The sequence below is a fragment of the Arthrobacter gandavensis genome (assembly GCF_039528575.1).
Classification (GTDB): Bacteria; Actinomycetota; Actinomycetes; order Actinomycetales; family Micrococcaceae; genus Arthrobacter_B; species Arthrobacter_B citreus_B.
The window spans coordinates 1,413,333-1,470,202 of sequence record NZ_BAAALV010000002.1; the positions used below are offsets into that span (position 1 = coordinate 1,413,333).

Sequence of the window (56,870 nt, forward strand, 5' to 3'; positions counted from 1 at the left end):
GCCGGCCGCGGAACCCTTGGCCATTGCCTTAGCCCCTAGTCTCAACTAGGAACCGAAAGGAAAAGTATGGGAGCCCAAATTCGGGTCTACCGCCAGAAGATCGCCTCGACCACGTCGATGCAGAAGATCTTCAAGGCGATGGAGCTGATTGCTGCCTCTCGCATTGGAAAGGCCCGCACCCGCGTTGCCGCGGCGCTGCCTTATTCCAATGCGATCACCCGTGCCGTTTCTGCTGTGGCGTCCCAGTCGGAAATCGATCACCCGCTGACTACCGAGCCGGAGCAGATCCGCCGGGCCGCAGTAGTGATCATGACTTCTGACCGTGGTCTTGCCGGATCGTACTCCGCCGGCGTCCTGAAGCAGAGCGAATCGCTTAACGAATTGCTCCGTGAAGAGGGCAAAGAGGTCAAGACGTACCTGGTGGGACGCAAGGCCCAGGCGTACTACGACTTCCGCGACCGCGCTTACGAACGCGTGTGGACCGGCGGTACGGATGCGCCCGAGTTCGAGACCGCCCGTGAAATCGGCAAGACACTCCTCGATGACTTCAATACGGCCTACGAAGACGGCGGCGTGGACGAAATCCACATCGTGTTCACGCGCTTCAAGTCCATGGTTGTCCAGGAACCTGCGGTAATCCGCCTGCTGCCGCTGGAAGTAGTCGAAGAGGAAGCACCGTCCGAATCGGACATCCTGCCCCTCTACGAATACGAGCCCGAGCCCGAACAGGTCCTTGACGCACTGCTGCCGCGCTACATCGAGTCGCGCATCTTCGCAGCAATGCTCCAGGCCGCCGCTTCTGAGCTCGCCGCCCGCCAGCGTGCGATGAAGTCCGCAGGGGACAACGCCTCCGACCTTATTAAGAAGTACACGCGACTTCGCAATAACGCCCGTCAGGCTGAAATCACCCAGGAACTCTCCGAGATCGTGGCAGGTGCGGACGCGCTCAGCGCTTCCTAGCCCGCCTTCGAAGAGATCCACCAGAAAATACTTAGTCCACACGCCATCTAACTGAGTGAAGTGAGAGAGATGACTGCCCAAACTGCCGAGCACGGAGCAACCTCCGTAGCCCCGGGCGCCACAGGCCGTATCGCCCGTGTCATTGGCCCGGTTGTCGACGTCGAATTCCCGGCTGACGCAATCCCCACCATCTACAACGCACTCACCACCGAGCTGACGCTCAACGGTGAGACCAAGACCATCACGTTCGAGACCTCCCAGCACCTGGGTGACAACCTCGTCCGCGCCATCTCCCTGCAGGCCACCGACGGCCTGGTCCGCGGCGCTGCCGTGGTCGACACCGGTGCTCCGATCTCCGTTCCCGTTGGTGACGGCGTCAAGGGCCACATCTTCAACGTGCTCGGTGAGCCGCTGGACGTTCCGGCCGAGCAGCTGGAAATCAACGAGCGCTGGCCGATCCACCGCAAGGCCCCGAACTTCGCGGACCTTGAGGGCTCCACCGAGATGCTGGAAACCGGCATCAAGGTCATCGACCTTCTTACCCCGTACATCAAGGGTGGAAAGATCGGCCTGTTCGGCGGTGCCGGCGTTGGCAAGACCGTTCTGATCCAGGAAATGATCACCCGTGTTGCCCGTAACTTCGGCGGCACGTCCGTGTTCGCCGGTGTTGGCGAGCGTACCCGCGAAGGCAACGACCTCTGGGTGGAAATGGAAGAGGCAGGCGTCCTGAAGGACACCGCCCTTGTATTCGGCCAGATGGATGAGCCGCCGGGAACGCGTCTGCGCGTTGCACTGTCCGGCCTGACCATGGCGGAGTACTTCCGCGATGTCCAGAACCAGGACGTGCTGCTCTTCATCGACAACATCTTCCGCTTCACCCAGGCCGGCTCCGAGGTGTCGACCCTGCTGGGCCGCATGCCTTCCGCCGTGGGCTACCAGCCCAACCTGGCTGACGAGATGGGTCTGCTGCAGGAGCGCATCACCTCGACCAAGGGCCACTCCATCACCTCGATGCAGGCCATCTACGTCCCGGCTGATGACTACACCGACCCGGCTCCGGCCACCACCTTCGCGCACCTGGATGCCACCACGGAACTTTCCCGTGAAATCGCATCCCGCGGCCTGTACCCCGCCGTGGATCCGCTGACTTCAACCTCGCGAATCCTCGACCCGCAGTACGTTGGCCAGGAGCACTACGACACGGCTGTCCGCGTCAAGCAGATCCTCCAGAAGAACAAGGAACTGCAGGACATCATTGCCATCCTCGGCATTGACGAACTGGGCGAAGAAGACAAGATCGTCGTCGCCCGTGCACGCCGCATCCAGCAGTTCCTGTCGCAGAACACCTACACCGCCAAGCAGTTCACCGGCGTCGAAGGCTCGACCGTGTCCGTCAAGGACACCATCGAAGGCTTCAAGGCCATCTGCGACGGCGACGTGGACCACATCGCTGAGCAGGCCTTCTTCAACGTCGGCGGCATGGACGATGTTGAGCGTCAGTGGGCGAAGATCCAAGAGCAGACCGGGAAGTAAGCCCCATGGCTGACACTGCTGAACTCGAAGTCGAGATTGTCGCGGCCGACCACTTCGTGTGGTCCGGCCCGGCAAAGATGGTCAAGGCACGCACTGCCGACGGTGAAATCGGGATCCTTCCCGGCCACGCGCCGGTGCTGGCGATCCTGGCCGAGGGAGAGCTGGCCATCGAACCGGTGTCCGGCAGCCGTATCACTGTTGGTGTTGACGGCGGGTTCTTCTCCGTCGACTCCAACCGTGTGGTCATCGTCGCGGACAACGCCCAGTTGAACGACGCAGCCAACGCTGGGACCCGCTGACCCTCTGAAATGGACAGTACCTACGTGTTCATTGCGCTGGCAGCCTTCTTTGGACTGCTGGTACTTGCAACGGCGCTTTTCTGGGTGCGCCGCACACAGCTGCGGCGCACCCTGGGTACCTTCGACGCCTCCATCTGCTTCCCGCCCGGCGGGTGGCGGATGGGGGTTTGTCGTTATACGGACACCCATCTTGAATGGCTCCGACTGTTCTCTCTCAGCCCGCGTCCGCCGTACAGGTTCCTGCGCAGTTCCCTGGAGTTGAAGGGGTGGCGCCAGCCCACTGAGGCTGAGCGGGCCCGTATTCAACCCGGAGCGCTGGTAGTGACCTTCGAATACGAGGGGCGCGAGCTGCTCATGGCAATGAAGTACGACGTCTACACGGGACTGTCATCCTGGCTGGAAGCCGGTCCGGTGATAGGCATCGGCACCTGGCGCTAGGACCGGGGACTAAGTACGCGCAAAGGCGCAGGGAATCTTCCCTGCGCCTTTGCGCGTATCCAGCCGCCGGAAGGCGGCACACGCCGGCGGCACCTAGTATGGAGGCATGGAAGACGTCATTGTTGTCACCGGCCCCTCCACGCTCAACGGCTCGGTGACCGTCCCGGGGGCCAAGAATTCGGTACTGAAGCTCATGGCAGCCACGCTGCTGGCCCAGGGACGTTCCACCATTACCAACGTGCCAAACATCCAGGACGTCTGGATCATGGCTGAGCTGCTGCGCCGCCTGGGCTGCGCTGTGGATTACGACGCCGACGCCGCCGAAGTCCGGATCGACGTCCCGGCTGTTCCCGGCCACCAGGCGGACTACGACCTTGTCCGGGCCATGCGCGCTTCGATCTCCGTGCTCGGGCCGCTGGTGGCGCGGTGCCGCCGTGCCGAGGTTGCCCTCCCGGGAGGAGACGCGATCGGTTCACGCGGACTGGACATGCACCGTTCCGGCCTGGAAGCGATGGGGACCTCCATTTCCATCGACCACGGGTACCTGATCGCATCAGTGCCCGACGGGCTCCGCGGGGCGCGGCACGTGCTTGACTTCCCCTCGGTGGGCGCCACCGAGAACATCATGATGGCGGCCACCCTGGCCCGCGGCACCACCGTGATCGATAACGCCGCGCGGGAGCCGGAGATCACCGACATAGCGCGGATGCTCTGTTCAATGGGGGCACGGATCAGCGGGATTGGCACAAATACCCTGGTGATCGAGGGAGTGGAGAGGCTGGCTCCCGTGACGCACCGCGTGGTTCCGGACCGCATCGTCGCCGGAACATGGGCTTTTGCCGCGGCCATCACCGGCGGCAATATTGAAGTTCGCAACGCTGATCCCCGCGCGCTCACGGTGGTGCTGGACAAGCTTGCCCAGGCCGGCTGCGCGGTGGAGACCCGCCAGGACGGGTTCACGGTCAAGGGGCCGTCCCGGCCGGAGCCGATCAACGTCTCCACCCTGCCTTATCCGGGCTTCCCTACGGATCTCCAGCCCTTTGTAGTGGCCCTGAATGCGGTTTCCACCGGCTCGGGAATGGTCACGGAGAATGTGTTCGAAGCCCGCTGGGGATTCACCTCGGAACTTGCCCGGCTGGGTGCCGTGGTACGACTGGACGGACACCATGCCCTGATCCAGGGCGTCTCCCGGCTTTCAGGGGCGCCGGTGGAAGCGAACGACATCCGGGCCGGCGCCGCACTGGTCATAGCCGGACTCGCGGCCGAGGGAACAACTGAAGTGCGGGGAGTGGACCACATTGACCGGGGCTATGAGCGGTTCATGGACTCCCTGCGCGGCCTGGGGGCCAACGTGCTGCGCCGCCGCAGCTGAAACCGTCTAGGGAGCCAGGAAGCAGAAAAGCGGGGACCAATGGTCCCCGCTTTTTGCTGGTGCTAAGAACTAGAGGGCGGTTACGCCGGTGGCCTGGGGGCCCTTGGCACCCTGGCCGATCTCGAACTGAACGCGCTGGTTCTCATCCAGGGTCTTGAACCCGTTGGACTGGATTTCCGAGTAGTGGACGAAAACGTCTCCATCGGAATCATCCGGGGTAATGAAGCCAAAACCCTTTTCCGCGTTAAACCATTTGACGGTTCCCTGTGCCATTTGCCTATCTCCTTTATTGCTGGAACTGTACCGGCACACCTCGTGCCTGTGGTTGTTACCGAAGCGGGAAGTCCAGGTTCCCTGCCGGTAAGGCAGTTCCTACAGGAGCAACACGCTCGCAACCGTCTTGCGAGCATGAAAAACACCTACACAAAGACTGGTTATAGCGTTACATACCACTAAAGAGCCGTCAACGGATTTGACGGAAAATCTTTGCAGATTTTCCGGCACTTGTTTTGCAGGGTTAAAGGCCCCGGTTAACGGGGTTGCTAACCGCGCGGAAAGGGTTAGAACAGGCGCGACTCGACGTCGTCAACGCCGCGCATTTCGTCATAGTCCAGCGTGAGGCAATCAATGCCCCGGTCCGCTGCAAGGACCCTTGCCTGCGGCTTGATTTGCTGGGCGGCAAACACGCCGCGCACCGGCGCCAGCAGGGGATCGCGGTTCAGCAGCTCCAGGTACCGGGTGAGCTGCTCGACGCCGTCAATGTCACCGCGGCGTTTGAGCTCCACGGCCACCGTGCCGCCGTCGGCGTCGCGGGCGAGGATGTCCACCGGGCCGATCGCGGTCATGTATTCGCGGCGAATCAGTGTGTATCCCTCGCCAAGCTTGGTGATCTGTTCGGCAAGGAGCCGTTGAAGGTCCGCCTCCACGCCGTCCTTGATCAACCCGGGATCGGTCCCCAGGTCATGGGCAACATCAGAGAGGTGCTCGTAAACGCTGATGACCAGCTTGTCGTCGGTCTTGGCGCTCTGGACGTTCCAGACCTCCACGACGCCTGCCTCGGCATCGTCTTCGCCGGGCTCGGTAATCCGCAGCGTGGCCGGCGGACTCATCCAGTTCAGCGGCTTATACGAACCGCCGTCGGAATGGATCAGCACGGAACCGTCCGCCTTGACCATCAGCAGACGGGTAGCGAGGGGCAAATGGGCACGGAGGCGGCCGACGTAGTCAACGGAGCAGCGGGCTATCACTAAACGCACAGTTGCACTTTACCGGTTCGGCTGCGGCAAGATGGTTTTATGCCCCGCTCCAACCGTCCCCGCCGGCAGCTGCCGGCCTCCAGCACCGCGGCCGGGCGCAATGCGCGCCGCAAGTGGGCCGCGCCGGTTCCGGAGATTGATTTGGAGCGCTCCCGCGCGGGGCTGCCGCAGCGCGAGTCGGCGTCCGACGGCGAATGGTCGGTGCGCCGGATCACCGCACGGAACGCGGCCAAGGACTACCGCTGCCCGGGATGCGGGCAGGTTATTCCGCCCGGGATCGAGCATTTGGTGGTCTGGCAGGAAGACTCCCTCTTCGGCCGGCAGAGCGCGGTCGAGGACCGGCGCCACTGGCATGCCCGGTGCTGGCGCACCCGTCCGGGCTCAGCGCCCCGCCGCTAGCCCTGGTCCTGCCGGGTACAGCTAGATCCGGTCCTGGCGGGCGATGACGACTTCCTTCATCAGCAGCAGCACTGCCGCCGCCGTTGGAATGGCGATCAGGGCGCCGAGGACACCCAGCAGGGTGCCGCCGGCGATCACGGCAATAACCGCGACGGCGCCCGGCACTGCCACAGCACGCTGCATCACGCGCGGTGAAACGAAGTATGCCTCGAACTGGAGATAAGCCATGTAGAGGATGGCGAAGACCACGGCCGTCTGCCAGCTCGAGGTCAGCGCTACGAGGGAGACAAGCACCAGGGCGATCGGCGGGCCGACCAGTGGGATGAAGGCCAGGAGCGCCACCACGAAGGCCAGGAGGACAGAGAACGGAACCCCGGTGATGGTCATGATGATGAAGGCGTAGAGGGCATCAAGCAGTGCAACGAAACCCTGGCCGATCACGTAGTTGCCCACGCTGCCGGTGATTTCCTCCGAGAGCGCTTCGACGCGCCTGCGCCGGCTGCGCGGTGCCAGCCGGTAGGCCCATTTTTTCATGGACGGCAGCGAGGCAAGGAAGTAGAGCGTAAGCACCAGAATGATCAGGGCGCCAAACAGGCCGTTGGCTATAACCGTGCCCACGCTGAGCACACCGCCGAAGATCCCGCCTACTGCATCGGCGTTGGAGAAGAATTTCTGTACCTCTTCATCCACGCGTTCGCGGATCTTGAACTGGGCCTCAATCTGCAGGAAGAAATCGGAGGAGAGGAACCGGTCCACATAGCTTGGTGCGTTGTTGACGATTTCGGTGGTCTGGCTGACGATCGTGGGGATCAGGGTGGCGAAGAAGGCGGTGACGGCACCGGCCAGGACCACCACTACTATGGCTATCCCGGCAGGCCGCGGGACCCCGCGGGCACTGAGCCAGCGAACTACCGGGTCCAGGCCGAGGGCAATAAAAAGAGCGGCGCCGATCCAGACCAGCAGTTCACCGACGTTGGTGATGATGAAGAACAGGAGCAGGGCGAATCCGACGCCCACGGTGAACATAAAACCGAACCGGATAGGGTGCTTGTCCGGACCGGCGCCCGTGGAAAGCGGCGGGGGAGGGCCGCCGAACCGGCGTCGTTCATCAGAGAGCTTGGCCTCCGGATCGACCTCAGGCTCGGGAAGGATCTCAAGGTCCTGGTCTTCGGGCGGGAAATCGAACTGCGGGCGCGGCCGCGCCCCCGGAATGCGGGAAACCATGCGCCAGAGGCGTGAGCCGGCCGAGTTGAGGCGCTCACGACGGGTGGGAACCGTGCCCGGAGCAGGAAGTGGTTCGTCGACGGGAAGGTCCCGGTCTTCGCTCATCGGCCTTGCTCTCCCTCGGTGCCTGCACTGGTGCGCGGGGTGTACCGTGCCGCGCCAGATTATCAGTCGAACACCGGCGGCGGGCGAAGACCCGCTGCACACCGCGGTTGGCGGCCGACGGCCAAAATGTGCTCTTGCGGGCCCTTTCGTTACCATAGGGTTATAAAGCAACCGCCAACCACGATGACCATAGGGGCATCAGTCCCGTTCCCGCTGCCTACAGGCGCGCGGAGGACCGTGACCAACGATAGGTAAGCTGTGCGAAACAAAATTGCAGTTCCGCTCATAGTGCTCGGAATCCTGATGATGCTCGTCGGGATTGGCCAGCGCACTCTCTGGGCGCCGCCCCAGACCGTAACGGCCCAGGCCCCGGAGGGCAGCGGTGCCGCGCCCGTTGCAGTGCTCGAGGCAGACCTGCTGGCCTCCCGCCCGGACGGTGCCGAGATCACGGTCCGCTCCGATGACGGCGTCTTCCTGGCCGTGGGACGTTCGGCCGATGTCGACGCGTGGGTGGACGGCGCAGCAGTGACCCGGATTGGTGCCGGTGCCGAAGATTCACTGAGTGCCGAAACCAGTGAGGGCGAAGCCAGCGTGCCCAGCCCCGCCGGGTCCGACCTTTGGGTCAGCGAGGAAGCCGTGGACGGCGAGCTTTCCTACACCTGGACGGAGCCCGCCCCGGGGGACTGGTCAGTACTGATCGCCTCCGACGGAACCGCGCCTGCTCCCACCGACATCACCATCAGCTGGCCGAACGACCAGGGCACGCCGCTGGCGGTTCCCCTGATTATCGCCGGTGCACTGGCAGCCGTGCTTGGCCTGGCCCTGGCCTTCCTGGCCCGCGGCAGGAAGCCGACGCCGCCGGCGCCCGGCAGTCGGCGGGCAGTGCGCGAATCCGACACCGCTGCGCAGCGCATCGTTGCCCGCCGCGGAGATAAGACCTCCGCGCAGTCCTCTTCTTCCACGGCACGCCGTACGGCAGCCGGATTCACGGCAGCTGCGCTTGCCGGCGGCCTGGCCGTGGGCCTGGCGCCCGGGGCAGCAACTGCGGCCGACGCGCCCGCGCAGGAGGAAAACTACCCCGTAGTCCTGGACGGGCAGTTGTCCCGGATCCTCAGTTCCGTGGCCGGAACGGTGCAGAAGGCGGATGCCGCAAAGGACGCTTCGCTGCTGGCTGAGCGCACGGCGTCCACGGCCCTTGCGCTGCGGGAAGCGAATTACGCCACGGCTTCCAAGGTTCCGGACACGAAGGCCCCGGCCGCTGTGGCTGCTTCTCCGCTGCTCACCGACCTCATCTCGACCGGCACCGCCTTCCCTCGCACGGTTGTCGCCGTGACGCAGGGCGGGGACAACACGGTTCCCCAGGCGCTGGTGCTGGTGCAGGCGTCCGCACGGGAGAACTACAAGCTGGTCTCCGCCATCCAGATGCTGCCCGGAACAACGTTCCCGCAGCCGCCGGCGGAAGGCAGCGGCGTAGAAGCCGTCGCCGCTGACTCCTCAGAGGGCCTGGCCATGGCTCCGCAGGCGGCAGTGGACGCGCTGGCTGACGCGCTGACCAACCCGGAGGGCGGGAACAAAACGACTTTCGCCCCGAACAGCTTCGCCGAAGCCGTCACCACCTTCCAGGCCGAGGTAACCAGCAATCCGGCAAATGAGTTCGCTACCATCACCTTCAGCCACTCCCCGGTGCCCGCCGACACCCGGGCGCTGCGAACTGCTGACGGCGGCGCGATCGTGTTCGGCTACATGTCCCACAGCTACTCCAGCGTCCCGCGCGAAGCCGGAGACTCGATCAACCTGGAGGGCACCATTTATGAGACGCTCACCGGCGAGAAGAACACTGAAGCCGGCATTGACGTGGCTTACGGCGAAGCCGTGATGCTCTACGTGCCGCCGGCCGGCGGCACAGAGCCGGTAGAGGTCGTTGGCGCGGCGCAGCAGCTGCTCTCCGCCACCCTGAAGTAACCCGCCTGCACTGATCAGCACAGCGGCGCCGCGGCATAAGATGCCTGCGGCGCCGCTGTGCTGTTCGCGGACACTTGCCCGGCAGCGCGGAAGCCGTATTAGGGTTGAAGCCATGAGCACACCGAACCACCGCCCTGCGCCCGCGCCGTCCATGAACCTTCGGGGAGCGGTGGATCTCTCCGCCCTGAAAAACCGCGCCAGCACTCCGCCGCCCCCGGCGGCCGGTGGACCAGGGGAGGGGCCTTCCTCCTATGTGGTGGAAGTTTCGGAGCAGACCTTTCCCCAGGTGGTGCAGCTCTCGGCCACCGTGCCCGTGATCGTGAACCTCTACTCGCCGCGGAGCCCCGAGTCAGCCGAGGTCACCGCTGTGCTGGAACAGGAAGCAGCCGGCCGGCAGGGACGGCTGCTGCTGGCCAACGTCGACGTCGATGCCCACCCGCAGATCGCGCAGGCCTTCCAGGCCGTGGCAGTGCCGACCGTCGCCGCCGTGATCAAGGGCCAGCCGGTGCCGCTGCTGGACCGCCCGGTTCCGGCCGAGCAGATCCGGGCCCTCATCACTGAACTGATGCAGGTGGCCGAGGCCAACGGCGTCAGCGGTTCCCTGGGAGAGGCAGGCGCCGGCGCAGAGGAGGAAGCGCCGCTTCCGCCGCTGCACCAGGAAGCGTACGACGCGATTGTGGCCGGGGACTATGACGGCGCAGCCGCCGCCTACCGCAAAGCCCTGGCGGAACAGCCGGCGGACGCGGAAGCAAAGGCCGGCCTTGCACAGGTCGAGCTGATGCAGCGGCTCAAGGACGCGGATGCAGAAGCACTGCGCACCGCAGCTGCCGAGAATCCGGACGACGTCGATGCCCAGCTGGCGGTGGCCGACCTGGATATTTCAGGCGGCCACGTCGAAGACGCCTTCAACCGGCTGATCCGGCTGATTTCCCGTAGCAGCGGCGAGGACCGTGAGCGCGTGCGGCTGCGCCTGCTGGACCTGTTCGAGATTGCGGGCCCGACAGATCCCCGGGTATCCAAAGCCCGTTCCGCCCTGGCCCGGGCACTGTTCTAGGGGTCCTAGTCCGAGCGGCGGGGTGGCGGCACCTTTTTTGTTACGGATTTCGTTCGCAAGGCGGAGGTCAGCGAAGGCCCCTGCTTGCTAGATTTTCTGTATGAGCCAAACACCTGATCCTTCCGCCGTGCCCGGCGGGGAACCGCAGAACGCACAGTCAGCCCCGGCCGGCTCAGCCCAGCCGGCACCGGCCCTGGCCATCCGCGGGCTGGCCAAGCGGTTCGGCCCGAAGATTGCCGTGAACGGCATCAACCTCGACGTGCCGGCCGGCTCGTTCTACGGTCTTGTTGGCCCCAACGGTGCCGGCAAAACCACAGCGCTTTCCATGGCCACCGGACTGATGCGCCCGGACTACGGCCAGGTATGGGTCCACGGCGTGGACGTCTGGGCGAAACCGCTGGAAGCCAAGCGGCTGATGGGCGTGCTCCCGGACGGAGTGCGGCTCTTTGACCGGCTGACCGGTGAACAGCTGGTCACCTATGCCGGCCTGCTGCGTGGAATGGACCGCCAGACCGTGGCGGAACGGACCGCGGACCTGCTGAAGGCCCTGGACCTCGAAGCTGACGCAGGCACGCTGGTGGTGGACTACTCAGCCGGCATGACCAAGAAGATCGCACTGGCTTCGGCATTGATCCATGCCCCGCGGCTGCTGGTCCTCGATGAGCCGTTCGAAGCGGTGGATCCGGTGTCCGCCGCCAACATCCGGGACATCCTGGCCGACTACGTCTCATCCGGCGGTACCGTGATTGTGTCCAGCCACGTGATGGACCTGGTGCAGCGCATGTGCGACCACGTTGCCGTGGTCGCCGCAGGCAACGTCCTGGCGGCCGGAACCGTGGATGAAGTCCGCGGCGGACAGAGCCTGGAAGACACCTTCGTGAGCCTGGTGGGCGGACGCAGCACATCGGAGGGCCTCTCATGGTTGCGCACCTCCTAAAGCTCAAGCTGATCCTGCTGCGCAACTCGCTCAAGCGCAGTCCCTGGCAGATTGTCGGAATCGCCTTTGGCGCGCTTTACGGCCTGAGCATCCTCGGACTAATGCTGGGCGGCCTGTTCTTCCTCACCTACAACGACCCTGCGCTGGCACGGATCCTGGTGATCCTGGGCGGCTCTGCTGCCGTGCTGGGCTGGGCAGTGATCCCGGTCGTGGCCACCGGCGTGGACATGACGCTGGACCCGGCCCGCTTCGTGACCTTCGCGATTCCGATGCGCCAGATGATCCTGGGGCTGGCACTTGGGTCCCTCATCGGCATCCCCGGCATCATCACCCTGGGTTCCGCACTGATCCAGGCCGTGGCCTGGTGGCGGTACCCCGCTGCAGTGCTTGCCGGAGTGCCGGCGGCGGTGGTGGCAGTGTTCACCTGCGTGGTCATGGCCAGGCTCGGGGTGGCGGCCACGACGTCGCTGGCCTCCAGCCGCCGCTTCAAGGACGTTTCAGGTCTCGTGGTCATCATCCCGCTGATGTTCCTTGGCCCGGTCATCGGCTTCACGGCCACTGCCGTCACTGTCGACGGAGACTTCCTGGGCAGGCTTGCTGACATCCTGGCCTGGACGCCGCTGGGCAGCGCCTGGGCAGTCCCGGGCGACGTCGCCCTCGGCAGCGCGGGCACTGGCCTGCTCCGCCTGCTCATTTCGGTCCTCTTCCTTGCAGTGATTACCTGGGCCTGGAAAGCGCTGCTGGCCCGTGCGCTCGTCACTCCGGCCCACAACGCCACGGCGAGCCGCAGCGCCGGCAAGCTGGGTTTCTTCGCCCGTTTCCCGGCCACTCCCACCGGTGCAGTAGCCGCCCGGGCCCTGACGTACTGGGTCCGCGACCCGCGCTACAGTGCCTCCCTGATCATCGTCCCCGTGCTCGCCGTCGTCCTGATCTTTGCGGTGCAGACTGAAGGGCTCCCTCCGGTAGTCCTGGGCATCGGTCCGCTGGTGGCTTTCCTGCTCGCCTTTGGTATTTCCGCAGACATCTCCTACGACAACACCGCGTTCGCCCTGCACCTCTCCACCGGGGTCTCGGGGACAGCGGACCGGGCTGGCCGTGCCATTGCCTGTGCTGTTTTCGCCCTGCCGGCAACGCTTATCGCGGCAGTTGTTCCTCCGATCGTCCTTGGCCGGCCGGAGGACGTACCGGTACTGCTGGGACTCTGCATCGGCCTGCTGCTGAGCGGGCTGGGACTCTCCAGCGTCTTCTCCGCCCGGTACACCTACAACGTGCCGCTGCCGGGGGAGAACGCCTTCAAGACTCCTCCGGGTTCCGCAGGAAGGACCATGCTGGTCCAGTTCCTGTGGCTGGCCGTTCAGTTCGTCGTCGCCCTGCCGCTGCTGGTTCCGGCGGCGCTGTACGCCTTCGGGCTGGGAAGCGCCTGGGGCTGGGTGAGCCTTGCAGTGGGCGTGGTCTACGGATCGGCTGCCCTCGCGGCAGGCATCCGGATTGGCGGACGGTGGCTGGACAGGCGTGGTCCCGAGGTCCTGCTGGCTGTGACAGTCAACAAGTAGGAGCGGGGGCGCCGGGTACTAAGATAGGGGCATGACTCTGCCTCCTGATCCCTTCGAATCCGACCCCATGCGCCGGGCTGACAGCGGTTCTTCCACCGCCGTCATCGAGCGCGAAGAGCAGCGCGAGCTTGTTGAACCCGGTGACGCCGAGCGTTTCTCGCACTACGTGCGCAAGGAAAAGATCATGGAATCGGCCCTATCGGGCGAGCCGGTCATTGCCCTGTGCGGCAAGGTCTGGACTCCGGGCCGGGATCCCAAGAAGTTCCCGGTCTGCCCCGCCTGCAAGGAAATCTACGAAGGGCTGCGCCCGGGCAAGGATGACAGCGGGAAGAAGTAGCCCCCGCTCTGCCCCCAGCCCTTCGTCGCCGTCGCACCCTGGACGGCAGTAAAGTCCTGATGCCCTTATGAGTGAGCCCCTGCCCGCGGAACCGCCTGCGGGCGCCATGTCCGCTGCCTATCGGCCGCTGACGCTCGGCGTCGTAGCGATTGTCACCTGCGTGGCCTTCGAAGCGATGGCAGTCACGACGGCGATGCCCGTGATCGGAGACGACCTGGGTGCCGGAGCGGGGTACGGACTTGCGTTCTCGATGTTCCTGACGGCTTCACTCCTTGGCTCCGTGCTGGCCGGTTCGCGCTGCGACGCCGAGGGACCCCGCCGTCCGCTGATCACCGGCATGGCCCTGCTGGTCGCGGGACTGGTTCTCTCGGCGGCTGCAGGGGAGTTCTGGCTGGTCACTGCCGGCCGGGCGGTTTCCGGGCTTGGCAGCGGCGCCATGGTGGTGGCGCTGTACGTGATCATTGGCCAGGTGTATCCCTCGAAGCTGCAGCCCCTGGTCTTCGGGTGGGTGGCGACCGCCTGGATCCTGCCGTCCATGGTCGGCCCGCTGGCCGCCGGGCTCCTGGCACAGTACGTGAGCTGGCGTTGGGTTTTTGCCATCGCCATTCCGATCGTTGTTGTGGCCGCCGCCCTCGTGTGGCCGCGGGTGAGGCACCTGGGTGCCCCGGAGAATCCGGATCTTGACCCCGCCCTGGGCCGCCGCCGTGCGGTGTGGGGCGTGTTCCTGGCAAGTGGTGTGTTTGCCGCACAGTGGGCCGGCAATGAAGCTGCAGCCGGGGGATCAGCGGTTCTGGGCCTGCTGGCAGCCGCCGGTGTCCTGGCTGCTGTGGCAGCGCTGGCCGTGCTGCTTCCCCGGGGAACTCTCTGGCTGCGGCGCGGCCTGCCGTCGGTGGTGGCGACACGCGGACTCATCAACGCCGCGTTCGTCTCCGCGGAGGCCTTTATGCCCGTCATGCTGCTGGCTGTCTACGGCGTGAGCCCGGCCACCGCCGGAATAGCGCTGACTGCAGGCGCGGTAGGCTGGGCCATTGGATCCTTCCTGCAGGCACGGGTACCGGGTCCCCGGCGCCACCTGCTTTTGGCCGGAGGTTCGGGGCTGCTGACTCTTTCGATTGGCGGCACCGGTCTGCTGGCAGGTGCGCAGGGGCCGTTCTGGCTCCTGGTGGCCGTCTGGTCACTGGCCGGGGTAGCCATGGGCGCGGCGCTTTCAAGTACTTCGGTCCTGGTGCTCGACGCGTCTTCGGCAGCTGACCGGGGGAAAAACTCGGCGTCGCTCCAGCTCTCCGACCAAGTGGGCGCCGTAGCGGGCACCGCCGTGGGCGGGGTGCTGCTGGCCGTGCTGGTGCAGCAGGATCCCGTGGGCCAGGAATCCGGGTATTCCCTGATGTGGCTGGTCCTGGCGGTATTCGCCGTGATTGGAACAGCGGCGGGTATCCGCAGTGCAAGTGTTAGACCAAGTACCGGAAAGGTGCATTCCCAAGCGTGAGTCCCGATACCCTGTTCGGCGGCGGACCGGCATTGCCCCCTGCCTACCCTGAGCGAGCAGCCTGGGGAACAGCCCCGAAACTGCGCCAGTGGCAGGCCGAAGCCCTGGAGAGATACTTCGCGAAGAATGACAGCGATTTCCTCGCCGTCGCGACGCCCGGCGCAGGTAAGACCACCTTCGCCCTTCGAGTGGCCACTGAACTGGTGGACCGGGGAATCGTCAACCGGATTACCGTCGTAGCGCCTACGGACCACCTGAAGCGGCAGTGGGCGGATGCGGCCGCTCGTGTTGGCCTCGCGCTGGACCCCAATTTCAAGAATGCTGACGGCCGGCACGGCCATGGCTTCATCGGCGTCGCCGTTACCTACGCGCAGGTCGCCAGCAAACCAATGCTGCACCGCGCCAAGACCGAAGCCGCCCGCACACTGGTGATCCTGGACGAGATCCACCACGGCGGTGACGCCCTGTCCTGGGGTGACGGCATCCGTGAAGCCTTTGAACCGGCCGCGAAGCGCCTGGCATTGACCGGTACCCCGTTCCGCTCCGACACTGCGCCGATTCCCTTCGTTGAATACATCGAGGACGGCGCGGGGATTCGCCGTTCCAAGGCCGATTACACGTATGGCTACGGCCAGGCGCTGAAGGACCATGTGGTCCGTCCGGTGATGTTCATGGCCTACTCGGGGCAGATGCGCTGGCGCACCAGCGCCGGAGAGGAAATGGCAGCCTCGCTCGGCGAAGCCGCCGTCACCAAGGACATCACCGCGCATGCCTGGCGCACTGCGCTGAACCCGGCGGGAGAGTGGATTCCGGCCGTCCTGGCCGCTGCCGACCGACGGCTCAGCGAGGTCCGCCGTACCGTGCCCGACGCCGGAGGGCTGGTGATCGCCACAGACCACGAGGATGCGCGGGCCTACGCAGGCCAGCTGAAGAAAATCACCGGGGAGTCACCCACGGTGATCCTCTCTGACGACGCCAAGGCGTCGGAAAAGATCGATGACTTCTCCGCCGGGACTTCCCGGTGGATGGTGGCCGTGCGCATGGTGTCCGAAGGGGTGGACGTGCCGCGCCTCGCCGTCGGCGTTTATGCGACCTCCACGGCGACGCCGCTGTTCTTTGCCCAGGCCGTGGGACGTTTTGTGCGTGCCCGGAAACGGGGCGAAACGGCGTCGGTATTCCTGCCCTCCGTGCCGCACCTGATGATTCTCGCCAACGAGATGGAAGTGGAGCGCGACCACGCCCTGGACCGGCCGGAGAACCATGCCGAGGAAGAGGGCTTTGGCCTTGACGACTCCCTCATGGAAGCCGCGAACCGGGAAGAAAAAGCCTCCGGTGAGCTGCAGAAGCAGAAGTTTGAGGCGCTCGAATCACAGGCGTCCTTTGACCGGGTGCTGTTCGACGGCGGCGAGTTCGGTACCGGCGGCGAGCTGGGCAGCGAGGACGAACAGGACTTCCTGGGCATCCCGGGTCTGCTGGACCCGGACCAGGTGACCATGCTGCTGCGCCAGCGCCAGCAGGAACAGCTCTCCCGACGCGGCCGCAAAAAGCCTGAGGAAGCGGTGCCGGAGCAGCTGCCCTCGGTGGCCGATCACCGGCACCTGACCGAGCTGCGCGCTCAGCTGGCCAAGAACGTCTCCGCCTGGTCTGCCCGGTCCGGGATGCCCCACGGTGTGGTCCATTCCGAACTGCGCCGGATCTGCGGCGGACCGGCCGTGGCCCAGGCAAACGAGGAACAGCTGCAGAAGCGGCTGGCCAAGCTTCAGGATTGGTTCATCGGCCGCAAATAGCCCGCCCCCCTCTCATCGAGATGACAGAAACTGCCCGTATCGGGCGCGATACGGGCAGTTTCTGTCATGTCGATGGAGTTAGAGGTCCAGCAGCTCGACGCCGGCTTCCTCCAGCTCGTCCAGGGCGGCTCGGACATCGACCCGGTCCAGGCCGCGGCACAGCTCGGGGATGACTGCCGTGCTGTACCCGGCGGCAATGGCGTCCAGGGCGGTGGCCTTGACGCAGTAGTCGGTGGCCAGGCCAACGATCACTACCTCGTCCACGCCGTTGTCCCGGAGCCAGTCGTCAAGGCTGACGGCGTCCTCGTCCGGTGCCGGTTCGGCGTCCGGGTCGCCCAGCGGCACTTCGACGTCCGGAGCGAGGAGGCCTTCGAAGCCGGAGTAGGCGGCCTCGTACTGGCCCTTGCGGAAGTACGCGTCGATGAACTCCGTGTCCAGGTCCGGGTTCAGCGCTGCCCCGTGGGTGCCGGCGACGCAGTGGACCGGCCACGTATCGCGGAAGTTCGGATTGTCGGAGAAGTGGCTGCCCGGTTCAATGTGCCAGTCCTGGGTGGCGACGACGGCCGCATACCTGTCCCGGGACGTTTCGATGTAGTCGCTGATTTCCGCCGCAGCATCGTTTCCGCCGGGCACGGCCAGGGAGCCGCCCTCGCAGAAGTCGTTCTGGACGTCAACCACAATCAGTGCACGGGTCATCGGGTTTCCTCCTCGAATTCGGTTGGGATCACGGGCTCTCCGCGCTGCAGGCGGTAAGCCGCCGCCGGCAGTTCAAGCAGCGAAGCTTCATGGCGGGCACGGGCGCGGTCCACGGCGTCCGGTCCGGTCCAGCCGGGCTGCACGACGCCGTCGGCGACGAAGGTCTCCAGCAGCTCACGGTCATCGCCGTCGTTATGCGGGAGGGCGCCAACGCCCACCACTTCGGCCACGGCGCGCCCGCGCTGGTTGATGCGGCGCAGGGCGTACTTGTGTCCGCCCAGGGACGCCTTGTTCTTGGCTGCCTTGGCTACGGAAACGAAATTCCCGTCCGTTCCTTCACGGCTGACGAGTTTGTACACCAGCCCGGCGGTGGGTGCTCCGGAGCCGGTCACCAGGGAGGTACCCACGCCGTAGGCATCCACCGGAGCGGAACCCAGCGCCGCAATGGCGTACTCGTCCAGGTCGGAGGTCACCATGATCCGGGTGGACGTGTTGCCCAGGTCATCGAGCAGCTCGCGGACCCACTGGGCCTGGGCAACCAGGTCACCGGAATCCAGCCGAACGCCGCCCAGCTTCTGGCCCGCAACGGTGACGGCGTTGCGAACGCCCTGCTCGACGTCGTACGTATCCACGAGCAGGGAGGTGTTCAGCCCCAGCGACGCGGTCTGGGCGGTGAAGGCGTCCACCTCCGAATCGTGGAGCAGGGTGAAGGAATGCGCGGCGGTACCCACCGTCTTGATGCCGTACCGCAGCCCGGCTTCCAGATTGGAGGTGCTGTCGAAACCGGCGATGACGGCGGCGCGCGCAGCGGCGACGGCGGCTTCCTCATGGGTGCGGCGGGAGCCCATTTCGATGCACGGGCGCCCGCCTGCGGCACTGGTCATCCGCGAGGCAGCCGATGCGATGGCGCAGTCGTGGTTCAGCACCGAGAGGATCAGCGTTTCAAGGATGCAGGCTTCGCCGAAACTGGATTCGACCTGCAGGATGGGGGAGCCCGGGAAATACACATCGCCTTCGGCGTAGCCGGTGATGGTGCCGGAGAAACGGAAGTCAGCGAGCCAGGCCAGGGTGCGGTCGTCCACGACGCCGTTGGCAGCCAGGAAGTTCAGCTGGGCTTCCTCGAAGCGGAAGTTGTCCAGGGCCTCGAGCAGGCGGCCGGTGCCGGCAACGATGCCGTACCGCCTGCCGTCGGGAAGCTTGCGGGCAAAGGCCTCGAACACTGAGCGACGTTCGGCCGTGCCGGAGTGCAGGGCGGCCTGCAGCATGGTCAGTTCGTAGTGGTCGGTGTACAGGGCAGCATTTGGCTGCTGCCACGCGGTGGTAGCGTTCACACCCAAAACTCTAACCCGCCGTCCCCGGCCTGCGCCGCACCCGCGGGCTGCGGAGTGCGGGCCGCGGGACGTGCGGGCCAAACTACAATTGGCACCATGAGCGTAGCCACCCTCCCGGACACCGGGACCCAGACCGACTCACTGACCGATGAGGAAACTGCTGCCGATGTGCCCTGGGTCGTGATTGTCTGGAACGACCCGGTGAACCTGATGAGCTACGTAAGCTACGTTTTCCAGAGCTACTTCGGGTACTCGGAGTCCAAGGCGGACCAGCTGATGCTGCAGGTCCACAACGACGGAAAGTCCGTGGTGGCCACTGGTCCGCGTGAAGAAGCCGAACGGCACACCCTTGCCATGCACTCCTACGGTCTCTGGGCTACGTTCCAGAAAGCCGACCAGGCCTAAGCAAGGCCCAACACCACAGGAAAGGTCCTTCTTGGCCACCGGATTCAAGCTCACCCGCAAAGGCATCACAGCCCAGCTCGAGCCGGGCGAACGTTCCCTGCTGCGCGGGCTGTTTGCCGACATCATCACCATGCTCGAGCCCAGGACCCCGGCGTCGGAAGATCCGCTGGCGGCCATGGTCGGGCTGGACACCAGCGCCGAGGCACCCGAAGATCCCGCACTGCTGCGGCTGCTGCCGAACGCTGTGGCAGAGAACGACGCCGATGCCCTTGAATTCCGCCGGCTCACCGAACGCTCCCTGCGGGAAGTGAAGACCGGCTCCCTGCGGGCCGCGTCGCTGGCACTGGAGTCCAGCCCGCTGCACCTGGACAACGAGCAGGCCAGGCACTTTGCCCAGGCCCTGAACGACGTGCGCCTTGTCCTGGGCTCCAGGCTCGGACTCAAGACGGATGCGGACGCCGAAGCGCTGCATGACATCACCGAGCCGGGTGATGCGCAGGACGTGGACCAATACCTTGCGCTCGTCTACAACTTCGTCACCTGGCTGCAGGAAACCCTGATGAAGGCCCTGCTGGACAGTCTTCCGCGCCGCTGATGCGCGGGCCGGGTTCGCCTTGCCTGTGACTAAGACCACTGGCAGCTGAGTGCACGCTGTGGGGCCTGGGGACTATTGTCGATACATCATGAGCTCTGACCATCCGGGTACTTCACCGCTGAAGGACGACCTGCCGAAGACCACTGACGCGCCGATCGGCATTTTCGATTCGGGAGTCGGTGGCCTCACTGTTGCCCGTGCCGTGATCGACCAGCTGCCCAACGAATCGATCCTCTATGTCGGAGACACTGCCCACGGCCCCTACGGGCCGCTGCCGATTGCTGATGTAAGGGCCTATGCACTGGGCGTCATGGACGAACTGGTGGACGCCGGCGTCAAGCTGCTGGTGATTGCCTGCAACTCGGCATCCGCCGCCGTCCTGCGCGATGCCAGGGAACGCTACACCGGGCGTTACGGCATCCCAGTCATCGAAGTTATCCAGCCTGCAGTCCGCCGGGCGGTCGCTGCTACGCGTACCGGGCGCATCGGGGTGATCGGCACGGCCGCAACGGTTGGCTCCCGGGCATACGACGACACCTTCGCTGCCGCCCCGCACCTGAGCGTCTCCTCGGTCGCCTGCCCCGCGTTCGTTGAGTACGTGGAAGCCGGGGTCACTGCCGGCAAGGAAGTGCTGGACGCCGCCGTTGGTTACCTCACGCCCCTGAAGGAACGCGGCGTGGACACCCTGGTGCTGGGCTGCACGCACTACCCGCTGCTGACCGGGGTGATTTCCTACGTCATGGGCGAGGACGTCACACTGGTCTCCAGTGCGGAAGAGACCGCCAAGGACGTGTACAGGGCACTGATCACCCACGGCCTGGCCCGCACGGCGGACACTGCGCCGCAGCACCGCTTCGTGGCCACCGGTGACGCGGCCTCCTTTGAACTGCTGGCCCGGCGTTTCCTTGGACCCGAGGTCCTGCGGGTGGAGCATGCGGACTCAGTGGCCGCACGGTATCCCACCGGTGTCCTTGCCCGGATTACGCCCGAAATGATTGCCGCCGCACGTGCCCAGGCCGGTTTGCCGGCCGCGGACGCTGCCCTGGGGAATGGTGCCCGATGAAACTGACGATCGTAGGGTGCTCGGGGTCCTTCCCCGGGCCTGCCTCGCCTGCCTCCTGCTATCTGGTGACTGCCAGTGACGGGATACGCGACTGGCGGATCCTGCTGGACCTGGGCAACGGGTCGCTGGGAACCCTGCAGCGCTACATGGACCTCAAGGACATCGACGCAGTCCTCATCACCCACCTGCACCCGGACCACTTCATGGACCTGTGCGGACTGCATGTGGCGGTCCACTGGGATCCCGCCGGCTGGGGACGTGACCGGGTCAAGGTCTACGGGCCCGCTGCGACCGCGGACCGGATAGCCGTCGCTTATGGACTGGATCCCGATCCGGGCATGCATGAGGACTTTGAGTTCATGCAGTGGAAGGCCGGCGAACCGGTAAGGATCGGCCCGTTCACCGTGACCCCGCATCCGGTGTCCCACCCGGCGGAAGAAGCGTACGCCCTGCGCGTGGAAGCAGTGGAGCCCGCAGGGGACGGTACCCAGAGGGTCCGGACGCTGGCCTATTCGGGAGACACCGACTCCTGCCCCGGCCTCGTAGACGCAGCACGGGACACCGATGTCTTCCTCTGCGAGGCAGCCTTCCACGAGGGACGCGACGACGCGATCACCGGTGTGCACCTGACCGGCAAGCGTGCCGGTGCGGCTGCGACGGCGGCCGGGGCACGCCGCCTGCTGCTGACCCACCTTCCGGTCTGGAACGACGCGAACACGGCTGTTGCCGAGGCCCGCGAGACGTACGACGGCGACCTGGCCGTCGCCGTCGCCGGTGTCTCCTACGACGTGGGAACGGACTTTGTGCCGCCGCTGGCAGTAAACGGCAGCGAAGTGCTTGAACACCCTGCCTCGGGACGGCCGGTACACGGCCGATAGACTGGCGGCATGACTACAGCTCCGAATCCTTCGCCTGCCCTTCGCGCCGACGGCCGCACCCCCGACCAGCTCCGCACCATCAGCATCACCCGCGGCTGGTCCAGCCAGGCCGAAGGATCGGCGCTGATTGAGTTCGGCAACACCCGGGTGCTGTGCACCGCCTCCCTGACGCCGGGTGTGCCGCGCTGGCTGAAGGGCGAAGGCAAGGGATGGGTCACCGCCGAATACGCGATGCTTCCCCGCGCCACCAACACCCGTAACGACCGCGAGTCAGTCAAGGGAAAGATCGGCGGGCGCACCCATGAAATCTCCCGACTGATCGGACGCTCACTGCGCTCGGTCATCGACACCCGCGCCCTCGGCGAGAACACCGTGGTCCTTGACTGCGACGTCCTGCAGGCCGACGGCGGCACCCGGACCGCTGCGATCACCGGTGCCTACGTGGCACTGGCGGATGCGCTGGCCTGGGCCAAGGAGAACAAGCTGGTGGCACGCAGTGCCGAACCCCTGCTGGACACGGTTGCGGCCGTCAGCGTGGGCATCATCGACGGCGTGCCAATGCTTGACCTGCCCTACGTGGAAGACGTCCGGGCGGAAACCGACATGAATGTGGTGGTCACCGGAAGCGGCAAGTTCGTTGAGGTCCAGGGCACCGCCGAGGGCGCTCCCTTCGACCGTGCCGAGCTGGACGCCCTCCTGGACCTGGCGCTGCTGGGCACCTCGCAGCTCGCGGAGATCCAGCGGCAGACCCTGGCCGCTTCGTGAACGCGCCGGCACCCCGGCTGGTGCTGGCCACCCGCAACGCCGGAAAACTGAACGAACTGCGCGACCTGCTGCGCGGGCGGATCGACGGGCTCGACGTCGACACCCAGGTCATCGACGCTGAAACAGCCGGCGTCCCGGATGTTCCCGAAACCGGGGTCACCTTCGAGGAGAACTCGCTCCTGAAAGCCCGGGCAGTGGCCGAAGCATCCGGGCTTCCGGCAATCGCGGACGACTCAGGCCTCGCCGTGGACGTCCTGGGCGGTGCCCCGGGCATTTTCTCGGCACGCTGGTCAGGTGTGCATGGCAATGACCAGGCCAACCTGGACCTGCTGCTTGCACAGCTGGGGGACATTGGCCCCGAGCACCGCGGGGCCGCGTTTATCTGCGCGGCAGCGCTGGCAGTGCCCGGCGGAGAGGACGTCGTTGAGCGCGGGGAGCTGCGTGGGACCCTGCTCGCTGAACCCCGGGGAACGGGCGGCTTTGGTTACGACCCCGTCCTGCAGCCGGCGGGGGAGACCCGCAGCTGCGCCGAGCTCTCCCGCGCCGAGAAAAACGCCATCAGCCACCGAGGCCAGGCGTTCCGGGCCCTGCTGCCCGCCATCATCCGTGTGCTCGCGGCACCGCAGGCCGGCGGCGGTGCGTGATTTAGGCCACGCGGCAGCGCCGCGGATCGTTGCGGCGCCGCTCCGGGGCGGGCGGGTTCGTTCTTGCCCGGCGGGGGAGTAGGGCACAATTGGTTGCGATATGAGTATCCTGACCAGCGCCTCAGTTGACCCCGCCAGTTCCGAATCGGCCCTGGGAGGGGTAGCCCAGTGGGCCGTGGACATCATGGAGGCCATCGGCGCCCCGGGTGCCGGCCTGGCCATTGCACTGGAAAACCTCTTCCCGCCGCTGCCCAGTGAAGTTATCCTCCCGCTGGCCGGTTTCGCTGCCAGCCAGGGCAACTTCTCTATTGTCGAGGCACTGATCTGGACCACTCTGGGGTCCGTCTTCGGCGCGTGGGCGCTGTACGGGCTTGGCGCCTGGCTGGGCCGGGACCGCATGCGCGCCATTGTCGAGAAGGTGCCGCTGGTCGATATTGAGGACGTGGACAAGGTTGAGGCCTGGTTCATGAAACACGGCTACAAGGCCGTCTTCTTCGGCCGGATGATTCCCATTTTCCGATCGCTGATCTCGATCCCCGCCGGTATCGAGAAGATGCCGGTGCTCAAATTCCTGGGCCTGACCACTGCGGGCAGCCTCATCTGGAACAGCATCTTCGTGTTCTCCGGCTATTTCCTGGGCGAAAGCTGGCACATTGTCGAGGAATACGCAGGGATCTTCCAGAAGATCGTGATTGCCGCTGTCCTTGTCGCGGCCGTTTGGTACGTCACGGCCAAGATCCGTTCCTACCGCAGGAGAAAGGCCCAGCGCGCGGCCGAAGAGTCCTGACGTGGGCGTTGATTTCACCTCCATTGATTTTGAGACGGCCAATGGTTTCCGCGGCTCGCCCTGCTCAGTTGGCCTGAGCAAGGTCCGCGAAGGGCGGATCGTGGAAGAGGCCTCCTGGCTGATGCGCCCGCCTGCCGGGCACGACTTCTTTGACCGGCGCAATATCCGCATCCACGGCATCGAAGCCCATCAGGTGGCCGGGGAACCGCGTTTTGGCGAGCTCTTCCCGGAAATCGGAGCATTCATTGGCGATGACCTCCTGGTGGCCCACAACGCGGCCTTCGACCTGGGCGTCATCCGGTCCGCCCTGGAAGTCTCCGGGCTCGGCGGGCCGGCATATGACTACGCCTGCACGGTGGTCCTGTCCCGGCGAACCTATTCGCTGCCGTCGCACTCGCTGCCGTTCGTAGCCGAGGCCGCCGGCGTTCCGCTGGAGAACCATCACGACGCCACGGCGGACGCCCGCGCCTGCGCCGGAATCCTCATCGACATCGTGGCGCGCTCCGGGGCCGGCAGCCTGGCGGAATACTTCGCGCTGCAGGGCCTGCGGCCCAACCATGCCCCGGCGTACCGGCCCGGGATCGACCCGCTCTCCAAAGCCACCAGGGACGCACTGGAACGGGGAACCGGAACGGCGGCCTCGGCAGCAGCATCGTCCTTCAGCAGCTGGCCGTCCGAGGGCGTCAACCCGCCGCCGAACCCGGCTGCCCGTCCAGGGCACCCGCTTTACGGACAAACGGTTGTCTTTACCGGGAACCTGGGCATGCCCCGCCAAAGCGCCAAGGAACGCGCCGCAGAGCTGGGAGCCCGTACCGCCAGCAACGTCACCCGGTCCACTACCGTCCTGGTGGTTGGTGACGGCTTCGAAGCAGGGGACCTGCGCAACGGCCGGGTCACGGGAAAAGCCCGCCGGGTGCTGGAGCTGCACGACCGCGGACAGAACATCGAGGTGCTCTCCGAGGCGGAGTTCCTGCAAATGATCGGCGGTACCTGGCCGGCCGGCAGCCAGTAGGCTGCGGGCCCGCCAGACCAGCCGTCCGTCATCCGGCCGTGACACCTATAAACGCGTCCGCCATGGCCTCCACGGTTTCCCGGGCATCGATGGCCGAGAGCCAGTCCGCCGGCAGCGCCTCGAGCCCGTAGAGGACGCCCAGGATGTTTCCCGTCACCGAGGCAGTGGAGTCGCTGTCGCCGTCGTGGTTTACCGACAGGCCCACGGCCCGGCGGAAATGCTCCTGCGGCGTGCCGGCGTTCGATGCGGCCAGGGCCGCGTAGAGGCCTATGGCCAGTGCCTCCTCGGCAACCCATCCTTCCCCCAAAGCCTGCTTCATCTGTTCGGGCGAGACGGATGCCGTCGAGCCGCGGTTCTCCGCAGCCAGTGACACGGCAGCCTGCAGGCGCTCAGCGAGCTCCGGCACTCCGGACCGGGCCGCACGCTCGGCAGCCGCAGCGGCAGCCTCCTGCAGGGTTGCCCCCGCGGGAAGCAGGTCGTGGATCAGGGAGCTGAAGACCGCGGCGCTGTGCAGGGCGGAGGGATGTCCGTGGGTCAGGGCAGCGCCGTCGGCGCTGAACTTGTAGACAGTTTCTTCGGACACGTAGGGGAGCAGACCAAAAGGCGCCGAGCGCATCACGGTGCCGCAGCCCTTGGATTCAGCGTTAACGGGCCTGTACTTCGTGCCCATCTCACCGGTCAGCAGCCCGGACAGGCAGGCGTTGCCGGGGGCACGGCGGTGATGGAGTACTTCCTGGGCGTCGATCCAGCGGTCCGGCTGGTCCGGTGCGTTGGCAGGCAGGGCCTCGCCCTGGGTCTTGAGCCAGCGGAGGTAGGCCAGCCACAGACACGCGGTCTCATCGGCGCCCACGCCGTCATTGGCCCACTGCAGCACCTCCACCAAGCCGTCCACGGTATACAGGGTCATCTGGGTATCGTCGGAAACCGGGGCAGGTGCATCCAGCTGGCTGAAGTCCGTGAGTCCGCCGGAACCAAAGCGGGCGCGTATGCCGTCCAGGGAGTCGAACTCCACTGCGTATCCGAGGGCATCGCCGAGAGCGCCCCCGAGAAGGCATGCACGGACCTTGGAGCGGAAAAGTTCAGGATCTGCCTGCGGCAGGGGCACAGAATCGTTCACTTATCCAGCATAGGTCGCCTGGCGTCCTGCCCTCCCGCAGCGGGAGCGAGTGTATGCTCAGTGCGCACCCAGCAGCCTCACAGGAAGCGGTGGAAGGCTGGGGTGTTTGTGCGGCCCCGGACCCTGTTTGAAGACTGCGCCGCACACCGAACCACGTTTTTCACCAACTGATTGGAATAACTCCTCCCATGACTGCAGAGCCACACAACCCAGCCGGCGCGAGCGCCGCAGCGGCCGAAGGCACCACCATCACGTCCCTGCGCTCCTACGGGCTCCTTGGCCGCAGCATCGCGGAAGCGGCGGGTTCCTTCCTGCTGGTGCTGGCGGGCCTGGGCGTCTCCTTCTTCAATCCTTCCGGCGGACTGTCTGCTCCCCTGGCCTTCGGGCTGGTCCTGGCCGCCGCAATGATTGCCTTCGGCTACATCTCCGGCGGGCATTTCCTGCCCACCATCACCATCGGCAGCGCGCTGGCCGGACGCACATCGTGGAAGGCAGTGCTGCCGTACATCGTGGCTCAGCTGGTCGGTGCGCTGTTCGCTGCCCTGATCCTGTGGGTCTCGATGACCGGACACCCGCAGATCCCGGAGACGCAGCCCTTCTTCGCCGCCGTTGCGAACGGCTTCGCCGAGAACTCGGCCACGCAGTTCCCGCTGGCCGGTGCCCTGCTGACCGAGGTCATCGCCGCCGCGCTGCTGACCGCCGTCTTCCTTGGCGCCGGAACGCGCCTTTCCACCGCGGCCAGTGCCTTCGCCGTCGGCGTCACCTACGCCGCGCTCCTGACCTTCTTGGTTCCCATCACCGGCGGTTCCATCAACCCCGCCCGCTCCACCGCCGTGGCAGTATTCGCCGAGCCCTGGGCCATCGAGCAGCTGTGGCTCTTCTGGCTTGCTCCGCTGCTGGGTGCGGCCATCACCGGCCTGATCTACCGCAGCCTTGATTTCGCGGTGCCCGCCTCCGCGGCGGTGATCGTGGAAGAGACCTTTGAAGACGACGGCGATTTTGCCGCCGAGACCACTGCAGCCGCAGGGGTTGACACTGCGGGTTCAGGAGATGAGGACCGCGCGGGTGCCGGCCGCACGGACGCAGACGACGCAGCTGCCCGCGGTTTCTTCGAAGCCGACTCTGCCGAAGCGTCCAGGGAAGACGGAGAGCAGGACGGCGGCAACGCCTCCGGCAGCCACCGCTCCTAGCTTCCAGGCGGGGTGAACCCGCCGACCCTCCCGCCCGCAGGCGGCACTGCAGTATCCGGCCCTGGCCCGCGAATCTGCTGTGTCACCGGCGGGCGGTAGTTTTATGGGTATGCGAATCCTGCACACTTCCGACTGGCACCTGGGCCGTTCCTTCCACGGCGTGGGGATGCTCCAGGCACAGCACGCCTTCCTGGACCAGCTCCTGGAAACGGTCCGCAGGGAGGAGATTGACGCCGTGCTCATCTCCGGGGACGTCTATGACCGTGGGCTGCCCGGAGTGGACGTGGTTCGGCTGCTGGATGAGGCGCTCGCTGGGATTACCGCTGCCGGGGCAAGGGTGGTCCTCACCAGCGGCAACCATGATTCCGCTGCCCGCCTGGGATTTGGCGGACGCATTTTTGAGCAGGGCGGAGTCCACCTGAGGACAGGCGTCGACGCGATCGCATCCCCGGTCCTGCTGCGTGAGGGCTTGGCCACTGTGGCGGTGTACGGCATTCCCTACCTGGAACCGCGCCTCGCCGCCCCTGAACTTGGTGCCGACGTTCCCCCCAACCATGCGGGCGTGCTTGGCGAAGCTGTTCGGAGGATCCGGCTGGACGTCCAGGAGCGCCGTGAGGCCGGGGAACCGGTGCTTCCGGTGGTCATGGCCCATACATTTGCCTCAGGCGGCATTACCTCGGACAGCGAACGGGACCTGTCCGTGGGCGGAGTCGGTGCCGTACCGCTGGACCTCTTCAGCTCTTTCACCTATGCCGCGCTGGGCCATTTGCACGGACGCCAGGAGCTGGCGCCGAATGTTTGGTACAGCGGCTCCCCGCTGCCGTACTCCTTCTCCGAGGCGCGCCAGGCGAAGGGCGGGCTGCTGGTGGAACTTGGCCCGTCAGGCCTGGCCGGGGTGACACCCGTTCCCTGGACGGCGCCGAAACGGCTGGCAGTTCTCCGGGGAACGCTTCAGGAACTCCTGGAAGATCCGGCACATGCCCACGCCGAAGACGCCTGGTGCCAGGTCACCCTCACCGACGACAGCCGTCCGGCCAAGGCCATGGAGCAGATCCGTACGCGCTTCCCGGACACCCTGGTGCTCTCCTTTGACCCGGCGTCGGGCCCGCGGGGCGTCAATGAGAGCTACAGCCGGAGGCTGGCCAGGGCTACGGACGACCTCGATGTCTGCTGCGGATTCCTGGACCATGTGCGCTCGCGGGAAGCCTCCGCGGAAGAAAAAGCAGTGTTCACCGAAGTGCTGCAGAAGGTCAACGCGGCGGAGGCAGCAAAGTGAGGATCCACCGGCTGGAAATGCAGGCGTTCGGTCCGTTCGCCGGCCGTGAGCACATCGACTTCGACGAGCTGGGCGCACAGGGACTGTTCCTGCTCAACGGGCCCACCGGTGCAGGAAAGACCAGTGTGCTGGATGCCGTCTGCTTCGCCCTCTACGGGTCGGTTCCGGGTGCACGCCAGGAAGCCCGGAAGCTTCGCAGCGACCACGCTGCCCCGGGGGTGGCGCCCGAAGTCCTCCTGGATTTCAGTGCGGGGGACCGGCGGTTCAAAGTCATCCGCAGCCCCCAGTGGGAGCGTCCGGCCAAGCGGGCCGGGAGCGCCACCGGAACAGTCACCGAACAGGCGCGCACCCTGCTCAGCGAGCTGGTCCAGGGGGAGTGGGTCCAGAAAACGGCCCGGAACGATGAGGCCGCAACGGAGATCCAGGATCTGCTCGGCATGAGCCGTGAGCAGTTCACCCGCGTGGTCATGCTCCCCCAGGGCGACTTTGCTGCCTTCCTGCGGGCCGACGCCACCTCCCGCGCGGAGCTGCTGCAAAGACTCTTTGGGACCTGGCGCTATGAGGAGATCGAGCAGCAGCTCAAGTCCGAGGCCGACGCCGCGAAGGCTGAGCTGTCCCTGGCGCAGGCAGATGCAGAACTCCTGCGCGCACAGGCACGAAGCGAGGCTGAACGCTGCGCCCGCCTGCTGGGCAGCGAGGAAACCGGTTCCGCGGCGCCGGCTGAACCAGGTGCCGCGGAGCAGGACAAGGCTGAAGCGGGATCGGCATGGATCAGCGCCGTGCGCACCGCCGTCACTGATCAGCTTGCCTCCCTGCGGCTCGCCCAGGCGAGGAAGAGCACCGGCTTCAAAGAAGCCGAAGATCTCCTGCACAAGCTCGAAGCACGCCGTGCGCGGGGCCTGGCCCGGCTCCAGCTCGAGGCTGAAGAGCGCGAACACGCCGTGCGGCAGGCCGCCAGCCTGCCTAAGCGGGCCATGCTTGAATCCCATCGGCGGGCGGAGGGGCTCAAAGGGTACCTGGACGCGTTCAGCTCTGCGGAGCAGGGGTGCCGGCGGACGGAAGCCGCAGGACTCAGCGCCCTCCTGGCCCTGCACTCCGCTGCAGCCCCCGCCGGGCTGGGGGACCTTGTCCCGGAAGGGATTCCGGCGCCGCAGGCACCCGGGATGCAGCTGCCGGACGCCGATTCACTGGCCGAGCTGGAAGAGCGAACCGCCAAAGAACTCTCGGCCGCCGAGAATGCGCTTGCCGATGCTGAGCGCGCGGCCGAACTGGCTGCGCTGAAAACCCGGGAAGAGGCACGGGAAGCGAAGCTCCGCGGGGAAGCCGCAGAAGCGGAGGACGCTGCCGCGGCATTCCGGGAAGAACAGGCTTCCCTGCGCTCGGCACTCCCCGGCCTGCGGTCCGCCGCCGCGGAAACGGACGCTGCCCGGCGGAGGATCCAGGATGCTGACAGCACGCTGGAGGTGATCCAAAGCTACAAAGTTGCCCATGCTGCGGCGGTGGAATCAGCGGAGCACGCGGCCCAGGCCCGCCAGACGTATCAGGACGCACGCGGCCAGTGGCAGGACCTGCTGCAGCTGCGGCTGGACCAGGCGGCCGCGGAACTGGCTGCGTCCCTTGAACCAGGCCGGGACTGTCCCGTGTGCGGCAGTACTTCCCACCCTGCTCCGGCGCCTCTGCCTGAGGGCGGGCAGTTCGTATCGCGGGAGGAGGAAGCCGCCGCCCGGACGGCGAGCGCTGCCGCGGAGAAGCAGTGGGAGGCAGCTCGTGCCGCGGCGGAGGCAGACGCTTCCGCCGCCGCTGCCCTGCGCGCCCAGGGAGGGGAATCGGATCCCGGCGAGGCGAAGCGGGCCCGCGAGGCGGCGGAGGAAGACCTCCGCGCCGCCGAACAAGCTGCGGCCGGACTCACCGACGCGGAGGACCGGCTCCGGGCAATCGAAGCTGAACTCGGCCAGTTGGAGAAGACGAGGTCCCGTCTTCTCCAGGAAGCTGCCCAGTCACAGGCCCGTGCCGCGGCCGCTGCAGAGGAATCGGCCGAACTGGGCCGCAGGGGGTCGGGGGACCTCTCAGACCCGGCGGCACTCTCTGCACGGCTGGAGCAGCTGGAAAGCCTGCGCCGCCGCACAGCCTCGGCCAGGACGGCGCTGCAGGCAGCCAGGCAGTCAGGCAGCTTCCAGGCTGAAGCAGCCCAGGCACTGCAGGACGCGCTCTCCGGGACTGGTTTCCCGGACGCCGATGCAGTGCGCGCAGCGTTGCTGCCCGCGGCCGAAGCGGAGGAACTGCGTGCCGCATTCGAGGCACTCGATGCACAGGCCGCACGCCTGGCCATGCGGCGCGAAGATGAGGATGCGCTGGCGCAGCTGGACAGCGAGGGCCTGCCCGAGCCCATGCCTGATGAGGAGGACGTCGCTGAGGCCGCGGAAGCCGCCGACGCGGCACGGCAGGCCTTGTCCGACGCGGCAGTGCAGATCGGGCTGCTGGAAGGATCAGCGGGGACTCTCGAAGACCTGGCCGCACAGCTGGCCGAGGCCGAAGCTGAGATGGAACCGCTGCACCGGCGCTGCAGCCTCCTTCAGTCACTCAGCGACACGGCACGGGGCAACGGGGAGAACAACTACAGGATGGCGCTGAGTACCTACGTCCTCGCGGCCCGGCTGGAGCAGGTTGCCGCTGCGGCAACGGAGCGGCTCGCGGCGATGACCGGCGGACGGTATTCGCTGGTGCACGACGATTCGAAGTCCGGAAACCGAAAGGCGGGACTCGGCCTGCATGTCATCGACGACTGGACAGGCGTGCGCAGGGACACCTCAACGCTCTCCGGCGGCGAGTCCTTTATGGCGTCGCTGGCCCTTGCCCTTGGCCTGGCTGACGTCGTCCAGCAGGAATCCGGGGGGACAAGCATGGAAACCCTGTTTGTTGACGAGGGGTTCGGCAGCCTCGACGAGGAAGCGCTGGAACAGGTGATGGACGCCCTCGAAGGGCTGCGCGACGGCGGACGCGTGGTTGGCCTGGTGAGCCACGTCAGTGAAATGAAGCAGCGCATCAGCGCGCAGCTGCAGATCTCCCGCGGACGCAACGGTTCAACGGTGAGCTACCGAACGGTGCAGGCATTGCCGGCCTAGCGGTCCGGCCGGACGCCGGAGGTGGTGGTGTGTGCCGCGGCCGCCCACCGGGCCTGTACGCCAGGAGCGAGCACGCACCCCGCCCATCTTCCCGGCGGGGTAGGATCGGCATGTAACCGGGTCGGGCGCATCGGGAGGAGGGACGATGCGCGATTTTTGCCTGAACTGAGTACCGCATGAAACCTTTTACCCCTGACCAGCAGCCCGGCGCCGGCCGCCCTGCTCTGGAAAACGCGTCCACTGCTCCTGAAAACGCCGCCGCTGAAAACCACGGCATTAAAACCGCTGCCGCTGCTCCGGCCCAAGGCCGCTTCGGCCGCATTCTGGAACTTGCCGGGCCCGCCTTCTTCTCCATCGCCTTCCTGGCCCGGCTGCCGCTGGCGATGCTCACCATCGGGGCCCTGACACTGGTCACCAGTATCACCGGGTCCTATGCGCAGGGCGGTTTTGCTGCCGGGGCCGTGGGTGTCGGGTCGGCTCTGGGTGGTCCCGCCCTTGGATACCTTGCAGACCGCATCGGCCAGCGTCCGGTGCTGCTGGGGGCTGCGGTCGCCAACCCGCTGCTGATTACGGCCGCGATCCTCACTGCCCTGCAGCTTCCGGACGGGGGCCCGTTTGCCGCCGTCCTGGCCGCAGCCTTCGGCATGGGAGCCACCGGACCGCAGGTTGGGCCGCTGGCAAGGGTGCGCTGGATGGCACTCACCTCCAGGGACCGGACCGGCAAGGAACTAGGCACGGCCCTGTCCTACGAGAGCATGGCCGACGAACTGAGCTTTGTGCTTGGCCCGGCCCTTGTGGGCGTGCTCGCCGCGGCAGTCGCCCCTTGGCTGCCCCTGGCGCTGGCGGCGGTGCTTTCAGCCTCCATGGTCAGTGCGTTCGCGTTCCACCGCTCCGCAGCGGTCGTCCTCCCTGCCCCCAGGCGAACTAAGGACACGGCGACGACGCCGGGGGACCGCGCCGCGCGAAGCGGCACCTCCTGGGGACTGCTGGCACTGCCCGTTCTGGGCATGGTGGCAATGGGCACCTTCTTCGGGGCTACCCAGGCGTCCCTGGCCGCCTTTGGCGGCACTTTCGGAGCCGCTGATGCAGCTGGCCTGCTGTACTCGATCATGGGGATCAGCTCCGCGGCCGCTGCCCTGTCCGTGGCATTCTGGCCCCAGCGTTTCAGCCAGTCCGCGCGCTGGGTTGTGTCGGCTGCGGCCATGACCGCCGCGGCCCTGCTGCTGCTGGTACCTTCGGGCATCCCAGGCATGCTGGCTGTTCTTTTCGTCCTGGGCATTCCGGTGGGCCCAACCATGGTCAGCATCTTCGGCATTGGCGCCGAGCTGGCGCCGCCGCATCTGATGGGCACCTTCATGACGCTGCTGGCCAGCGGCACGGTCGCCGGCACCGCAGTTGGTTCAGGATTGGCGGGCCCGCTGGCGGAAGCCTTCGGCCACCCGGCAGCGTTCCTGGTCAGTGCCGGTGCAGCCGCGTCGCTGCTGGTGCTGGGCCTTGCTTCTGCCGCGGCCGTACGGCGTGCGAAGAACCAAACAGCATAGCCCGGCGGGGGAGGGAAGACCCCCTTCGCAGGCGCGGCTCGGGTAACATTACGCAGCCGGTCTCGATTGTGTTTCCAATCACATAATTTCCTTGACGAGGGGTGACGCATTTCATAGCGTTTACCTGTAGAACTTTTGTTCAACATGCGAACAACCGGGAAGCCACAGGCTTCAGGGATCGCAGCTGAACGGGGGTTTTCGCCCTGCGGCCGTCTTCGCGGGGTTCCACCGTACAAGGAGCGCTTTTAGTGAAACGCAATGCCCCCGTCCTCCTGGCCGCAGCGGCCGCTTTGACCCTCAGCGCCTGTGGAGGCGGATCTCTTTCCGGTGACGAGAGCGCCTCGGGTGCTGAGGGCACCACCGGCCTCACCACACTCTCGGTGGGAATCATGCCCATTGTGGATACTGCTCCCATCTGGCTGGGCAAAGAGCAGGGATTCTTTGAGGCTGAAGGCCTGGACCTGGATATCCAGACCACAACGGGCGGAGCTGCCGCCGTGCCCGGCGTAGTGAGCGGTGATTTCGACTTTGCCTTCGGCAACGTTGTTTCCGTAATGGTCGCCAATGACAAGGGTCTGGATATCGAGCTGGTCTCAAACGGCAACTCGACTACCGGAGACACCTCTTCCGATTTCGGCGCCGTCGTCGTCCCGGCCGAATCCGACATCCAGAGCGCCGCCGACCTGGCCGGCAAGACGGTCTCCGTCAACAATCTTTCCAACATCGGTGACACCACCATTCGAAAGCTCGTGGAGAAGGCGGGCGGGGACCAGGAGAGCATCAAGTTCGTCGAGGTGCCCTTCCCCGATGCACCCGCCGCCATTGAGTCAGGCCAGGTCGACGCTGCCTGGATCCTGGATCCGTTCCTCACCCAGACCGTGGAAAACGGTGCACGGGTTATTGCCTACAACTTCGCTGAAACCCACCCCAGCCTGGACATCAGCGGCTACTTCACCACCTCCGCCTACATCGAGCAGAACCCCGAGACCGTCGAGAAGTTCACCAGGGCCATGAAGAAATCCCTGGAGTACGCCCAGGAAAACCCTGACGCGGTCCGGGAAATCGTAGGCACCTACACGAAGATCGACGAAGAAATGCGCGCCAAGATGGTCCTGCCTGCTTTCCACGCAGATTTCGACCGTGAGGGCCTGACGATCCTCGGCGAAGCAGCGGCCAGCTACGGAACGCTGTCCAAGGCGCCGGACCTGGACGCTATGCTGCCGGCACAGGACTAGCAACGCGCCCCTCCGCCCGGTTCGAGAAGAACGAGAGCATATGAAATCCGCTAAACGTCTCCCCACGGGGCCGTTGCTGGGGCTGGCAGGAATCCTCGGATTCCTGCTGACCTGGGAACTGATTCCCCGACTCGGAGTGGTCAATCCCCGATTCCTTCCTCCGGCCAGTGAGGTGCTGGGAGTCTTCATCAGCAACCTGGGCCTAGGTGCGTTCTGGGCCGCCGTCGTGGACACCATGACGGGATGGTTCCTCGGACTCCTGATCGCAACGCTCGCGGCCGTGGTCCTTGGCCTGGTCATCGGCTCCAGCAACTTCCTGCGCAAGGCCACCAACTCCACCATCGAGTTCCTTCGTCCCATCCCATCGGTGGCACTGATTCCGCTGGCCGTCCTGCTGTTCGGCTTCCGCATTGAATCGACGCTGCTGCTGGTGGTTTACGCATCCTTCTGGCAGGTCCTGATCCAGGTCCTGTACGGGGTGGCGGACGTGGACCCGGTCGCCAACAACACGGCCAAGAGCTTCGGGCTCGGCCGCCTGGCGAGGATCCGCTACGTCGTGTGGCCAACCACGCTTCCGTACCTGATGACCGGCGTCCGGCTCGCCGCCGCCGTGGCCCTTATCCTGGCCATTACCGCGAGCCTGATCATCGGTTCACCCGGACTGGGCAAGGAGATTGCCAACGCCCAGTCCGGCGGCGCGATTGCCCAGATGTACGCACTGGTGCTGACCACGGGCGTGCTGGGCATCCTGATCAATATGGGCATGCGCATTGTTGAACGCCGCACCCTGTCCTGGCACAGCTCGGTCCGCGGGGAGGTAGTGGTATGAACACGCTCAAGAAAGCGGGCTACCTCGTAGGCCTGCCGGCGCTGCTGATTTTCATCTGGTGGATCAGCACGCAGGGAAGCACAAACTTCTTCGTCCCGAAGCCGGGCACGCTTGTGGAGAAGTTCGTGACGGTCTGGACCTGGGACCGCATCATGACGGACGTGCTGCCCAGCCTTATCCGGCTGGTAACAGGCATCGCGCTGGCGATCGTGCTCGGCACCGTACTCGGCATCCTGGTGGGCACCACCCGCTGGCTGCGGAGCCTGCTCGAACCGGTCCTCGAGTTCTTCCGGGCGATCCCGCCGCCGGTGCTCATCCCGGTACTGATGCTGCTGATCGGCATCAATGACCAGATGAAGATTGCGGTCATTGTCTCCGGCTGCATCTGGCCGGTGCTCCTGAACACCATCGAAGGCGTCCGCGCCGTAGACGGTGTCCTCAGCGACTCTGCCCGTACGTTCCGCATCAGCGGCTTTGCCCGCCTGCGTTACCTGGTGCTTCCCAGCGCCAGCCCGCAGATCATGGCCGGCGTCCGCCAGTGCCTGTCAATCGGCTTGATCCTCATGGTCATTTCGGAGATGTTCGCGTCCTCCGAAGGCCTGGGTTTCACCATCGTCCAGTTCCAGCGGTCCTTCGCCATTCCCGAAATGTGGAGCGGCATCGTGGTCCTTGGCCTGATCGGCGTGGCCATGTCATTTTTGTTCCAGTGGGCCGAACGCCGCATCCTCGGCTGGTACCACGGTTTGAGAGAGGTAGAACATGCAGAGTAATCCCACGGAAGGCCCCGCCCAGCCGCTGCTGTCGGTCCGGGGTGTCCAGAAGATCTATAAGGTCGATGCCGGGGAGATCGAAGCTGTCCGCAACCTGACCTTCGACCTTCGCCCGGGTGAGCTCGTCTGCCTGGTTGGGCCTTCGGGCAGCGGCAAGACCACGCTGCTGAAGATCATCGCCGGCCTCATGGCACCCACCTCCGGCGAGGTTGTCCTGGCAGGCAAGAAGGTCACCGAACCTCCGAAGGACATGGCTGTTGTCTTCCAGGAGTACGGGCGCAGCCTGTTCCCCTGGATGACGGTCCGCGGCAACGTGGAGCTGCCGCTCAAGAACGCAGGCATAGCCAAGGGTGAACGGAACCAGCTGGTGGACGATGCGCTGGAGGCCGTGGGCCTGGCTCATGTGCCCACCAGCTATCCGTGGCAGCTCTCCGGCGGCATGCAGCAGCGTGTGGCAATTGCCCGCGCCGTCGCGTACCAGCCCAAGGTGCTGCTGATGGATGAGCCGTTTGCCGCCGTCGACGCCCAGACCCGTGCGGACCTGGAAGACCTGGTGCGCAGCGTCTGGGAGAAGCTGGGCGTAACGATCCTGTTCGTCACGCATGACATTGACGAGTCGGTGTACCTGGGGGAGCGCGTAGTGGTCCTCTCCAGCTCACCGACCGTGGTGCAGGAGGACATTGTGATTGACCTCCCGGAGAAACGTGACCAGCTAACAACCCGGTCGCTTCCTCGTTTCGTGGAGCTTCGCAACCACGTGTACGAGCAGATCCAGATTGCCAAGCAGAACAAGGGCCAGGTATCTCCTGCTGCCGCCGCGGCTCCGCGGACCACGGTTCCGCACGTTCCGGCGACCACTCACGGAGTGCTGGCGGACGGCGGCGCCGGAGACGGTTCCTAGGGCACATCCATACGGCGTCCAGCACAGGGCCGGTGGTTTCCTCCTTGGGGGGCGGAAACCACCGGCCCTGTGCTGTGTGCGGCGGGTGGCCTAGTATCGGAAGTCAGGCGCCTGCCGGCCGGTTTGGTTCGCAGGCCACCCAAGGGGAGGAAAGACCATGGTCGATGCAGGCAAGGGAACGCCCGAAGAGCAGGACAAGAAGGGCGGCGCAGGGCCGGAAGGCACCATCCCTGATTCGGGTGACGGCGTGGCTGCGTCCAGCACTGAAGACGCATCCAACTTTGAACCCGAAGAAGATACCGGCGCCGGTTCCTGACCCGGAGGACAGCGGTAGCCGGCCGGTCTCCCGGTGCCCTTAGCCCAGGCTTGGGGCGTGCGAAGGAGGCAGCGGGATATAGATGTTCCCCGTTGTCACTCCACCGGTGCAGACTTCTTCGGCATCTGCGTCTTCAGCGGCGGTCCGGGGTGCGGCGATCTCCGGCTCTGACGCGAGCACCCTAAGTACGGCCGCTGCCTCCTGTGCACCGGGCCGGGCATCGGGAAGCCGGTTGGTCATTGCACGGAGCAGCTCCACCCAATCAGTTCCGAGGGACTCGGGGATCTCGGGATCGCGGAGCAAGCGGGCCACGGCGGCTTCGACGATGGGACCCGGGAAGGCCTTTTCACCGGTCAGGGACTCCAGGAGCACCAAACCCAGGGAGTAGATGTCCGTGGAAGGAGCCACCGTTCCGCCCTGCGCCTGTTCCGGGCTGAGGTAATTGGCGGTGCCGATTGTTGCGCCGTGGGCTGTCGCGACTGTGGCCTCCACGAGGCGGGCAATGCCGAAGTCGGTGAGCTTGGGGTACAGCCGGGAATCGTGCTCCTGCGGGAAGAGCAGGATGTTAGCCGGCTTGACGTCCCGGTGTATGACTCCCTTGGAGTGGACATAGGCGAGGGCGTCGGCCAGGTCTGCTCCCAGGGAAGCGACCGACACAGCGGGCAGCGGGCCGGACTTCAAAGTGCGGCGCAGGTCCGGTCCGTCCACCAATTCCATGACCAGGTAGTTCAGGACCTGGCCGTCTTCTTCATGGTGCAGTCCCGCATCCAGGAGAGTTACCAGCCCGGGATGGTTCAGGGTTGCCAGCAGCAGGGTTTCGGTGTGCTGGCGGCGGTAGTCGTCATCTTCCTGGACGGTGGGCCGGAAGACTTTGACGGCAACCTCGCGGCCCAGGTTCTCATCCATCGCCCGGTGCACGGAAGCAGCGCCACCGGAGCCGATCAGGTCGGTGGTGCGGTAACGCTGCCCCAGGAATAAGTCCACGGGCGTCCTCACTTAAGCTTGAAACTGCGGGGATGGAACATGGATGGATGCTGCACAAAATGGTCGAAGGTAAATCGAAAGCACACTTAGTAATTCCATTTCAGTGTACTGACTATTCGATCCTATCCTGCGCAGACACCCCTTCCGCTCCGATTTGCCCCGCCGTAACCAACTCTTGACCTTGTGTCAGGCCCGGACGTCCAGGAACTCGACGGCCGCGTTCTTGAAAGCCCGGGACGTCACGGCATTGGCATGCCGGCGCCCGGGCAGCAGAAGCAGGTCAGCCTGCCCGTTGAGTGCTGCAAGCTGCGGCGCCGTCAACGCCAGCTCGTCCTGATCGCCGGCCACCAGCAGCAGCGGCATCGCCGGGACGGCAGCCTCCGGCTGGAACGGTTCTTCCTTGATCGCTTCGATCAGGGTCAGGAGAGCATCCAGGTTATTGCCGGGCACAAGCTGGGCCATCCGCAGCAGATCGGAGCTCACGGGATCCGCCAGCGGAGTCCCGTCCGCCAGGAACTGCCGGGCGCCGTCCAGGTCGAAGTCTGCCAGCGGGTCCCCGGCTCCCGGCCCGCCCAGCACCATGCGGTGCACCAGGTCGGGAGCGGCTGCACCCAGTTCCCACGCGAGCCGCGAACCAAGCGAGTATCCGACCACGTCCACTCCGGAGGAAGGATCGTCGTCGGCGAGCGGGCGCACGCCTGCCTCGGAGAGCAGATCCAGCAGGCGGGCCTGGATCCGGCTCGGCGAGTAGTGCTCCCGTTCCCGGGGTGCATCGCTGCGGCCGTGTCCGGGCAGGTCCACCGTGATGACCCGCCGTCCGGCGCCGGTCAGTGCGGTGATCCAGCCCGTGGACTCCCAGTTCAGCTCCGTTGAGGAGGCAAACCCGTGCAGCACAAGCACCGGACGCAGCGAAGTGCCGCCGTCGGCCTCGTGGACTTCGCTGTACAGGGCAGGGGAGGTGCCGATGCCTGCGCCCACGCTTAGTCCTCGTCCAGGACGGCGGAGAGCCGGACCCGGCGGCGGGCCGGCGCTTCCTGCGGGACGGTGCCGACAATCCCCGCAGTGTCATCGGGAACCTCGAAGACCACCAGGGGCTCGCCGACGTTGATCTTCTCGCCGGCTTCTCCATAGATCCGGGCAACGACGCCGGCCTGGGGGGACGGCAGCTCAACTGCGGACTTGGACGTCTCAACCTCCACCAGCGGCTGGTTGCGCTCCACCTGGTCACCGGGGGCTACCAGCCATTCCAGGACAGTTGCTTCGATCAGGCCTTCGCCCAGGTCAGGCAGGGGAAATGAAATTTCAGCCACGCCGGTACTCCAATACTCGCTGGATCCCAAAGAGGATGCGGTCAATGTTCGGGATGTATTCGTCTTCCAGGTCACCCGAGGGATACGGTACGTCGAATCCGGTCACCCGCTCCACCGGGGCCTTGAGTGTGTCGAAACAGTGCTGGGTGATGAGCGCGGCAACTTCCGCCCCCAGCCCGGCAGTGAGCGGGGCTTCATGCACGACGACGGCGCGCCGGGTCTTCGAAACCGAGGCTGCCAGCCCTTCGGCGTCGATCGGCTTCAGCCAGCGCAGGTCGAGGACCTCGATTTCGATTCCGTCCTCGGCTGCCAGTTCGGCGACCTGGAGGCATCGGGCAACCATGGCGCCCCAGGCAACCAGGGTCAGGTGCTTGCCTTCGCGGACCACCTGTGAACCCTGCAGGTTTCCCGGAGTGCCGGGGTCCACGGTGTCCTTCTGCCAGTAGCGGGACTTCGGCTCCATAAAGATGACGGGGTCCGGCTGGGCGGCGGCGTGCTTGAGCAGGTGGTAGGCCTGGTGGGGGCTCGACGGCGAGACTACCTTCAGGCCCGGAACATGTGCGAAGAGCGCCTCGAGGGACTCGCCGTGGTGTTCCGGTGCCCGGATTCCGCCGAAGCTCGGCACACGAAGGGTTACCGGCATGGGCATGGTGCCGCGGCTGCGGTAGTTCATGCGGGCCAGCTGGGTGATGATCTGGTTGACGGCCGGGTACGCGAATCCGTCGAACTGGACCTCGGGGATTGGGTGGAAGCCGGCCATTGCCAGGCCCACGGACATCCCCAGGATGCCGGATTCGGCCAGGGGGGTATCGAAGACCCGGTCGGCGCCGAAGCGCTTCTGCAGGCCGTCGGTAATGCGGAACACGCCGCCGAGCCGGCCGACGTCCTCCCCAAGAACTATGGCCTTGGGGTCCGCGGCGAGGATTTCAGCCAGGGCGCGGTTCAGTGCGGCCTGCATGGACAGGGTTTCAGTGGGGTCCGAAGCGGAGCCGGCCTCCATGGGGCGTACTCCTTCGGTCAGCTGGCTAGACATGCTCGGATTCCTCCCGCCAGGCGCGGGCCTGGGCCTTGAGTGCATCAGTGGGTTCGACGAAGACATAGTCGAACATTTCCCGGCCCGGCCGCGGCTTTAGTGCCTGGATGCCTTCCCGGACGGTATCGGTGTGTGCCTTGGCCTCGGCGGCAGCGGAGTCCAGGAACGCCTGGTCGGCCGCACCGCTGCGCAGCAGCAGGTCTGCCAGCCGCGTCACGGGATCCTCGCCGCCGTCACGCCGTTCCTCGTCAAGGGTGCGGTAGCGCCCCGGATCGTCGCTGGTGGAGTGCGGACCGCGGCGGTAGGTCATGGCCTCGATCAGTACCGGTCCGTTGCCCGCCCGGGCGTGTTCAAGAGCTGCCCGGGTTGCCCGCACGACGGCGGGAGCGTCGTTGCCGTCCACAGTCACCGAGGCTATTCCGTAGCCTTCCGCCCGGGCGGCAACCCTGCCGCCTGCCACCTGTTCCTCGGTGGGCAGGGAGATGGCCCAGCCGTTGTTCTGGACGAAGAAGACCACCGGCGCCTTCAGTACGCCGGCAAAGTTCATCGCCTCGTGGACATCGCCCTGGGAGCTGGCTCCATCTCCGAAGTAGGTGATGGCAGCGGGGAGGCCGCCTTCGGGGCTGCCGGCACTGCCGGCGGCCAGCCGCTGGCCGTGGGCCCAGCCGACGGCGTGCAGCACTGATCCGCCAACCACGGCCTGGATCGGCGCGAGCCGGGTGGTGACGGGGTTGTACAGGCCGCCATGCCAGCTGGCCTTGTGCGTGGACATGTACTCAACCATGTCCACCCCGAGAGCCAGGGCGACGCCCATCTCCCGGTACGTGGGAAATGCGAAGTCGCGTGTTGGGTCGAGGGCGAAGGCGCTGCCCGCCTGGGCGGCTTCCTGCCCAAGCTCCGGGGCGTAGCCGGGAAGGATTCCCTGGCGCTGCCAGGCCACAGCCGCGACGTCGAGGTCGCGGGTGGCGATCAGCAGTTTGTACAGCTGGCGCAGTTCCTCGGCTGTGAGCTCCGGGATGCTCGTTGTGTCTAGGTCCATAGTGGAAACGTAACGGGCATCACTTCACCGTGCAAACAGTTAGAGGAGTGCTGAGCACACTGTGCACTTCGTCCACCACTAGGCTCAACCACGTATACAAACTGACTACTGATCCGCCCCTGTCTTCGCCGCTCTGTCTGCGCCGCTCCGTTCCGCGCAGCCGTGGTTGCAGCCGCGTTCTGCGTGGGAGGCAGGAGTGCGCGCATGAACTGTGCGGGCAGGACTGGCATTTATTTTATTTCCGGGTATGGTCTGGAATAACGGTTGTTCAGCAAATGCAGAAAACCGCTGTGGATAAAATCTATGCGGCCCCGGACCAGTCCGGAAAGCCGCTGGCCAGACGCCAAGGAGGGCACATTGTCCGGAAACGCCAAAAAGCCAGGTAAGTCCATCAAGGAGAAGCGCGCAGAGAAGCGGGCCAAGTCTGCCGGCGCCGAGCCGGCTCCGCGGAAGCGCAAGGGCCAGTAGGGTCCAAAGCCCGCTGCTGCCCTGCCCTGCCACCCTGCCGGTGACAGGCGTGCTGGCAGGGCAGCAATGCCGGCCGCCCATCGGCCGCCGGATTCCGCAGCCGGAATCGCCCGTTTACCGTGGAAATTCACCGCTCCGGAATTAAAACGGAAACTCATGCCGCTGAATGAGTGCCGAGAATCTATTTGCGGGATAGAAGTTCTCCGAATTTCTCCATTTAGGCTGAACAGAACTGCATTTCGAAGCCCGGCAGCGGCGCCCCATGATGGCCTCTGGCCTGCACTTTTAGCGTGCGTGGCGCAGTGCGGTAAAACCTCCTGTGCAGCTAAAGTTCCCTCAGGGGTGGCACCAGTACGCCCTGTTCCGGGTATGCGCCCGGTTCCGCCCGGATCTCCTGCAGGGAAAGGTTGCCATGGCAACAGATCAGCTCGACGCCCGGATTGTGTCCCTATTTACCGACGATCCTCGGATGTCGGTCCTGGAAGCATCCCGGACGCTCAAGGTAGCCCGTGCCACGGTGCAGGCAAGACTGGACCGGATGCAGCGCAGCGGCGTCATAGCCGGGTGGGGCCCGCGGCTTGATCCGGCCGCCCTCGGGTACGTTGTTACCGCGTATTGCTCGCTGACGATCCGCCAGGATATGGGGCACGACGCCGTCGTTGCGGCGCTTGCCGAGATTCCGGAAATCCAGGAAGCCCACACGGTGTCCGGGGAAAGTGACCTCATTGCCCGTGTGGCTGCCCGCTCCAACTCCGATCTGCAGCGCGTCATCGATTCCATGGTCGCCACCGGAGCAGTGCTGAGGTCATCTTCCGTGATCGTCCTCAATACCCATTTCGAAGGCCGCATGCTGCCTCTGCTGCATGCGGCAGCGGGCTCCGGCGCCGGGGAACCCGAGAAGAGCGCGTAACCTGCCGGCGGCAAACATGCTCTTTCTCCGCAGTTTGAGTTAGAGTCAGCCCGACTCTTACTATTCATGCCGCGGCCCCGGGGCTGCCGGCCAGGAAGGCAGACAGGGATGAGCCCCAGATACGCCAACGTCTCGGAGCGGGAGCAGGAGCCCCCGTCGCTGGCGATTTCCACGGTGATTTTCGCTTTGCGGCCGGATCCGGACACCGGGATCCTGACGCTGTGGCTGCCGTTGGTGCGCCGGATCAGGCAGCCCTACCTGGACCTGTGGGCGCTTCCGGGCGGCCCGCTGCGGGCAAGCGAGTCATTGCAGGACGCCGCAGCACGGAACCTGCGGGAAACCACGGCGCTGACGCCGCGGTACCTTGAGCAGCTCTACGCCTTCGGCGGCGCGGACCGGTCACCTTCCCCCCGGGTGGTTTCGATCGTGTACTGGGCGCTGGTTCAGCCGGACGAGGCGGCCCTGGCCAGGCAGGATGACAACGTCGCCTGGTTCCGGGCAGACAAAGTGGGGACCCTGGCCTTCGACCATAACCAGATTGTGGATTACGCGCTCTGGCGCCTGCGCAACAAACTCGAGTACGGCACCGTGGCTTACGCCTTCCTGGGGTCCACCTTCACCCTCGCCCAGGTTCGGGAAGTCTACGAGGCCGTCCTGGGACGCGACCTCGACCCGGCAAACTTCCGCCGCCAGCTGCAGGCGTCGGTGCACATTGAGCCTACCGAGCACTACCTTCAGGGCGGGCGGCACCGGCCCCCGCGGCTGTACCGCTACACCGGGCCGGATCCCCGGGACGAATCCTTCCCCAGCCAGAGACCAGAAGCAACGGAGCACTGACATGACTGAAACGATTCCGGTCCCAAGCGGGAGCGTGGCCACCAGGATCGCCCTGCTTTCCGGACCCGAAGAGGCGCAGGCACAGACCGCAGCCTGCACCCCGGGCCTTGCCGCCGGCCCCTGGACCTTCGACGCCGCTCCGGGATACGGACCCGGCGCGTCCCTTGGGGATACCGTCCCTGCCGGAACACCCCGCCAGGGCGAACTTCCGGCTGAATACCGCGAGGCCGGCGCAGCGGAGCTGGACGAGCGGATCCTCCGTGCCAAGGCCGCTCTGGGGAGCCGTGCGGTGATCCTCGGGCACTTCTACCAGCGCGACGAAGTGGTGCGCCATGCAGACTTTGTGGGGGACTCTTTCCAGCTCGCCCGCGCCGCCAAAATCCGTCCGGAGGCCGAAGCAATTGTGTTTTGCGGGGTCCATTTCATGGCGGAAACAGCGGACCTCCTCTCCGGGCCGGACCAGGCTGTTGTGCTGCCGAACCTTGCCGCGGGTTGTTCCATGGCAGATATGGCCGACGCCGATTCGGTCGCCGAATGCTGGGAGCAGCTCACCGCCCTCTACGGCAAAGCGCCCCAGGCCGGCGGGATGCGGCCGGTCATTCCAGTGACCTACATGAACTCCTCGGCCGCCCTGAAAGCGTTCTGCGGGGAAAACGGCGGGATCGTCTGCACATCCTCCAATGCCGCGTCCGTGCTTGAATGGGCGTTCGAGCGGGGCCAGCGGGTCCTCTTCTTCCCGGACCAGCACCTGGGCCGCAATACGGCCAAGACCATGGGGATTCCGCTGGACGCCATGCCCATGTGGAATCCACGGCTCCCGCTGGGCGGAAACACCGCGGAGCGCCTGCAGGAAGCGAAGGTCCTGCTGTGGAACGGCTTCTGTTCCGTGCACAAGCGCTTCACCGTGGAGCAGATCGCCCGGGCCCGGGCCGAACATCCCGGCGTCCGGGTGATTGTGCATCCCGAATGCCCTATGCCGGTTGTGGACGCAGCAGATGAATCCGGCTCCACGGACTACATCCAGAAAGCCATAGCTGCGGCGCCCGCGGGAAGTACCTTCGCCATCGGTACTGAAATCAACATGGTGAACCGGCTCGCGGCGCAGTACCCGGAACACACCATCTTCTGCCTCGACCCGGTGATCTGCCCGTGCTCCACCATGTACCGCATCCACCCGGGCTACCTCGCCTGGGTACTTGAAGGGCTCGTGGCAGGAGAGGTCCGCAACCGGATCACCGTCCCGGCTGCCACGGCGGCGGCGGCCCGCACCGCCCTGGAACGGATGCTGGCGGTCCGGCCTTGAGCATCGCCGTCGTCGGCAGCGGAATCGCCGGCCTGTATGCAGCGCTCTGCGCTGCACAGGCGGCGCAGCATGATCCGGTGCTGCTGGTGACGAAGTCCGCGCTGGAGCACAGCAACACCTGGCACGCCCAGGGCGGCATCGCCGCGGTAACTCAGTCCTCCGGCGGGGATTCCCCCGCTTCCCACTGCGAGGACACGCTGTCGGCGGGGGGCTGGGCGGGGAACCGTGCAGCCGCGGAGGTGCTCTGCATCGAAGCCGGGTCCCATATCCGGCGGCTGCAGGGCATGGGCGCCGGCTTCGATGCCAACCCGGACGGGTCCCTGGCCCTGGCGCGGGAAGCAGCCCATGCCGCCCGGCGGATCCTGCACATTGGCGGTGACGCCACCGGTGCAGGCATAGCTGCCGCCCTGATTGGCGCTGTGCGCTCGCACCCCGGGATCACCGTCGTTGAGCACGCCTTCGCGCTCAGGCTGGCTCTCACGGGCGGCGCCGTCTCCGGGCTGGACATCCTGGCCGCGGGACGCGAACGCAGGATCGCGGCGCAAGCCGTTCTCCTGGCCACTGGTGGTGCGGGCGAACTCTACCGGCACACCACCAATCCCTCCGGTGCCACAGGCGACGGCGTGGCACTGGCGGTTCGGGCCGGCGCGGAAACGACGGACGAGGAGTTCTTCCAGTTCCATCCAACCTCGCTTGCAGTGCCCGGCACCCCGCTCATCTCGGAAGCGGTCCGCGGCGAAGGGGCGGTGCTCCGCGATGCGCGGGGCGAGAGGTTTATGGCCCGTTACCATGACGACGCCGAGCTGGCGCCGCGCGACGTCGTCTCCCGTTCGATCATCCGACACCTTAGGGCCACGGGGGAGGGGACCGTCTGGCTGGACGCCACCGGAATCGTGGACCGCAGGGGACCCGGATTCCTGGCGCGCCGCTTCCCTGGCCTGGCTGCCGTGACTGCCGCTCACGGATTCGACTGGGAACGCGAACTGCTGCCGGTGGTGCCCGCAGCGCACTACTGGATGGGCGGCGTTGCCACGGACCTGTCCGGGCGGACTTCGGTGCCCGGCCTTTACGCGGCGGGAGAGGTTGCCTGCACCGGCGTCCACGGCGCCAACCGGCTTGCCTCGAACTCCCTGCTGGAAGGCCTGGTATTCGGGGGCCGGGCTGCCGCGGCCAGCACTGCCCGGGATGCCGGACGGGCCTGGGAAGCCGGGACACCAGCCGGGTTGTGGGCAGGCATCCGGCCCGGGCCGAAGGCGGCGGCAACTTCCAGGCCCGGCCCGATGCCCCACCCGCGCTCCCGCGGAGGCCTGACCGGAACAGAGCCCCTCCAACGCCCGGCCCTGAAGTCCCTGATGTGGGAGCAGGCGGGGGTGCTGCGCAGCGGAAGCGGGCTGCGCAGGGCTGCAGATTGGCTGGACGGCGTCTCGGCCCGCCCGGTTCTTGACACCGGCAGGGGAGAACGCGTGCAGGCCCTGGAAGACGCCAACCTGCTCACGTGTGCCCGGCTGCTGGTTGCAGCCGCGTTACGCCGCAGTTCCTCCATCGGAGCGCATTTCCGTTCCGATGAGCTGCCCGGCGGGCCTGGCAGACAGGCCGCACCGGCTGCCCGCCGCCAGAGCACGCTCCCGCTCACTGAACCTGTTTGACCCAAGAACGGAATACCCGGATGACGAATACCCAGCTCCCGCCACACACAGAAGCCGCTGCACCGAAGCCGAAGCCGAAGCCGCTGCCGCGGACCGCCGGGGCGTCACCGCTGCCGCTTCCCGGCACCGCGGTGGACCAGCTGGTTGCTGCCGCGCTCGCGGAGGATGCTCCGTGGGGAGACCTCACCTCGCATGCGCTGATCCCGGAGGACGCAGCGGCGACCGCTTTCCTGACGGCCAGGGAAGAAGGCGTCTTCTGCGGCGAGCAGGTCATGGAAGCGGCCTTCAGGCTCGCCGGGCCCGGCGCAGCGGTGATCAGCCTGGTCCGCGACGGGGAACGGTTCGACGCCGGAGGAATCCTCGCGGAAATCACTGGCCCTGCCCGGACCGTCCTCGCCGCCGAACGGGTGGCACTGAACCTTGCCCAGCGGCTCTCGGGGATCGCCACCCTGACGGCTCGGTTCGTTGCCGAAACCGAGGGAACCCGGGCGCGCATCGCCGATACCCGCAAGACCACCCCGGGGCTCCGTGCGCTCGAACGCTACGCGGTGCGGTGCGGAGGCGGGTTCAACCACCGCTATTCCCTCTCCGACGCGGTCATGGCGAAGGACAACCACCTGGCCGTCCTGGCAGCTGCCGGCCTGGACCTCGCTTCGGCACTCCGCCAGGCAAAGGACCAGCTCTCCCACACCGTTCATTTCGAGGTGGAAGTGGATTCACTGGACCAGATCGAACCCGTGCTGGCCGGTGGAGCGGACACCGTGCTGCTGGATAACTTCAGCATCGAAGACCTGCGCCGCGGGGTGGAAGCCGTCAACGGACGGGCGCTGACGGAAGCCAGCGGCAACGTCCGGCTGGAAACCGTGGCCTCGATTGCGGCCACCGGTGTGGACATCATCTCCGCAGGAGCCCTGACCCACAGTGTCCGGGCACTGGACCTTGGCCTGGATATCCGCGCATGATCTACTTTGACGCCGCGGCCACCACCCCCGTCCGCCCGGAGGTCCTGGCTGCGCTGGCGCCGCTGTACACCGGTGACTTCGGCAACCCGTCCAGCACGCACTCGGCGGGAGCAACGGCAGGCCGCGCCCTGGACTATGCCCGCCGTACCGCCGCGGACGTGCTCGGCTGCCGCCCCGGAGACGTTGTCTTTACCTCCGGCGGGACCGAGGCGGACAACCTGGCGATAAAGGGCCTGGCCCTGGCATCCCCGCAGGGACGGCACATTGTCTCCAGCGCCGTCGAACATCCGGCAGTGCTCGAATCCCTGGCTTACCTCCAGCGCTTCCACGGTTTCCGGATCACGCTGGTTCCGGTGGACGGAACCGGCCGGGTGGATGCCGCCGCCGTGGAAGCTGCGCTGACACGCGAGACCACCTTATGCACCATCATGACGGCCAACAACGAAGTGGGGACCCTCCAGCCGGTGGCGGAGATAGCCGACTCGTGCCGGGAACGCGGAATACCGTTCCATACGGACGCAGTGCAGGCCGCCGGCTGGCTGCCCGTGTCCGTAGCCGGCACGGGAATCGATGCCATGAGCATCTCCGGACACAAGCTTGGTGCACCAAAGGGCTGCGGCCTGCTTTACGTCCGCGGGGTCCTGCCCCTTGAACCGCTCATTCACGGCGGCGGCCAGGAACGCGGCCGCCGTTCAGGAACCGAGAACGTCGCCGGTGCGGTTGCACTGGCCACAGCGCTGAAGCTCGCAGAGCAGGAGCGCCCGGCAGCAGCCCCCCGCGCCGTGAAACTGCGCGACTACCTGATAGAGACCGTCCTGCAATCGGTGCCCGGCGCCCAGCTGACGGGACACCGAACGGAAAGGCTGCCAGGGCACGCCTCCTTCTGCTTCCCCGGGACCAGCGGCGAGTCAGTGCTGCTGGAATCCGAACGGGCAGGGGTGCTGTGTTCCTCCGGCTCGGCGTGCGCGGCAGGCTCGGACGAGCCGTCCGCGGTGCTGACCGCCATGGGAGTGGACAGGGACACCGCACAGACTGCGGTCCGGCTCAGTTTCACGCCGTCGGTGCGGGAGAACGAGGTGGCCCTGGCGGCGCGTGCCGTCAGCGCTGCCGTGGAGCGGGTGAGAGGGCTGGCCCAGGCACCGCGCACGTAGCAAACGCGTCGCAAAACCCGCCGGTAACATAGCGGCCCTACACTGCTGCCATGTATACGAGCACACCGGCAGAAGTGCTGCCCCGGGACAGGGGAGACGCTGCGGCCCCCAAACTTGCCCGCCTCATCGCCTGCCGCACGGTTTCCTCCCGGATACCCGAAGAAGTGGACGACGGCGAGTTCGCCCGCTTTCGCGCAGAACTCGCCGCACTCTTCCCCGTGGTCCACAGGCGGCTGACGCTGGAGGAAGTTGGCGGGGGACTCCTGTTCCGCTGGCAGGGCACGGAAGATGAACTCGACCCGGTGGTGCTGATGGCGCATTACGACGTGGTGCCGGTCCAGGACGAGTCAACCTGGGAACATCCGCCCTTTGCCGGTGTCCTGGCGGATGGCTGGATCCACGGACGCGGAGCGCTGGATGACAAGGGGTCGCTGGCCGCCATCCTGGAGGCCGTTGAAACCCTGCTCGAAGAGGGTTTCACCCCTTCCCGCACTGTCTGGCTGTCCTTTGGGGACAATGAGGAAACAGCCGGTGACACGGCGGCCCGGGCAGCCGCCATCCTGCAGGAACGCGGCGTGCGCCCCTGGCTGGTGCTGGATGAAGGAGGGGCAGTTGCCAGCCAGGCATTTCCGTTCGTCACGTCCCCGGTCGCCGTCATTGGTGTCTCGGAAAAGGGCATCCTGGACGTAGAGCTCTCGGTCGAAGACCCCGGCGGACATGCCTCCACACCCACCCGTCTCGGTGCCGCTGCCCGGCTGGCACGCGCCGTCGTGCGTCTGGACCAGAGGCCTTTCCCGGCGGCCCTGCACCCGGTCACCATCGAGATGCTGGGACGCCTGGCCGCCGGGGCATCCCCGCTGCCGGCGGCACTGTTTGCCCGCGCCGGTTCGCTGCGGCTTCCGTTAACCCGGATCTTCGGCGCCCTGGGCGGCGAGCCCAACGCCTTGACCCGCACCACCGTCGCCCTCACACAGCTCTCCGGATCCAAGGCCTCCAACGTCCTGCCCACGCGTGCCACGGCCAACGCAAACGTCCGGATCGCTCCGGGGGAGAGCATCGACTCCGTGCTGAGGCGGATGCGCCGCACCGTCCGGGACCGGAAAGTCTCCCTGCGCGTAGTGGAAGGCAGCGAGCCCTCACCGGTTTCCTCGACGTCGAACGCCCAGTTCGCCGCGCTGGAGACAGCGATCCGCGAAGTGTTCCCGGACGCCATCCCTGCGCCGTACATCATGCTCGGCGGCACCGATTCACGCCGCTACACCGCGATCAGCGACGCCGTGTACCGCTTCGCACCGTTCCGAATGGACAAGGCTGCACGGGCCTCCATCCACGCGGACAATGAGAAGCTCTCCCTTCATACATTCGGCGAGGGCATCACGTTCTACCGGCGCCTGCTGCAGAACCTGGTGCCCTGATGCGTGCCCTCGGCCCCGTGGTGTTCTTCCTGGTGCTCGTTGAAATCACCAGTGGAATCCTGCAGGGGTACTACACGCCGATCCTCACCGACATTGCCCGCAACCTGGGAATCGCCGACGGCGACGTGAACTGGTTCGAGGCAGCACAGCTGATGTTCAGCGCCCTGGCCGTTCCCGTCCTTGCCCGGCTGGGGGACATGTACGGGCACAAACGCATCCTGCTGGTCTCAACCGTGCTCACGGCAGCAGCCTCCTGGGGCGTGGCGTTCGCGCCCGATTTCTGGACCTTCCTCGTTGCCTGGTCGCTGCAGGGGTTCTACGTGGTGTGGCTCCCCCTGGAAGTTGCCCTCATCTTCGCCCGGGCCGCATCGGCCCCGAACCGGGCAGCGGTAACCCGCAAGGCAGCCGGTGTGCTGGTGGGCGGGCTGCAGTTCGGCGTCATCGCCGGAGCGCTCGCAGCCGGGGCGCTGGTGGAGGTCTTCGGAGGGGATCTGCGGCTGACCCTGATGGTGCCTGCGGCAGCTGCCACCCTGTGTATCCTCGCCATCTGGTTCGGGGTGCCGGAGTCCGGGCTGAGGGCCCGCGGTGCCCTGGATGTACGGGGTTTCGCGATGCTGGCCGTTGGGCTGCTGTTGCTGACCTCCGGGCTGACTTTCCTGCGGATCAACGGTCCCGGCACCTGGTGGGTTTGGGCCGTCCTGGCTGCAGGCGTGGCGGCGTTCGTTCCGTTTGTGCGCTATCAGCTGCGCTTGGACGAGCCGCTGGTGGATATCCGGATGCTGTGCGCTCCCACCATGTGGCCGGTCCAGCTCACCGCCGGCCTGTTCGGGATCTCCGTGCTGGGTGCCCAGGCGCCCATGTCCACCTTTGCCCGGACAGACCGCGAAGCACACGGCTACGGACTGGGACTGGAAGCCGGATCCGTGTCCCTGATCATTGGGGCCTACGTCCTGTCGGTGCTGGCAGGGGCGCTGCTGTTCCCGCTGGCCGCAAAGCTGAGCACGCCGCGGATCACCCTTTCCGGGGCGGCAGCCGTGGTTGGTATCGGATACGGACTGTTCCTGCCGTTCCACGATTCCCTTGCACAGACGCTGACCAACATGGTGATTGCCGGCCTGGGGTCGGGTGCGCTGGTTGCAGCGCTGCCTTCCGCAGCGGCCGCGGCCGCACCGCTGAACCGAACCGGTATGGCAACGGGGCTCACCAACACCACCAAGACCATTGGCGGGTCCTTTGCCTCCGCCGTGTTTGGCATTGCACTGCTCAGCGCTGCGGGCCAGTCCCTGGGGGACGTTGCCGGGGCGGCGACTGCGGCACCCCTGTCGGGCTACCTCACGGTGTGGGCCGTTTGCTCCGTCACGGCATTTGCTGCGGCGGCTGCGCTGCTGCTGGTTCCCAGGCTGGCCTTCGCCGACCCGCCGATACTTCCGGAGAGCGGCATCGCCGGCAACGACGGCGTAACGGGCAGCAGCGGTGCCGGGGCCGGAGATACTGCGGCAAGGTAGCCCGGTGGCGCCGGCCCCCGGAACCTGAACCGGGTGCCGGCGCGGCGCGGCGCGGCGCGAAAGAGCCTAGGCCCCTGCCGGCCGGCCGTCGCTGGTGCCTGACCCCTCGGAGTTGAGGCTGGCCAGGAGCTTATCCATGAGTTCCTTGACCTGGGCCAGCTCCTGGGCTGTCAGGGCCGGACCCAGCAGGTCGTGGATACCCCGGACGTGGATCCGGCCGAGGCGCTTCTGCACCGCCCGGCCTTCTCCGGTCAGGGACAGCTCAACGCCCCGCTGGTCGTTCTGCGCCGGGCGGCGCTGGACCAGCCCCTTGTTCTCCAGCCGCTCCACCATGCGGGACAGGCTGGGCTGGCTGATCAGCAGGTGCTCGTTAAGCTCATTGAGGCGGGTCCAGCCGGTGGGGCAGCGGCTGAGGTTGAAGAGCACGTCGTACTCGCGCATGGTGAGTTCCTTGAACTCCGGGTCGCGCTGCAGCCGGCGCATGACGCCCACCTGCGCCCGGAACAGTGATTCCCACGCCTCTGCGGTCTCTTTAACGGTGGTTGCGTGGCTGGTCTCGGAACTCATTCCATTAGCCTACTGAAGTTACCGGGGTGGAAGTGGACAGTGAAGCCTCGCGAGCCGCCACGCGTCCGGCGTGGGTAGGTCCGTCCGGCACGTGTGCCGGACGGCGGGAATCCAGTTCCCTGCGAAGTTCCGGAAGCACGTACTCGCCGAAAAGATCCAGCTGTTCCAGCACGGTCTTCAGTGGCAGGCCCGCATGGTCGATGAGGAAGAGCTGACGCTGGTAGTCCCCGAAGTACTCCTGGAACGTGAGCGTTTTCTCCAGGACTTCCTGCGGGCTTCCCACTGTAAGCGGGGTCTGTGCCGTGAAGTCCTCCAGGGACGGCCCATGGCCGTAGACGGGTGCGTTGTCGAAGTACGGGCGGAACTCGTTCACGGCGTCCTGGGAGTTCTTCCGCATGAAGAACTGTCCGCCCAGGCCCACGATCGCCTGGTCGGCGGAGCCGTGGCCGTAGTGCTCGTAGCGCTCGCGGTACAGTCCGATCAGCTGCATGTAGTGCTCCTTCGGCCAGAAAATGTTGTTGGCGAAGAAGCCGTCGCCGAAGTAGGCGGCGATCTCCGCGACCTGGGGTGTGCGGATGGATCCGTGCCAGACGAAGGGGGCGACGCCGTCGAGCGGCCGGGGCGTGGAGGTGAAGTTCTGGAGCGGGGTGCGGAACTTGCCCTGCCAGTTGACCGTCTCCTTATCCCAGAGCTGGCGCAGCAGGTTGTAGTTCTCCACGGTGAGGTCCACGGAGTCCTGCATGTTCTTGCCGAACCAGGGGTAAACCGGAGCGGTGTTGCCGCGGCCCAGCACCAGGTCGGTGCGGCCATCAGAGAGGTGCTGCAGCATCGCGAAGTCTTCGGCGATCTTTACCGGGTCGTTGGTGGTGATCAGCGTGGTTGCGGTGGAGAGAATGATTCTCTCTGTCTGGGCAGCAATGTAGCCCAGCAGGGTGGTGGGGGAGGAAGCGTAGAAGGGCGGGTTGTGGTGCTCGCCGGTGGCATAGACGTCCATGCCGATTTCTTCGACCTTGCGGGCAATGGCAACCGCAGCCTTGATGCGCTCGCCTTCCGTGGGCATCCGGCCGGTAACCGGGTCGCGGGTGATGTCGCTGACGCTGAATACGCCGATCTGCATGGTGTCCTCCTGTTGCGAAGCTGCTTCGGCAGCGGCTCGCCGTCCCGAAAAGGTAGATGCATTTGCATCTACTGGGAGTCTACAACAGGTAGCCGCCGAATTTCATTCCCCGGTTTCGGCTCCCGCAACGCGGCAGGGCCGGCACCCGCTGCGGTGCCGGCCCTGCCGTTGGCCTTGACGTCGGGGCTGCCGGTCAGCCGGCGGCCTCCGCCTGGAGGCGTTCCCGTTCAGCCTGTGCGGCTTCTTCGCGTGCCTGGGCCCGGCGCTCCCGGGGTCCTTCGACCAGCTGGTACAGCACGGGCACCAGGACCAGGGTGAGCGCGGTGGAGGAGATCAGGCCTCCGATGACGACGATCGCCAGCGGACGGGAAATGAATCCGCCTTCGCCTGTGACACCAAGTGCCATCGGCGTGAGTGCCAGGATGGTGGCCAGGGCTGTCATGAGGATTGGGCGCAGGCGCTGCCGCGCACCGCGGACGATCGCTTCCCTGACGTTCATGCCGGGCTCGCGTCCGTGCGGCCTGCGGTACTGGTTGATGAGGTCCATCAGCACAATCGCGTTGGTCACCACAATGCCCACCAGCATGAGCAGGCCAACCAGCGAGGGCAGGCCCAGGGGAACGTTGGCGATGAGCAGCGCGATGATGGCGCCCGTTGCGGCGAAGGGCACCGAGACCAGCAGGATCAGCGGCTGCACCAGGGACTTGAACGTGGCAACCATGATGACGTACACGATCGCGATCGCCGCCAGCAGCGCCAGTCCCAGCTGGGTGAAGGACTCATTCTGCTGGGTGGCTGCGCCGCTGAGGGTTGCAGTCACCGACGTCGGCAGGTCCACGTTGGCCAGTTCGGCCTGGACTTCGGCAATCGCTCCGCCGAGGTCGTCGCCGGACGGGGTTACCGAAACGAGGGCAGTGCGTTCCCCGCCGGACGAGGAGACCGACGTGGGTACCTGGACTTCTTCGATGACGGCCAGGTCGCTCAGCGGTACGGGGCCGCCGGCGGTCGGCACAACAATCCCGGAGAGCTGTTCCAGGGTGTTCACCTCGGTTCCTTCGCCGATGAGCACGGGCAGGTCGTCCGTCCCGAGCTGGACTGTGCCGGCTGGAAGCGGACTCAGCGTGGAGGCCAGGATTCCGGCCACCTGCTGTTCATCCAGCCCGGCCGCCACGGCCTTGGCGCGGTCGATGGTGACCTGGACCACCGGTTCGGAGCTGGACAGGTTGGAGGTGGCCTCGGCCACTCCGGGCAGATCGGACATGGCCGCGACCAGGGCATCGGAGGCGGGCTGGAGTTCAGCCGGATCACCGGCGGAGATCTCGATGTCTACGGTGTTGGACGTGCCGAAGCCGCCGCCCTGGGTTCCCAGGGAAATGGTGCCGGCATCCTCGCCCAGGTCTTCGAGCTCGCGGCGGACGGTCTCACGCAGCTGAACCTGGTCCACGTCCTGTTCGGTGATGACCGTGAAGTTGGCTACCGAGGCGCCGCCGGCAGTGAACGCGGCGATTCCCGACGTCGAGGTTCCCATGGTGACTTGGACGTCCTTGATGCCCTCGGTTTCGGAGAGCACCTCTTCCACGGACTCGGCGGCAGCGGAGGTGGTCTGAAGCGAACTTCCGGCCGGCAGTTCCTGGCGCACACTGAACGTGTTCTGCCCGGTATCGCCCAGCAGGTTGGTCTGGAGCAGCGGGGTCAGCGCTGCCGTGCCGCCCAGGATCAGGACGCCGGCAAGGAGCGTGTAAACGGGGTGGCGTTGAGTGCCGCGGAGGATCGGCAGGTAACCGCGCTGCAGGAAGGTCTTCTGCTCCCGCGCCTCTGCCTCTGCCCGGTATGCTTCCGGATCGCTGACGGGTTTGGAGGACTTCAGGAACCAGTAAGCGAGCACCGGAACAATCGTCAGGGACACCAGCAGCGAGGCGAGCAGTGCCAGGGACGTGGTTACGGCAAACGGCCGGAACAATTCGCCGGCGAGGCCGCCCACAAACACGATGGGGGCGAAGACGGCGACCGTGGTGAGGGTGGACGCGGTAACGGCACCGGCGACTTCGCGGATGGCGGTAAGGATAGCGGTGCGTTTTTCCTCGCCGTAGCCCAGGTGCCGCTTGATGTTCTCGATGACCACAATGGAGTCGTCCACCACCCGGCCGATCGCAATCGTCAGCGCGCCGAGCGTCAGGATGTTCAGTGAATAGCCGAACGCCAGCAGGCCAATGAAGGTCACCAGCAGCGAAAGCGGAATTGAAACCGCGGTGACCAGGGTAGACCTGACCGAGAGCAGGAACACCAGGATCACCAGGACTGCGAAGCCCAGGCCCAGCAGGCCTTCGGTGGTGAGGTCGGAAATCGATTTTTCAATGAACGGAGCCTGGTCAAAGATCACGGTGAACCTCGCACCGTTGCCCAGCTCATCCTGCAGGGCGGGGATCAGGTCCAGGACTTCGTGGGAGATGCCCACCGTGTCTCCGGCCGGCGTCTTGGTGATGGAGATCGCCAGCGTGGCTTCGCCGTTGGTACGCGTTATGGACGTCTGCTCGTCGTCGGTGATTTCCACGGTCGCGACGTCGCCGATTGTCGGCGGGGCGGAGCCCGGTGACGCGCCCTCCGCCTCAATAGGCAGGGCGGAAACCTTCTCGAGCGAGTCCAGGGGGCTGCCAACCTGGATGGAGAGCGAACGGCTTTCCTCCTCCACAGTGCCGGCTGGGATCAGTGCACCGCTGTTCTCCAGCGCCGAGGCAATGGCCGACGGCGAGGCCCCCAGCGCAGCGAGTGCCGCCTGGTCCGGGGTGATGGCAATGTGGCGCTGGGAACCGCCGGTTACCTCCGCAGTGCGGACGCCTTCGATCTTCTGCAGCCGGGGAACCGTTAGGCGCTCCAGCTCGGAGTTCAGCTCGCTGAGCGATGAGTCGCTGGAGACGGCCAGGTACACGATGGGGAAGTCACTGATGCTCCCGGCCAGGGACTGCGGATTAGCGTCCTCCGGGAGCGTCTGGCGCGCGTTGGAAATGGCACGGTCAACCTGGCCGCGTGCACGGTCAAGGTCGGTGCCGTAGGCGAAGGTGAGCGTGATGGCGGAGATCGAGGACCGCGACGTCGCGGACGAGGACTCCAGCCCTTCGACGGCGGTGAGCGCGGCCTCGAGCGGCTCGCTGATCTGCGCATCCACGACTTCGGGGGAAGCGCCCGGCAGGGCGGTAATCACACTGATCTGGGGGAATTCGAGTGCAGGGATGAGTTCCTGCTTGAGGGAATTCAGCGAGATCACGCCGAAGACCGCTACAAAGACTGTGATGAGGGCAATGAGAGCCCGGTTGGAGAGCGAGAGTTTGGCCAGACGATCCATGAACCTGCCTTTATTCGTAGACGGATTCATCATACGTGCGCATATACGTCCTCCCGTGCCGGGTAGCGGGAGCGGCCGCGGTTCCCCGGGGCCGCCTTAAACACAGGT

At 66.1% G+C, this 56,870-nt stretch carries 52 protein-coding genes; 38 read left to right on the forward strand and 14 right to left on the reverse strand.

Translation table 11 applies throughout. The features are described 5' to 3' along the window. The first annotated feature begins 66 nt into the window (after positions 1-66). From ABFX29_RS09865 to murA, 5 genes are all read left to right on the forward strand, one after another. Positions 67-960: a F0F1 ATP synthase subunit gamma gene (locus ABFX29_RS09865; protein ID WP_055239631.1), complete on the forward strand. Its 894-nt coding sequence runs from the start codon at positions 67-69 to the stop codon at positions 958-960. A gap of 69 nt (positions 961-1,029) precedes the next feature. After that, positions 1,030-2,493, forward strand: a complete 1,464-nt coding sequence (gene atpD, locus ABFX29_RS09870; RefSeq protein WP_091603475.1) for a F0F1 ATP synthase subunit beta — start codon at positions 1,030-1,032, stop codon at positions 2,491-2,493. A gap of 5 nt (positions 2,494-2,498) precedes the next feature. Continuing rightward, positions 2,499-2,792: a F0F1 ATP synthase subunit epsilon gene (locus ABFX29_RS09875; RefSeq protein ID WP_055239633.1), complete on the forward strand. Its 294-nt coding sequence runs from the start codon at positions 2,499-2,501 to the stop codon at positions 2,790-2,792. Positions 2,793-2,801: 9 nt separating this feature from the next. Continuing rightward, on the forward strand, positions 2,802-3,230 hold the full coding sequence (locus tag ABFX29_RS09880) for a DUF2550 domain-containing protein (RefSeq protein ID WP_152227002.1): 429 nt from the start codon (positions 2,802-2,804) through the stop codon (positions 3,228-3,230). A gap of 106 nt (positions 3,231-3,336) precedes the next feature. Further along, a complete protein-coding gene (gene murA, locus ABFX29_RS09885; protein WP_152227004.1) occupies positions 3,337-4,602 on the forward strand; it encodes a UDP-N-acetylglucosamine 1-carboxyvinyltransferase in 1,266 nt (421 codons plus the stop codon). A 69-nt stretch (positions 4,603-4,671) separates the two neighbouring features. On the opposite strand, the gene ABFX29_RS09890 is transcribed toward murA, so the two are convergent. Together ABFX29_RS09890 and nucS are read right to left on the reverse strand one after the other, a co-directional pair. Then, positions 4,672-4,875: a cold-shock protein gene (locus ABFX29_RS09890; RefSeq protein WP_055239636.1), complete on the reverse strand. Its 204-nt coding sequence runs from the start codon at positions 4,873-4,875 to the stop codon at positions 4,672-4,674. Between the two features lie 287 nt (positions 4,876-5,162). Continuing rightward, entirely contained in the window at positions 5,163-5,858 is a 696-nt protein-coding gene (gene nucS, locus ABFX29_RS09895; RefSeq protein ID WP_152227006.1) for an endonuclease NucS, read from the reverse strand. Between the two features lie 39 nt (positions 5,859-5,897). Here nucS and ABFX29_RS09900 point away from each other — a divergent pair, with 39 nt between their 5' ends. Further along, entirely contained in the window at positions 5,898-6,257 is a 360-nt protein-coding gene (locus ABFX29_RS09900) for a hypothetical protein (RefSeq protein ID WP_152227008.1), read from the forward strand. A gap of 21 nt (positions 6,258-6,278) precedes the next feature. Here the strand turns inward: ABFX29_RS09900 and ABFX29_RS09905 are convergent, their stop codons facing one another. Then, positions 6,279-7,586, reverse strand: a complete 1,308-nt coding sequence (locus ABFX29_RS09905) for an AI-2E family transporter (RefSeq protein WP_152227010.1) — start codon at positions 7,584-7,586, stop codon at positions 6,279-6,281. 258 nt (positions 7,587-7,844) lie between these two features. Between ABFX29_RS09905 and ABFX29_RS09910 the strand changes: the two genes are divergently transcribed. From ABFX29_RS09910 to ABFX29_RS09940, 7 genes are all read left to right on the forward strand, one after another. Continuing rightward, the gene (locus ABFX29_RS09910) at positions 7,845-9,548 is read left to right on the forward strand and encodes a DUF8094 domain-containing protein (RefSeq protein WP_152227012.1); all 1,704 of its coding nucleotides are present in this window, start codon (positions 7,845-7,847) and stop codon (positions 9,546-9,548) included. Positions 9,549-9,660: 112 nt separating this feature from the next. Further along, positions 9,661-10,602, forward strand: coding sequence for a tetratricopeptide repeat protein (locus ABFX29_RS09915; RefSeq protein ID WP_152227014.1), 942 nt, complete (start codon positions 9,661-9,663; stop codon positions 10,600-10,602). 100 nt (positions 10,603-10,702) lie between these two features. Next, on the forward strand, positions 10,703-11,539 hold the full coding sequence (locus ABFX29_RS09920; RefSeq protein ID WP_152227016.1) for an ABC transporter ATP-binding protein: 837 nt from the start codon (positions 10,703-10,705) through the stop codon (positions 11,537-11,539). Further along, positions 11,521-13,092, forward strand: coding sequence for a transporter (locus ABFX29_RS09925; RefSeq protein ID WP_152227018.1), 1,572 nt, complete (start codon positions 11,521-11,523; stop codon positions 13,090-13,092). Before ABFX29_RS09920 ends, ABFX29_RS09925 begins: the two co-directional genes overlap by 19 nt. A gap of 31 nt (positions 13,093-13,123) precedes the next feature. Continuing rightward, positions 13,124-13,429 (forward strand): DUF3039 domain-containing protein, encoded by a 306-nt coding sequence (locus ABFX29_RS09930; protein ID WP_152227021.1) that lies wholly within the window; start codon positions 13,124-13,126, stop codon positions 13,427-13,429. 67 nt (positions 13,430-13,496) lie between these two features. Continuing rightward, a complete protein-coding gene (locus ABFX29_RS09935) occupies positions 13,497-14,915 on the forward strand; it encodes an MFS transporter (RefSeq protein ID WP_152227023.1) in 1,419 nt (472 codons plus the stop codon). Then, entirely contained in the window at positions 14,912-16,702 is a 1,791-nt protein-coding gene (locus ABFX29_RS09940; protein WP_152227024.1) for a DEAD/DEAH box helicase, read from the forward strand. Before ABFX29_RS09935 ends, ABFX29_RS09940 begins: the two co-directional genes overlap by 4 nt. 78 nt (positions 16,703-16,780) lie before the next feature. Here ABFX29_RS09940 and ABFX29_RS09945 read toward each other — a convergent pair whose 3' ends face one another. Next, on the reverse strand, positions 16,781-17,398 hold the full coding sequence (locus tag ABFX29_RS09945) for a nicotinamidase (RefSeq protein WP_152227026.1): 618 nt from the start codon (positions 17,396-17,398) through the stop codon (positions 16,781-16,783). Then, on the reverse strand, positions 17,395-18,729 hold the full coding sequence (locus tag ABFX29_RS09950) for a nicotinate phosphoribosyltransferase (RefSeq protein ID WP_152227028.1): 1,335 nt from the start codon (positions 18,727-18,729) through the stop codon (positions 17,395-17,397). The genes ABFX29_RS09945 and ABFX29_RS09950 overlap by 4 nt, the downstream gene beginning before the upstream one ends. 96 nt (positions 18,730-18,825) lie before the next feature. Between ABFX29_RS09950 and clpS the strand changes: the two genes are divergently transcribed. From clpS to ABFX29_RS09990, 8 genes are all read left to right on the forward strand, one after another. Next, positions 18,826-19,134 carry an ATP-dependent Clp protease adapter ClpS gene (clpS, locus tag ABFX29_RS09955; protein WP_152227030.1) on the forward strand — a complete coding sequence of 103 codons (309 nt, stop codon included), beginning with the start codon at positions 18,826-18,828 and terminating at the stop codon, positions 19,132-19,134. Positions 19,135-19,165: 31 nt separating this feature from the next. After that, the gene (locus ABFX29_RS09960; RefSeq protein ID WP_152227032.1) at positions 19,166-19,729 is read left to right on the forward strand and encodes a DUF2017 domain-containing protein; all 564 of its coding nucleotides are present in this window, start codon (positions 19,166-19,168) and stop codon (positions 19,727-19,729) included. Between the two features lie 88 nt (positions 19,730-19,817). Further along, positions 19,818-20,792, forward strand: a complete 975-nt coding sequence (gene murI / locus ABFX29_RS09965; protein ID WP_152227034.1) for a glutamate racemase — start codon at positions 19,818-19,820, stop codon at positions 20,790-20,792. Beyond that, positions 20,789-21,670 (forward strand): MBL fold metallo-hydrolase, encoded by an 882-nt coding sequence (locus tag ABFX29_RS09970; RefSeq protein WP_152227036.1) that lies wholly within the window; start codon positions 20,789-20,791, stop codon positions 21,668-21,670. Before murI ends, ABFX29_RS09970 begins: the two co-directional genes overlap by 4 nt. A 9-nt stretch (positions 21,671-21,679) precedes the next feature. Continuing rightward, positions 21,680-22,435: a ribonuclease PH gene (rph, locus tag ABFX29_RS09975; protein WP_152227038.1), complete on the forward strand. Its 756-nt coding sequence runs from the start codon at positions 21,680-21,682 to the stop codon at positions 22,433-22,435. Continuing rightward, entirely contained in the window at positions 22,432-23,079 is a 648-nt protein-coding gene (rdgB, locus tag ABFX29_RS09980) for an RdgB/HAM1 family non-canonical purine NTP pyrophosphatase (RefSeq protein ID WP_152227040.1), read from the forward strand. The genes rph and rdgB overlap by 4 nt, the downstream gene beginning before the upstream one ends. A 100-nt stretch (positions 23,080-23,179) precedes the next feature. Then, complete coding sequence (locus ABFX29_RS09985) at positions 23,180-23,866, forward strand: DedA family protein (protein WP_152227042.1); 687 nt, start codon at positions 23,180-23,182, stop codon at positions 23,864-23,866. A gap of 1 nt (position 23,867) precedes the next feature. Further along, a complete protein-coding gene (locus tag ABFX29_RS09990; protein WP_152227044.1) occupies positions 23,868-24,878 on the forward strand; it encodes a 3'-5' exonuclease in 1,011 nt (336 codons plus the stop codon). 28 nt (positions 24,879-24,906) lie between these two features. On the opposite strand, the gene ABFX29_RS09995 is transcribed toward ABFX29_RS09990, so the two are convergent. Then, the gene (locus ABFX29_RS09995) at positions 24,907-25,995 is read right to left on the reverse strand and encodes an ADP-ribosylglycohydrolase family protein (protein WP_246167324.1); all 1,089 of its coding nucleotides are present in this window, start codon (positions 25,993-25,995) and stop codon (positions 24,907-24,909) included. Positions 25,996-26,183: 188 nt separating this feature from the next. Between ABFX29_RS09995 and ABFX29_RS10000 the strand changes: the two genes are divergently transcribed. The 9 genes from ABFX29_RS10000 (at position 26,184) to ABFX29_RS10040 (ending at position 37,175) form a co-directional block, all read left to right on the forward strand. Beyond that, positions 26,184-27,185 (forward strand): MIP/aquaporin family protein, encoded by a 1,002-nt coding sequence (locus ABFX29_RS10000; RefSeq protein WP_152227046.1) that lies wholly within the window; start codon positions 26,184-26,186, stop codon positions 27,183-27,185. Between the two features lie 109 nt (positions 27,186-27,294). After that, positions 27,295-28,461: an exonuclease SbcCD subunit D gene (locus ABFX29_RS10005; protein WP_152227048.1), complete on the forward strand. Its 1,167-nt coding sequence runs from the start codon at positions 27,295-27,297 to the stop codon at positions 28,459-28,461. Then, on the forward strand, positions 28,458-31,583 hold the full coding sequence (locus tag ABFX29_RS10010) for an AAA family ATPase (protein ID WP_152227050.1): 3,126 nt from the start codon (positions 28,458-28,460) through the stop codon (positions 31,581-31,583). The genes ABFX29_RS10005 and ABFX29_RS10010 overlap by 4 nt, the downstream gene beginning before the upstream one ends. A gap of 176 nt (positions 31,584-31,759) precedes the next feature. Beyond that, positions 31,760-33,124, forward strand: a complete 1,365-nt coding sequence (locus ABFX29_RS10015; protein ID WP_246167326.1) for an MFS transporter — start codon at positions 31,760-31,762, stop codon at positions 33,122-33,124. A 248-nt stretch (positions 33,125-33,372) separates the two neighbouring features. Continuing rightward, a complete protein-coding gene (locus tag ABFX29_RS10020; RefSeq protein ID WP_152227052.1) occupies positions 33,373-34,359 on the forward strand; it encodes an ABC transporter substrate-binding protein in 987 nt (328 codons plus the stop codon). A gap of 40 nt (positions 34,360-34,399) precedes the next feature. Then, positions 34,400-35,188, forward strand: a complete 789-nt coding sequence (locus ABFX29_RS10025; RefSeq protein ID WP_152227054.1) for an ABC transporter permease — start codon at positions 34,400-34,402, stop codon at positions 35,186-35,188. Beyond that, positions 35,185-35,958, forward strand: a complete 774-nt coding sequence (locus tag ABFX29_RS10030) for an ABC transporter permease (protein ID WP_152227056.1) — start codon at positions 35,185-35,187, stop codon at positions 35,956-35,958. The genes ABFX29_RS10025 and ABFX29_RS10030 overlap by 4 nt, the downstream gene beginning before the upstream one ends. Beyond that, positions 35,948-36,859, forward strand: a complete 912-nt coding sequence (locus tag ABFX29_RS10035) for an ABC transporter ATP-binding protein (RefSeq protein ID WP_152227058.1) — start codon at positions 35,948-35,950, stop codon at positions 36,857-36,859. The genes ABFX29_RS10030 and ABFX29_RS10035 overlap by 11 nt, the downstream gene beginning before the upstream one ends. Positions 36,860-37,016: 157 nt before the next feature. Next, positions 37,017-37,175 carry a hypothetical protein gene (locus ABFX29_RS10040; RefSeq protein ID WP_170287736.1) on the forward strand — a complete coding sequence of 53 codons (159 nt, stop codon included), beginning with the start codon at positions 37,017-37,019 and terminating at the stop codon, positions 37,173-37,175. Positions 37,176-37,214: 39 nt separating this feature from the next. On the opposite strand, the gene ABFX29_RS10045 is transcribed toward ABFX29_RS10040, so the two are convergent. From ABFX29_RS10045 to ABFX29_RS10065, 5 genes are all read right to left on the reverse strand, one after another. Further along, positions 37,215-38,159, reverse strand: coding sequence for a serine/threonine-protein kinase (locus ABFX29_RS10045; RefSeq protein WP_152227061.1), 945 nt, complete (start codon positions 38,157-38,159; stop codon positions 37,215-37,217). A gap of 186 nt (positions 38,160-38,345) precedes the next feature. Beyond that, the gene (locus ABFX29_RS10050; protein ID WP_152227063.1) at positions 38,346-39,137 is read right to left on the reverse strand and encodes an alpha/beta fold hydrolase; all 792 of its coding nucleotides are present in this window, start codon (positions 39,135-39,137) and stop codon (positions 38,346-38,348) included. Positions 39,138-39,139: 2 nt separating this feature from the next. Further along, a complete protein-coding gene (locus ABFX29_RS10055) occupies positions 39,140-39,469 on the reverse strand; it encodes a biotin/lipoyl-containing protein (protein WP_091603573.1) in 330 nt (109 codons plus the stop codon). Then, entirely contained in the window at positions 39,462-40,502 is a 1,041-nt protein-coding gene (locus ABFX29_RS10060; protein WP_152227065.1) for an alpha-ketoacid dehydrogenase subunit beta, read from the reverse strand. The genes ABFX29_RS10055 and ABFX29_RS10060 overlap by 8 nt, the downstream gene beginning before the upstream one ends. After that, positions 40,495-41,541, reverse strand: a complete 1,047-nt coding sequence (locus tag ABFX29_RS10065) for a thiamine pyrophosphate-dependent enzyme (protein WP_152227066.1) — start codon at positions 41,539-41,541, stop codon at positions 40,495-40,497. The genes ABFX29_RS10060 and ABFX29_RS10065 overlap by 8 nt, the downstream gene beginning before the upstream one ends. Positions 41,542-42,421: 880 nt before the next feature. On the opposite strand from ABFX29_RS10065, the gene ABFX29_RS10070 reads away from it, so the two are divergent. From ABFX29_RS10070 to ABFX29_RS10105, 8 genes are all read left to right on the forward strand, one after another. Further along, positions 42,422-42,919 (forward strand): Lrp/AsnC family transcriptional regulator, encoded by a 498-nt coding sequence (locus tag ABFX29_RS10070; protein WP_152227069.1) that lies wholly within the window; start codon positions 42,422-42,424, stop codon positions 42,917-42,919. Between the two features lie 108 nt (positions 42,920-43,027). Further along, positions 43,028-43,756: an NUDIX hydrolase gene (locus ABFX29_RS10075; RefSeq protein WP_152227071.1), complete on the forward strand. Its 729-nt coding sequence runs from the start codon at positions 43,028-43,030 to the stop codon at positions 43,754-43,756. A gap of 1 nt (position 43,757) precedes the next feature. Beyond that, positions 43,758-45,059 (forward strand): quinolinate synthase NadA, encoded by a 1,302-nt coding sequence (nadA, locus tag ABFX29_RS10080; protein ID WP_152227073.1) that lies wholly within the window; start codon positions 43,758-43,760, stop codon positions 45,057-45,059. Continuing rightward, positions 45,056-46,705, forward strand: coding sequence for an L-aspartate oxidase (locus ABFX29_RS10085; protein ID WP_152227075.1), 1,650 nt, complete (start codon positions 45,056-45,058; stop codon positions 46,703-46,705). The genes nadA and ABFX29_RS10085 overlap by 4 nt, the downstream gene beginning before the upstream one ends. Before the next feature lie 20 nt (positions 46,706-46,725). Further along, the gene (nadC, locus tag ABFX29_RS10090) at positions 46,726-47,667 is read left to right on the forward strand and encodes a carboxylating nicotinate-nucleotide diphosphorylase (protein WP_152227077.1); all 942 of its coding nucleotides are present in this window, start codon (positions 46,726-46,728) and stop codon (positions 47,665-47,667) included. Continuing rightward, positions 47,664-48,818, forward strand: a complete 1,155-nt coding sequence (locus tag ABFX29_RS10095) for a cysteine desulfurase family protein (RefSeq protein ID WP_152227079.1) — start codon at positions 47,664-47,666, stop codon at positions 48,816-48,818. Before nadC ends, ABFX29_RS10095 begins: the two co-directional genes overlap by 4 nt. Before the next feature lie 50 nt (positions 48,819-48,868). Next, positions 48,869-50,233 carry a M20/M25/M40 family metallo-hydrolase gene (locus ABFX29_RS10100; RefSeq protein ID WP_152227081.1) on the forward strand — a complete coding sequence of 455 codons (1,365 nt, stop codon included), beginning with the start codon at positions 48,869-48,871 and terminating at the stop codon, positions 50,231-50,233. Then, positions 50,233-51,738 carry an MFS transporter gene (locus ABFX29_RS10105; RefSeq protein ID WP_152227083.1) on the forward strand — a complete coding sequence of 502 codons (1,506 nt, stop codon included), beginning with the start codon at positions 50,233-50,235 and terminating at the stop codon, positions 51,736-51,738. Before ABFX29_RS10100 ends, ABFX29_RS10105 begins: the two co-directional genes overlap by 1 nt. A 66-nt stretch (positions 51,739-51,804) precedes the next feature. Here ABFX29_RS10105 and ABFX29_RS10110 read toward each other — a convergent pair whose 3' ends face one another. The 3 genes from ABFX29_RS10110 to ABFX29_RS10120 all read right to left on the reverse strand — a co-directional run bounded on the left by ABFX29_RS10110 (position 51,805) and on the right by ABFX29_RS10120 (position 56,762). Next, entirely contained in the window at positions 51,805-52,305 is a 501-nt protein-coding gene (locus ABFX29_RS10110; RefSeq protein WP_152227085.1) for a MarR family winged helix-turn-helix transcriptional regulator, read from the reverse strand. Between the two features lie 4 nt (positions 52,306-52,309). After that, positions 52,310-53,422 carry an LLM class flavin-dependent oxidoreductase gene (locus ABFX29_RS10115; RefSeq protein ID WP_152227087.1) on the reverse strand — a complete coding sequence of 371 codons (1,113 nt, stop codon included), beginning with the start codon at positions 53,420-53,422 and terminating at the stop codon, positions 52,310-52,312. Between the two features lie 193 nt (positions 53,423-53,615). Continuing rightward, positions 53,616-56,762, reverse strand: a complete 3,147-nt coding sequence (locus ABFX29_RS10120; RefSeq protein ID WP_152227089.1) for an efflux RND transporter permease subunit — start codon at positions 56,760-56,762, stop codon at positions 53,616-53,618. Positions 56,763-56,870 lie beyond the last annotated feature (108 nt).

Bases quoted from the DNA above. Each gene is read 5' to 3' on its own strand.
- ABFX29_RS09865 (WP_055239631.1), top strand. From the start codon at position 67: ATGGGAGCCCAAATTCGGGTCTACCGCCAGAAGATCGCCTCGACCACG.
- atpD (WP_091603475.1), top strand. From the start codon at position 1,030: ATGACTGCCCAAACTGCCGAGCACGGAGCAACCTCCGTAGCCCCGGGC.
- ABFX29_RS09875 (WP_055239633.1), top strand. From the start codon at position 2,499: ATGGCTGACACTGCTGAACTCGAAGTCGAGATTGTCGCGGCCGACCAC.
- ABFX29_RS09880 (WP_152227002.1), top strand. From the start codon at position 2,802: ATGGACAGTACCTACGTGTTCATTGCGCTGGCAGCCTTCTTTGGACTG.
- murA (WP_152227004.1), top strand. From the start codon at position 3,337: ATGGAAGACGTCATTGTTGTCACCGGCCCCTCCACGCTCAACGGCTCG.
- ABFX29_RS09890 (WP_055239636.1), bottom strand. From the start codon at position 4,875: ATGGCACAGGGAACCGTCAAATGGTTTAACGCGGAAAAGGGTTTTGGC.
- ABFX29_RS09900 (WP_152227008.1), top strand. From the start codon at position 5,898: ATGCCCCGCTCCAACCGTCCCCGCCGGCAGCTGCCGGCCTCCAGCACC.
- ABFX29_RS09905 (WP_152227010.1), bottom strand. From the start codon at position 7,586: ATGAGCGAAGACCGGGACCTTCCCGTCGACGAACCACTTCCTGCTCCG.
- ABFX29_RS09915 (WP_152227014.1), top strand. From the start codon at position 9,661: ATGAGCACACCGAACCACCGCCCTGCGCCCGCGCCGTCCATGAACCTT.
- ABFX29_RS09920 (WP_152227016.1), top strand. From the start codon at position 10,703: ATGAGCCAAACACCTGATCCTTCCGCCGTGCCCGGCGGGGAACCGCAG.
- ABFX29_RS09925 (WP_152227018.1), top strand. From the start codon at position 11,521: ATGGTTGCGCACCTCCTAAAGCTCAAGCTGATCCTGCTGCGCAACTCG.
- ABFX29_RS09930 (WP_152227021.1), top strand. From the start codon at position 13,124: ATGACTCTGCCTCCTGATCCCTTCGAATCCGACCCCATGCGCCGGGCT.
- ABFX29_RS09935 (WP_152227023.1), top strand. From the start codon at position 13,497: ATGAGTGAGCCCCTGCCCGCGGAACCGCCTGCGGGCGCCATGTCCGCT.
- ABFX29_RS09945 (WP_152227026.1), bottom strand. From the start codon at position 17,398: ATGACCCGTGCACTGATTGTGGTTGACGTCCAGAACGACTTCTGCGAG.
- clpS (WP_152227030.1), top strand. From the start codon at position 18,826: ATGAGCGTAGCCACCCTCCCGGACACCGGGACCCAGACCGACTCACTG.
- murI (WP_152227034.1), top strand. From the start codon at position 19,818: ATGAGCTCTGACCATCCGGGTACTTCACCGCTGAAGGACGACCTGCCG.
- ABFX29_RS09970 (WP_152227036.1), top strand. From the start codon at position 20,789: ATGAAACTGACGATCGTAGGGTGCTCGGGGTCCTTCCCCGGGCCTGCC.
- rph (WP_152227038.1), top strand. From the start codon at position 21,680: ATGACTACAGCTCCGAATCCTTCGCCTGCCCTTCGCGCCGACGGCCGC.
- ABFX29_RS09985 (WP_152227042.1), top strand. From the start codon at position 23,180: ATGAGTATCCTGACCAGCGCCTCAGTTGACCCCGCCAGTTCCGAATCG.
- ABFX29_RS10000 (WP_152227046.1), top strand. From the start codon at position 26,184: ATGACTGCAGAGCCACACAACCCAGCCGGCGCGAGCGCCGCAGCGGCC.
- ABFX29_RS10005 (WP_152227048.1), top strand. From the start codon at position 27,295: ATGCGAATCCTGCACACTTCCGACTGGCACCTGGGCCGTTCCTTCCAC.
- ABFX29_RS10015 (WP_246167326.1), top strand. From the start codon at position 31,760: ATGAAACCTTTTACCCCTGACCAGCAGCCCGGCGCCGGCCGCCCTGCT.
- ABFX29_RS10025 (WP_152227054.1), top strand. From the start codon at position 34,400: ATGAAATCCGCTAAACGTCTCCCCACGGGGCCGTTGCTGGGGCTGGCA.
- ABFX29_RS10030 (WP_152227056.1), top strand. From the start codon at position 35,185: ATGAACACGCTCAAGAAAGCGGGCTACCTCGTAGGCCTGCCGGCGCTG.
- ABFX29_RS10035 (WP_152227058.1), top strand. From the start codon at position 35,948: ATGCAGAGTAATCCCACGGAAGGCCCCGCCCAGCCGCTGCTGTCGGTC.
- ABFX29_RS10040 (WP_170287736.1), top strand. From the start codon at position 37,017: ATGGTCGATGCAGGCAAGGGAACGCCCGAAGAGCAGGACAAGAAGGGC.
- ABFX29_RS10060 (WP_152227065.1), bottom strand. From the start codon at position 40,502: ATGTCTAGCCAGCTGACCGAAGGAGTACGCCCCATGGAGGCCGGCTCC.
- ABFX29_RS10065 (WP_152227066.1), bottom strand. From the start codon at position 41,541: ATGGACCTAGACACAACGAGCATCCCGGAGCTCACAGCCGAGGAACTG.
- ABFX29_RS10070 (WP_152227069.1), top strand. From the start codon at position 42,422: ATGGCAACAGATCAGCTCGACGCCCGGATTGTGTCCCTATTTACCGAC.
- ABFX29_RS10075 (WP_152227071.1), top strand. From the start codon at position 43,028: ATGAGCCCCAGATACGCCAACGTCTCGGAGCGGGAGCAGGAGCCCCCG.
- nadA (WP_152227073.1), top strand. From the start codon at position 43,758: ATGACTGAAACGATTCCGGTCCCAAGCGGGAGCGTGGCCACCAGGATC.
- nadC (WP_152227077.1), top strand. From the start codon at position 46,726: ATGACGAATACCCAGCTCCCGCCACACACAGAAGCCGCTGCACCGAAG.
- ABFX29_RS10095 (WP_152227079.1), top strand. From the start codon at position 47,664: ATGATCTACTTTGACGCCGCGGCCACCACCCCCGTCCGCCCGGAGGTC.
- ABFX29_RS10100 (WP_152227081.1), top strand. From the start codon at position 48,869: ATGTATACGAGCACACCGGCAGAAGTGCTGCCCCGGGACAGGGGAGAC.
- ABFX29_RS10105 (WP_152227083.1), top strand. From the start codon at position 50,233: ATGCGTGCCCTCGGCCCCGTGGTGTTCTTCCTGGTGCTCGTTGAAATC.
- ABFX29_RS10110 (WP_152227085.1), bottom strand. From the start codon at position 52,305: ATGAGTTCCGAGACCAGCCACGCAACCACCGTTAAAGAGACCGCAGAG.
- ABFX29_RS10115 (WP_152227087.1), bottom strand. From the start codon at position 53,422: ATGCAGATCGGCGTATTCAGCGTCAGCGACATCACCCGCGACCCGGTT.
- ABFX29_RS10120 (WP_152227089.1), bottom strand. From the start codon at position 56,762: ATGGATCGTCTGGCCAAACTCTCGCTCTCCAACCGGGCTCTCATTGCC.